Source organism: Psychrobacillus sp. FSL K6-1415, assembly GCF_038003185.1.
Lineage (GTDB): Bacteria > Bacillota > Bacilli > Bacillales_A > Planococcaceae > Psychrobacillus > Psychrobacillus psychrodurans.
In genome coordinates this window covers 3,300,172-3,357,842 of sequence record NZ_JBBOOQ010000001.1, presented here as the reverse complement: position 1 = coordinate 3,357,842, position 57,671 = coordinate 3,300,172, and the positions used below count along the sequence as shown (strand labels likewise).

Sequence of the window (57,671 nt, the reverse complement as noted above, 5' to 3'; positions counted from 1 at the left end):
ATAGGATTAAGGAGTTAGGGCTGGACGTGGAGAAGGACTTACCAACTGGTTTTGTGATGTATAATGAAACAAAAGAAGAATCTACTATGAAAATAGCCGAGGATGCAGAGTTCTTACTTGTTAATCAAGAGAATCCCTCGGAGCCTAGAGTAGTGGAGGAGAAGGAATTTATCACCTACTTACTTGGTGTCAAAGGACCTTATTATGTGACAGTTGAAGATGATGTAGTAGTGAAAGTTGAAGAGAAATATATGCCATAATGGCGGAAAAGCACTCGAGTTACTGTTTAGAAACAGTAACTTGAGTGCTTTTTTGTTGCGAGTATATAGACGTTAGGCATATGGGCTATTTTTTGATTTTATGGGCAGTGGTAATAGTTTTATGGGTTATATTGGTGACTTTATGGGCGATACCGTGATTTTTTGGTGGATAACAGCAGTTTAAGGGCTAATTCCACATTTTTATGGGCTATCTCCGGATTATATAAAAAACATCGTGTTCAAAATCACAGCTACAAGTGATTTAGAACACTTTTTAGTATGTGCTTTATTACTAGAATAGAAGTAAGAAGAAATACAAGGAGGACGAAATAGATGGGATTCAAAAATGTAAAAAAACAGAAGGAATCTTATAGTGGAGCATTATTTGCCTCTCTCGTTTTTGTTGGAGTACCGATTATTTTATGTATCGTTCTACTACTAGTTTTATATATGAATCGAGTTTGAAAGGAGGAGAAACAGTATGAAAATGCATCGCGCAGAAGAGGTTTGGCTAATTATCGGAGTAGCAATTTTAGTTATTTCGATGGCAATCACCGGATATCAAGCTTTCGCTTTGGATATGGGGACACCTAGTGGGCTAGAGACAATAGATCCACAGAAAGTTGATGAAACAGCACCTTTTGATAAGCCTGGTGTTTATAAAACGGGAGACAATGAATATGAGGTCGTTATGACCCTACAAATATTCTCTTTCACTCCAATGGATATCGAAATTCCAGCAGGAGCAAAAGTAACTTTTGTCATGACATCTAAGGATGTTGTACATGGTTTCCAAGTGGCAGGCACTAACTTAAATGCAATGGTAACACCAGGGCATATCCAAAGGGCAACACAAAAATTTGATGAAGCCGGTGAATATTTAGTTTTATGTAATGAGTATTGTGGGGCGGGACATCAGATGATGAGTACTACGATTACAGTTAAATAGAGGAAGGAGGATCATCATGGAGGCAGTTGCAAAGAAAACAATGAAACAAAAAGTAAATAACGTGTTAGGAGCCAATCCTCTGGATGCACGATTTTCTATTGCACTTTTTATAATAGCGTATATCGCGTTTTTTATTGGAGGAGTATTAGGTTTGCTTCAAGGTCTCAACCGTGCTGGAATATTAGAATTACCAACATGGCTAAATTATTATCAAGTACTGTCAGCACATGGAGTATTATTAGTTCTTGTGTTTAGTACAACATTTACTATTGGATATTTTTATGCAGCATTATCTCACACATTAGAAGGGTTACTTCCAAAGGTTAGAAAACTTGGATGGATTGGCTTTGGATCAATGGTAGTTGGGGTTGCCTTTGTTGCAACAACTATTATCATGGGTGATGCATCTGTTATGTATACATTCTATCCACCTATGGCAGCATCTGGTTGGTTTTATGTAGGATTAGTATTTCTAGTAGTAGGTATTTGGCTATGCGCATTTGGTGCATTCATCAATGTGGCCGACTGGAGAAAGAAACATAAAGGACAGCATATTCCTTTACTCGCATTCTTTGCAGTTGGTGTGTTCGTGCTTTTGTTCTTCGGTAGTATAGGTGTAACAATTGAAGTATTAATGATTATACCTTGGGCATTTGGTTGGACAGATACGATTAATGTTCTATTAAGTCGCACGCTGTTCTGGAGTTTTGGACATACGTTAGTAAATATTTGGTATCTGACTGCAGTATCTACTTGGTATATTGCTATACCGAAAATTATTGGCGGTAGACAATGGAGTGACACGCTTACTCGACTAGTTGTAATACTATTAGTAGTTTTAAATATTACTGGTGGATTCCATCACCAAATTGTCGATCCAGGAATTACTGAAGGTATTAAATTCATGCATGTATTTATGAGTCTATCTATCGGATTCCCTTCATTAATGACTGCATTTGCAATGTTTGCGATATTTGAACGCTCTGGTAGAAAGAAAGGTGCGAAAGGTCTGTTAGGCTGGATTAAAAAATTACCATGGGTCGATGTTCGATTCCTCGCACCAATGATTGCGATGATAGCTTTTATACCCGCTGGAGCCGGAGGTATTGCTCAAACAAATAACCAACTAAACACTGTAGTACACAATTCAATGTGGGTTGTAGGTCACTTCCACTTAACTCTAGGAGTGACGGTTGTATTATCATTCTTTGGAGTTGCTTACTGGTTGATTCCTCATTTGACTGGACGTGTTCTTACACCTCAAATGAATAAATTAGGGGTAATTCAAACATTAGTTTGGACAGTTGGTATGGCATTAATGTCTGGGGCTATGCACTATGTTGGCCTATTTGGTTCTCCAAGAAGAACTTCTTATACAACTTATGGAGATAATGCGACAGCATTAGGATGGGATCCTTATCTATTGCTGCTAGCAGTTGGTGGTACATTGTTAATGGTTGGTGTCGTGCTAATGGTCTACATCGCATTCAATCTAATGTTCTTTGCACCAAAAGGACAAACGGAATTCCAAATCGCGGAGCCAGAGGAAAATGCTGCGCCAACACCGAAATGGACAGAACGGTGGACATTATGGATTGTCCTAATGATTTTAGTAGTTTCCATGGCATACGTAATTCCGGTTGTAGAGATGATTGTAAATGCACCACCAGGATCACCACCATTTAGAACTTGGTAAAACGTACTAGAGATAGTCTTTAGAGGCTATCTCTTTATTAATAAATATGAGGTTGTGATTGTTATGAAGAACAAACAATACAATTCAATAGCAATCTTTGTTGTCCTATTATTTGGAGCTATATTATTTTTTATTGGAACGGACGGATTCACTGCATATACAGTTGAAACTGCCAGAGTGAATAAATTAATGGAGGAGAATCCAGTTTTCCCTGAAGTTACATTAGAAGATAGCAAAGAAAGAGTATATTCCTTTTCAGAGTTCGAGGGAAAATATGTGATGCTGACATTTATATATACTGCCTGCTCAGATGTTTGCCCACAATTAGAATTCAATTTAGCCGAGGTATATAAACAAATTCCACCCAAGTATATAGGTAAGGATATCGTTTTTTTAAGTATTAGCTTTGATCCAAAGAATGATGATCCGGCAACTCTTGAAAAGTATCGCTATTATTTTGACAGTGACGGTGAAACGTGGAGAATGGCAAGAATATCAGATCAGCAGCAGTTAGAAGGATTACTTATGGATTTTGGAGTGACTGTTATCCCTGATGAAAATGGCAACTTCCAGCATAATTCTGCCTTTTATCTAGTAGATCCAAATGGAATTTTAGTCGAAGTGATGGATTATGAAGAAATTGAAATAGCGGCGGATAAAGTAAATTCTATTCTCGAATCGAAAGTGGGGGAGTAGTTTGAAGTACGGACTAGTCCTATATATTTTCTTGATGCTACCACCTGTTGCGAATTTAGCAGAATCAGTTATGGCTATTCATATGCATATGCAAATGACGTTGTTTGTTGTCGTTGGTGTACTAATGGCTCCACTTTATCAAAAGATATTCCCTAGATTCTTTGAAAAATGGAATAGTAATGGGGTACCTGGTATTCTTCTCTTTATGGTGATACTCGGTTACTGGTTGCTTCCGAGAACGATGGATGAAGCACTGTCGATACCCGCAGTCGAATTATTTAAATTTATAAGCTTACCATTTTTAGCTGGAGTTCCATTACGAGACAGCTGGGGTAAACTAAGTAACGTAGGAAAAAATACATTATATGTTCTACTGAGTGTAATTTTTGGGGTCATGGCATGGCTATACATCGCATCACCCGTCCAACTATGCAACAATTACTTAATCATCGAACAAAAAACACTAGGCTGGGGCTTCGTATTTTTTGCAGTCAGTATTATGATTTATTTCATCTCAAAACTGATAATTGATCCCTCTGATTACGAATGAAAAATCGGACAATTTGTGTATCAAATTGTCCTTTTTTATATTGGATGGATTTCGAAAGTGCGTGAGAAACTGAAGATTATGCGAGAGTTCGAATCGTTTATGAGAAAGCTCCTCTTATACGTAGTGCACCATCGTTTATCCGAGAAAATCCCTAACTTATCAAGCGGACTTGCGATTTGCGAGAGTGACCTTGCTATTTAACAGGTTGAACTTGCTATACTATTAACTAAACTTGCGATTCTCCATATTGATCTTGCGATTCGACTATCTTCACAAAATACCTAAAATAAAAATAGACTTACCCATGAAGAGCAAGTCTATTCCCAACCTCTTCTATAACAGTTCTTTCGCTCGGTCACTCATTTTACTCGGACTCCATTCTGGCTCCCATACGAGATTTACCTCGACCTCTCCAACTTCTTCTAGTTGACTGACTCGGTGTTTAACTCCATTTGTAATACTGTCATGCATGGGGCAGCCGGGGGTAGTGAGCGTCATAGTTATTATTACATTGTTGTTCTCATCTGAACATACTCCGTAAACCAACCCTAAGTCCACGATATTTATACCTAACTCTGGATCGACAACATCATATAATGATTGTTCTACCAATTTCCCGTAAGACATTTATAAGAACTCCCTTCCTGAATGCTATTTAAATAAAATACGAATGATGGAAAATGCATATAAAAAGGATGTTACAGTTAGCAATGCTTGGAAAGTCAAAACGACTAAACTGATTTGTAATAATGCTCCTGTAGTCAATCCAATAATACTAACGACAAACAAACTAAATAATACAACGCTCATTTTTTCGTCAATCATATCCTTCATCGTTGGAACTTTTTCTTTACCGATTTTATCTGCGTATTTATGTGTCCACCATAGAAACGGTACAATCTTATACAAGTATCCTAAAATACTAAATATAATCCAGCTCATTACGTAAAGAAATATTAACCAACTCCAAATAGATGAATCATTTATTCCAAACAGACTGAGTATTAAAGCAAGAGAATGAATTACCAAACCGTTTCCTATCGCAATTACCGAAAATGCAAAAGGCTTATCTAATTTCTTCTTTAAGCGTTTATGTAAAATTGCTCTCATATCTAATACAAAAAAAGAGAAACCGATAAAAAGAAATAGCCAGCCGATTGTAGTTAGTGCATCCAAATCAACCCAAAAGGACACAATTTGTATAAGCAGTCCGAACACATAGGTTGAGAAGGAAAGACTAGTCCATTTCAATGTAAATCCGTGAGAAAGGCTAAACATGGGCACTAACTTGTAAGAGAAACCGAATATTAAAAGTGTAAACCATCCTGCTACACCTAACGTAATATGAGAATATAGAATTGAATTATGGCTTTCTATTCCACCGTAGGCAATATTCCAAGCGAGTACAAAGCCTGCCAGAATAGTGAGGGCAAAGCTCGAAACAGCTGCAATGACGAAAAATAAACTCATATTTCTCTGTTTTTGTTTACTGATTGTCATAGCCATTTGGATGATAAATAAAGTAATACCAAAGATTGTTAGGATTCCTCCATAAATAGCGAATGTAGGCTTAAATCCAAGAGTTAGAGTAAGGCTAGTTATTCCTACAACTGTAATTCCAAATTGGAGATAGCCCATTTTTTGATTCCAAATTGGAGTTAAAAATGCAACAGGAACTAATTGATACATTGCCCCCATAGCAATCATTACTGCAAAGCCGAGTAACAGGAAATGTGCACCCATCCATAAACTAGGAAGTCGAAATTGACTCGATACTAACAAATTACTATTCAGCAAAAGAACACCTTGTGCTACAACAAAAGCTATTAATGCATATAAAATAAATGCTAATGGAAGTTTAATATTTGTATCCGATTTTAAACTTGTTGGTTTCATGTTATTCACCAGACTTTGTAATTGTAATTTTAAAGCTTCCATCTTCTAGTGCGTCTGTGTTATGTAAATAGCCAAGCTCATTTAACTCTTCATATAAAAACATTGGTCTACGATCATTTATAATAGTAATTGTTTCACCTACATGTAAGTTTCCTAACTTTGTTAATGTGCGCATCATCGGCTGCGGTGGTTCTAAGCCACGATTATCAAGAATCACTGTTATCCACTTCTTTCTGTATATAAGTAGTTTGCCAATGTTTTTTCTCTAGCTTAATCACTTCGTAAACGAATCCTTTTTTACTTAATAGTTTGTGCAATGGTATCGGATTAAATGGTGCATGAAGCACGAAAATCTGACCAGGCTTTAACTGTTTAACCGCTCCCATAATCTTGTCAAAAGGCTCTTTTTTAAGTAATAAATCCTCTCTCACGTCAAGCTCCACAATCTTTTGCGTATCCATAGTATCCCACCTTTATGTTGTTAACTATATGATAATCATTTTCAATTACCGATGTAGTGAGCTACGTCACTTAATGTAAAAAGGCTTAAGAAAGTCAGTATAAAGTTTATTATTAAAAAGGAATTAGATGCTATTAGTAGAATGTAATAGAGAATGTTCAATGAGTAAGTAGGTAGATCTATTTAACTACAACTGTGAGGGGGGCTATTTATCAAATTAAAATTAACAATTGGCATCATATGTTTAATGGTTTTATGGGGGTGCACAGAAAAACAGCTAATATCGGTTGAAACGATTCGTATTGGAGTTATTGGCGATAATCTAGAACAATTTGAGTATTCAAACGTCACTTATGAATCTTTAAAGGTTGAGGAATTGCTAACAAATGACGAATTGAAAACGAAGTATAATTTTCTGATGATTAGTAACGAACATTTTAATACTGTATCGGATAGTGATTATATATCTCGTTTTGACAGTATACAGATGCCTATTTTATTTGTTGATTCAACAAAAGGTTGGATGCCCTTTATTAGCCCACTAAACATGCAAATACCTAAATTATATAATGAATATAACGATGAACCGTTTAAGAAATCAATCGTTTCAACTTATGAACTTTCAGGAGTGTTTAGTGGAGTATCATTTCAATATGCAACAGATGAAAAATTATCACAAGAAGAATTTGAAGAACTAGCGACTTTTATTTCAGATAATAAGCTTGCGAAAGTGGAGTCCTAAATATTAACTTTTCAATTTTTGGGGGTAAAAATGCCAATCTTTCAGTCAATGAATAAAAAATATAGCAACGCAATTGAGTGGGTTAAAGAAAATTCATATGGAATAGATTCATTATCAGAATGTGGTATGGATCATTTTGAGTTTTTAGAACAAGTTCTTAAAGATAAGCGGATAGTTTGGCTTGGCGAAAATGGTCATGGAATTGCAGAGCATTCCTTACTAAAGACTAGTCTGATAAACTTCCTATACCATAGAATGGGATTCAAAGTCGTGGCATTTGAAAGTGGATTAAGTGAATGTTATAGCTCTAACTACATAAAAGATAAACTTACAGTTAACGAACTAATGAGTAAGTCCGTTTTTTCTTTATGGAAAACAGAAGAAACATTACCATTGTTCCAACAAATAAAAGAGAATAATGACTTAAGACTTATAGGCTTTGATTTTCAGCCATCCAGCAAAGAGAGCTTACTTTTAGATTTCCTTGAAAGTATCGATATTAATTTCACATTAGAATTTAAAGAGCATATCAAAAAGCTAGACTATATGTTAATAGATTGGTATAGGGATATCGGAAAATATAAAGCGACAAGAAAAAAAGTTCCAAAATATATTTACACTAGTTTTCAAAAAGATAAAATAGTGCTCTTTGACCTCATTACTCAGTTAGATATAGAGCTGGAGACTTGGAAAGAAGAATTTCATCGCAAAGGTCTACATAACCCGTATATAGTAATTCAAAAGTTATTAGATAATAAACGGAAATTTATAGATAGATTAGACGCTAAACACGGGGATTACTTAAAATTTAGAGATCAAATAATGGCGGAGAACATAGAATGGATTTGCCATAAACTATATCCAGATGAAAAAATAATCATTTGGGCACACAATACTCATATTTATAAAAACATTCAATCATTATATAGCTACAAGCCAATGGGTTCTTTAATGAGTCCTAATCTAACCAGTCAATCATATTATCTTGGTCTGTTTATGTATGAAGGAAATGCAGCTTTAAATAATGGTAGCGTTTATGAGTTAAGAAAACCTCCTAAGAAGAGTTTGGAAGATTATATGAATCATAGTCCCTCTCCAGTATCATTTCTAGATTTTTCTTGCGTTTTACCAAATGAATCTAATAAATGGATTTTTAATAAAACGATTATTATGGAATCAGGAACGATGCAACAGATAATTACTCCTGTAGAGCAACTAGACGGAGTATTCTTTACAAAAAAAGTATCACCACCTCGTTATATATAAATGTTTGCTGCAACGAAATTTTACTAAGAAATGGGGTAGAATTAATGACTACTGAAATCATAAAACAAAACAAGAAAAGTTGGGATGTGGTAGCTCACCATTTTAATGGAGTAGATGCTTTGCCTAATTATGGTCCCTTTGCTCAAACTGAAAAGGAATTAGGATTATTAGAAGACGTGGCAAACAAGAGAGTACTAGATATTGGTTGCGGAAGCGGACACTCAATATTGTATATGGCGGGAAGGAGGGTTAGCGAACTATGGGGAGTCGACCTTTCTGAGAAGCAGATTAAGACTGCCGAGGAAACGCTAAAAGGTTTAGAAACTCATTTATTTTGTTCCCCTATGGAAGTTGATATTGGATTACCGAAATTGTATTTTGACTGTGTGTACTCTATTTATGCTATTGGATGGACAACTGATTTGACTACTACCTTTAGATTAATTTATTCCTATTTGAAGCAAGGAGGCAGCTTTGTATTTAGTTGGGATCATCCATTATATCCTCATATTTCCAGTCAAAATAGGCAACTTAGTCTTAATGGTTCATACCAGGAGGAAGGAGTAACAACATATCCGAACTTCAAAGGTGAAAATGCTCCGATGGTAATTCCTAAAAGAAAGCTAAGTACATATATAAATGAATTGATAAAAGTAGGATTCACGATTGACTCTGTAATAGAAAGTGATGTATCAGTAAATTATGAAACGGCTCCAGAAGAAGTATCTTATCGATATTATTCTTTATATAAAGCAAAGAGATTCCCGACTACTATGATTATTAAAGTTACAAAAAAATAGTATGTGCTTTTAGATGGAGGAGAGAAATTGGAAGAAGACAATAAGTTCACTTTATATTTTCATACGTTTGTAGGTGCATTAGGTCTGATTCTTTTAACAGTAACTATCATCAAATATTATGAAACTATTGAAGTTAGTTCAGGTTATTTGCTACCTTTCTTTGGGTTTATTCTTACGTTTTCTTATATAAATTATCTGGAAAATAAAGCTGGTGTTAGTAAAAAAGTTATTTGGATCAGATCTATTTCGTCAATCGTTATATTGCTGTTAATTTCAAAGGTATTATTTTTTTAATATGTCAATTTCTAATAATCATAAAAAAGGCATCCAATTAATTTGGTTGCCTTTTTGTCTTAAAACAATTCATCTTTTAATTTGTCCATGTTCAAAATAATATTGCCTGCTGGATTAGAGCTTATTAGTTTTGACTTTTTTAAAGAAGTAAGAGTTCTGCTAACTGTTTCGCGGCTCGAGCCGATCATATTTGCTAAATCTCGGTTTGTGAACTGCGTTGTGAAGATATAGTGATCGTCATCAAATTTCTTCCCATGACTTTTTGCTAAGCGTAATAATAATAGAATAATTTGCTCGTATGTATTGTGTAACATTTTTTCTTCTAAACGATTTTGTAAGTCTACGATTTTATCTCCGAGTATACTGAAAATCTTTACACAAATTTCTGGATTAGTTTTTAGAAATTCCTCAAACAAATGAATAGGTATATATATTAAAATTGCATCCTCTAATACCTCGGCATGAGCGGGATAGGTGCCTTTTCGAAAGAAACCCATATGAGGGAACATTTCACCTTCGCCGAGAACATTGACGATTTGTTCTTTTCCTTGCATATCAGTACGATATATTTTTATCTGCCCTTGATGAATAAAGTAAACATTAGTTAGTGGATCGTCTTGCATAAAAATATGTGTTCCTTGGCGATATAACCGATTCTTTGCCAAGTCAAGTATTGGTTCTATTTCTGCATTGGTCAAATCTTTAAATAAGGAAAACCGTTGTAGAAGTGCTTGTATCGATTCTACGTTCATATAGCTCATCCTTTCCCTGCGATTGTCCTTTTCATTGTACCATCAATAGTTTCTCTTTGGAGAACAATGACAAGTGATTAAAATCATAGGGGATATGTGTTTATCCTCACTTCAGTTTAGAATGGTAAGCATTATGATATGAACAGAATCAAAAATATTGGAGGGAAACTAAAGTGAGTAATATTCAATTTGCAGTAAAACTAAACGCACCAGATATTGAACCAAGAATTCGTCATCCTAGAATATTCGAGGCATTTGATGCTTTACAGTCTGGAGAGTTTTTGGAGCTTTCCAATGACCATGATCCAAAACCATTGCTCTATCAATTTATGATGGAACGTGAAGACACATACACATGGGAATATATTGAAAATGGTCCTGATCATTGGAGAGTCGCTATCGGCAAAAAATAATATTTCACTTAAAGATCCTAGAGAGAGCTATTTCGGGATCTTTTTGTTTATTGTTTGTCATATCTTCCTATTTATTATGTGAATAATATCACTTCGGATTAAAAGTGAAAATGTTAAAATCCAAGTATAAGTTAACTTACGGTCATTTTAGGAAATAAATTAGGAGGAAAAAAATATGTTTTCAAGAGATTATAATGAAAATCCATTTATCGTTATCTGGGAGTTAACCCGTGCATGTCAGCTTCATTGTTTACATTGTCGTGCAGAGGCTCAGCATCATAGACATCCATTGGAGTTAACGCTAGATGAAGGGAAAAAGTTAATAGATGATATTTATGAGATGGAAAATCCATTGCTTGTATTTACAGGTGGGGATCCTTTGGAACGACCGGATGTATTTGATATTGCAGAGTACGCTATTAAAAAAGGAGTCCGTGTATCTATGACTCCATCAGCTACTCCGAATGTAACAAAAGAAGCAATGCAAAAGGCAAAAGATATTGGACTAGCTAGATGGGCTTTTAGTATAGATGGTCATTGTGCTGAAGTTCACGATCACTTTAGAGGTACAACTGGATCGTTTGATTTGACGATGAAGGCTATCGAATATTTAAATGAATTAGAGATGCCTTTACAGATTAATACCGTTATTTCAAAATATAACTATGAATACTTGGATGAACTAGCAGAAATGGTGGAGAAGCTTAATTGTGTCCTTTGGAGTGTGTTCTTCCTAGTTCCAACTGGTAGAGGGAAAGAAACAGATATGATCTCACCCGCAGAGCATGAAAAAGTGTTTAGATGGCTTTATAACCTCTCTAAACGTGTGCCATTTGATATTAAAACAACTGCTGCACAGCATTATCGCCGTGTAGTTATTCAACAAAAACTACGTGAACAAAAAGGATTGAGCGATGAAGATCATATTTTCTATGAAGATGCATTGACTATGGGGGATACCGGTAAAATTGATGGATTGGGTCGAGCGCCAAAAGGAGTAAACGATGGAAATGGCTTTGTCTTTATTTCGCATACAGGTGATGTTTTCCCAAGTGGACTACTCCCGATAAAAGTTGGCAATGTCCGTCAAACACCATTAGCAGATATTTACCGTAATTCTGATGTATTCCAAAACCTTCGGAGTCCCGATAAATATAAAGGGAAATGTGGAGTGTGCGAGTACAATAAAGTGTGCGGAGGATCCAGATCCAGAGCATACAATCTAACAGGGGATTATATGGAAAGCGAACCATACTGCATGTATATTCCACAGTCCATGCGCAAGAAAAAAAAGCAACCATCCGTATAACGTGAAGACAAGTAATAGAGGAAAAGCTATTACTTGTTTTTGTTTTGTATGTGTCTAAACGAACCCAACTCATGGTGAAAAATCTGGGCAAGGAAGACTAAAACGAGTAGTATAGATATATTAGTCTGAAAAATAAATTATTAATTGAACACAGAATAGAGGGGAAGAAATGGATATATCTTTTAATACTACAGAAGGTAGATTTAATTACCGAGTGGCGGGTTTAATAGTGAAGGATAACAAGTTGCTAATTATGCAAGATAAAGGTCAGCCATACTTTTATGTTCCAGGTGGACGTATTAAAATGAACGAAAAAAGTGTAGATGCAGTGAAGCGTGAAATTCAAGAAGAGCTCGGCGTTGAAGTGAACGTAGACCGAATGCTTTGGATAAATGAAAATTTTTTCAAAGAGGAGACTTCTGAAGAACAATTTCATGAAGTTTGCTTCTTTTATTTGGTAGAGTTAAAAGAGAATGAAGACCTCAAAGGCAATGAATTTGTAGTTGATGAGGAAGGGAAGATACATACGTATTATTGGAAAACACTTGATGAAATTAAATATATTAATCTATATCCACAGTTTTTAAGAGAGAAAATAGTAGACCTGCCTTTACATATAAATCATATTGTGGAAACTTGAAATAAGGTAAGTCACTACTATATGGGAGAGAATCTATTGATGAAAATTAAAGTGAAGCGTAGTGAATTGCAGAGTAACGACGATATCTGGAATGCTAGTGAAAGACTAAGTATTTATGCAACAGCCATTTACACGGAGGTGCTTGAAATAGTGGAATAATAAAAAACGCTGAAAATTCTCAGCGTTTTTATTATGGTTTGGTATTAAAGAGTTATTTCTGTTTATTAATAAGTGGTCACTTTAGTAAACTTTTGCAATGTATAAATCCAACGTTGCCACCAAGTAAAGTTATCTTGGAACTCTTTCAACTCTACTGTGTACATAGCATCTTCATTATTCCAAAGTCGTTCAAAATAGCTTTCCATTTCTATTACTAACTTGCTATCATTTGGCGCAATTACCTTCAAATTATTTTCTAGATTATAATCGTCTAATGTTCTTTCGGTGTAGTTAGCGGAGCCATTCGAAATAATCGTATGCTCATCCGATTGAATCCAAATTGCTTTTGTATGATATTGACCGATAACGGTATTATACCAACGAACATTTAACTTTCCTTTCGTGTCTTCGACCATTTCCTGTACGACTGGACGATTTGGAAGCCCGGATTTTTGCTGGCCAAATGAATTTTCGTTTGGGTCGAGAATCATATTTACTTCTACACCACGATTTGCTGCATCAATTAGTGCATTAACGATATCTCGTTTAGCAACAAAAAACATCCCAAGCCAAATTTTGTCTCCTTTTTTTGTTGCTGCTAAGTCCTCAAGTAACGAATCAAGGATCTTTTTCTCAGTTAAATACTGAACTTTATACTGTCCTCCAGTTTCTTTCGTATCAACACGAGGCAATTTAGGTCCCCCTGAAAACAAAGAAACTGCTTCCTCTGATTTTAAAATATCATTTATAATAGGACCGGTAACTTTCAAAGCAATATTTCCATGAAATCCACTTGCATCATGAGGGTTAGAAGACGTTACCATAGCTTCTTTCTCCGTTACTACAGCCTTCCGATGATTGGCCTTCACATTAAGTAATGTTAAATAAGAGGCAACCGTCATCTTTGGTGCTTCACTTGCCATCGCATTCGAAATCCAGCCCTTGCCACGGAAGTCAAACCATTGGAAAAAAGTGCGATAAATACCAGAATAGACGGGTGTAGAATCTCGCAAAGGATCTAATTCGGTATAAACAATTTCTACTCCAGCTTCCCTCATTTTCTGAAACCATTTATTTTCATAGGATCCATAGCCTTTGTTCAATGGGTCAGTGATAAATATTACAGGCATTTCTGGATGATCTATCTTTTTTTGAGCTAATGTTGAAGACAAAGTATCAGCGATCTTAGGAAAATCTTCCTTTTCATCGTAAAAGCCATCAACCAAGAAAAAATCTACTACAACAAAATCCTCAGCCTCCTCGATCATGTTATATACTTCTTCAAATATATAGTTTTCGTGTATGATGCCAGTTCCTTTTCGGTCCTGTGCATACGTTAAATCAGTTATCATTTCAACTGAATCAGTATTATGTACCTCTCCTTTAAAGGAAAGTCCTTCTGGTAAAGGTTTATATGTATGCCACAGTATTACAGCAATATAAATAAGCGCAAATACACCTAAAGAACCCATCACGATTCTCTTTCTTTTACTCCATGGCTTGCTTTTCTTTTTAGCCATTTTTCTTCCCCCTACTAATTCTCTTTTTAAGTGCTTTTCCCCTATATAGATGAATACAAACCACTTATAGTAAACCACTAGTTGATATTGGTTATGAATATGGGAGTTGGTTCCATATATAACAATTGGTTCTGGATATTTATGTTAAAATAAAAATAATATATTGTGAAAGTTCTCACTTAAACGAAGTTGGTGTGTATAAAAAAGGAGGAAATTATCTTGATAATGGAAGATGCAAAAGAAACTCTATTGCTGAATAGCGACAACAATTTTAAAGCATTGCTAGAAATAATTGAATCTGTACCTAGTAGAAAAAGAGGTATTCCTATTGAAACTCAAGAAAGAGATAAGAATTTTCGTGATGTATTAATGCATCTGTATGAATGGCATGCAATGCTTGAAAGATGGTATAGAGAAGGTATGGATGGAGATATTCCTTTTATGCCAGCACCTGGTTATAAATGGGGTAATATCAAACTACTTAATATGCAAATTTGGGAAAACTATCAAGATGTAACATTAAATCAAGCTATAAAAAAATTGAAGCTGAGCCATGAAAGAGTAATGGATTTAATTAGGTCACATACCCATGAAGAAATCATAACTAAAAAATTCTATAAGTGGACGAAAACAAGTAATTTATACAGCTATTTTGCAGCAAATACTTCCAATCATTACATTTGGGCTATAAAAAAATGTGAAGTAATTGCAATCTATTTAAAAGATGAAGAAGTGGACAAGTTTGTTAAATAATGCAATATCTAATGGGTGCTTGTGCGGCCGAGCCTAGGTCGTATCATATAGCGGGTGGGATTCCCGTCGAGAAAGAACTAGCCATTCACTCGTAGCGAGTCTTGGAGGGCTAATGGTAACATTCGCCTTTAAGCGTAGACAGTTAGGTGGCGGGCCGAAAGCCAACTGGTTGAAGGGATTGAGCTCCATAATGTTAGTAAATCGAGAGGGCTGATGCCTTAAGCACAGCAGAAAGCTATATTTTATCCATCGTTAAAGGCAAGAAGGATAAAACCTCTCTGGAGTCAGAGACCTTGGCACGTCACACATCGATATGATACGGCAACTCGGGAGGCCCTACCGGTCTTTTCTTCTTATAGAAGAGTATGGTGTACAAGCGATAATAAGCGAGGAAACCAAATGCCGTGTAGGGAGTCGGATAGCAGCGTAGTACCAATGAAGTTGGGTAATGCCGATGGAGGAAAGGCTGCTACCAAATGATCACTCTCACTAGGGACACATTTACTACACACAGCGGTAGAAAAAATAATAAATGTAAACTAAACTATTGAGGATAGCAGAATCACCATTTTGTGAAGGATAATTTGGAGGAGCCGTGTGCGTAAATAGCGCAAGCACGGTTCTGTGAGGGGGGTGGAACACAATATACCGTAAGGTAGAGAGGTTCCCTTCTACTCGACTACTTCAAGTTCAATAAGGAGAGTAGCGCCTTTCTTCATTATTAATCTAATTGAAGTAGCTTTGTTGAAGAGTGTTGTTTTTTTTTATGTTCAACGATTGAGCAAGATAATGAAATTGAAAACTTATGTAGTCATAGGGAGGAAGTATTATGTATTTAGTTTTATCAATTGTTCTAAGTACCATTTTAGGTGTTGTTCTAGTTTCTTTACGTACATATATAGCTGGATTCATTGCTTTCGGAATTATTGTAGGCTGTTTGTTTAGAGGACTGTATTTACTAAACGACATACGCAAGATCCTTGACAGTTCACCTAAAAAAGACAAAGTTCAAGCAGCGTATGAAAGTTATATGAATGAGAGGGATAATGGTATCCATTAAGATTATTGCTCTAGTTGAACAAGTGGCGACCTGTAAAGATTAATTCAAATGCAAAACAGGAAAAGTTCTAACTACTATATAATAGGAAGTTTAGTTGAATAAAAGCTATAGAAGGGAGGTATGGATATTGAAAGTGGATACTTATTCTCTTATCTCATTTATAATTTTGTGGGGACTACCTACTTTCATGATTGTTAGAACGTATCTAAAAATGGATTATAATGATAAAAGAATAGCAATCAATGATTTCAGAACACACCGTTTTATATTTACAACAGGTTTTATTATACTTGGTGCTTTTTTTATACATTTAGGACTTTTACTCAACCTAAGCATACTAAAATTAATTGGATTCGTTTTCCTTACTCTAGGAGGATTTTTATCAACACTTAATAAGTGGAATAAAAGTAAGAATAAAAGTGTCTTGGTGAAAAAAATATTTACATACACACTTATCGGTATTACTACTTTTTTTCTGATTTTGCTAGGCTTTTACTACTTAATAATAAGGGTCGGGCAAGGTGAGTTTTTTCAGTACGATAATGGTGTGACAATTGAGGTTTACAATTCAAGTAAACAAGAAATAACGGATTTAAACTTCTTTTTTTCATTTTATAGCAATTATGATATTCTTCAGGATTTGGGGGATATTGACAAATTAGAACCGGGAGAAACAACTAGTATATATAGACCCCACATAATTGGGACTGGAAATGACCGGAGTTTATATTTTCAATATCCAATAAAAAAATCTGAAAAACAGGTTGATAGCCTAGCTTATGTAGCGTCTAATAAACCAAGTAAGGTAGTTGTTATTATAGAAATAACTGGTACTGATAATAATGGTAAACTATTATTCAGGGCAAAAGGGTTTGCAGATGTTCATGGCCAATTTGAATATGATCTGACCTCTACAAGAGAATAAAAGTTACATGATGACCAACAAGTACTTATACTAAACCAGCTAATACTTTGTGAATACTTATTAATGAAAGATAGAATCAGTTCATGCAATACTGTACTGATTTAGAGCTCCATTTTCCGTTATGTCAACGAGATAAGATACTATCTAATAATAAGAAAATTCCAGTACACCCTAAGAGGATATACGTGAAAATCCTAAATGCTTTTTGATTGAGATGTTTAAATAGAACTTGTCCTATTATCAGTCCTATAAATACAACTGGAATAGCATATAAGCTTGAGCGCCAAATAATCATATCTGTTCCAGCTAAAAACATCTGAGAAATTAGACTAATGAAATATATAAATAAATAGAATGCTAGTGTTGTGGCTCTTGTTCTTTCTTTTACTGATTTTGTTCCAGCAAAATATATCAATAATGGTGGTCCCGGCATACCAATACTTATTGTTAAGAGACCAGATAATCCACCAATAATATAATCTCTTAATGTAGTTGATTTAAAACTAATATTTAAAATTAGCAATAAAGTTAAGATCAATAAAATGATACTAATGACTATTTTAAAAGTACTAATATCAATAGATATATAAATTAACCCACCAAATGGAATACCAATAATGCTTCCTAAAACCAACTTTTTCAATAAATGTTTATCAATATCCTTCTTAATTTTCATTATTAAAGCACAAGAGATAATTAATGAAAGGATAATATTTATTTGGATAGCTTCATGAGGGTTAAATATCATCAATAAAAACGGTGTGGCTAAAATCGAAAATCCAAATCCAGTACTTGTTTGTAAAATGGATGCCACGAGTATAATAAAAATATATACATAGAAATTTTCCAAAGTTATACCTCCTATAAGAATACGACAATATTCGATTCTACTAAACTTTATCAAATAATGATAGGTAAATACAGAAGGAGGAGAGGAGGATACATCCGGAATGTGATACTGGAGTTCAACTATATTGTGTGATAAAAGATAAGAAGCTTATTCATCTAATAGGAGGTTTTTCGAGAATATAAATATCCTTTTTAAAGGTGAAATAAAATCTAATAATCTATTAAGATAGGATTTGGTACATAAGATGGTAGAAAAAAAGGTTAGTTGGCTAGAGTTATTTTATGATTTGCTAATTGTGGCTGCCATTGCTACTGCAACTCATGTTTTGCTTCATGTTGAAAATGGGTATATCCATTCAGACTATTTATTAAAATTTGTACTGATTTTTATTCCCATCTGGTGGGCTTGGGTTGGACAGACGATGTTTATCAATCGTTTTGGGGAAGATTTATTATATTTTTAATTCTTCAAATGTTCTTTGCGCTAGTAATGATTGCGAGTTTGTCGGTAGATTTCGATTCGTATTATAAATCTTTTTTAATAGGCTACATTGGACTTAGGTCATTAATTGCAATTCAATATCTTGTCGTACAACGGTCAGAAGTAGGGACTCGAAAGAAAGCTGCACTCTTTTTTGGAAAATACTTTTGGGTTGGTATTATAATTTCATTGTGCTCCGTCTTTTTTGACTCTTGGATTAGATATCTAATATTGTATACAGGTATTTTTGTGGATATATTAATCCCAATTATTGGACGGAAGCGATTAGTGATGGTACCTACAAATACAGCTCATTTATTAGAAAGATTTGGTTTATTTACTATCATTTTGTTCGGTGAAACACTAGTTAGTACGCTTTCTGTAATCCAACCTAAACAAGGAGATTGGAATTCTATATTATTTACTCTTGTTTCATTTATTTTGATCATATCAATGTGGTGGCAATACTTCGATAATTTGGAGAAGAAAGTCGATAAATCTAAAAAAACAGCGGGTCAAATGATTATTTATGGTCATCTATTCATTTTAATGTCCTTGAGCATGATCGCAGCGTCGATAAGATTATTGTTTTTACATGAGGTTAATTATTATTTTATTTTATATTTTGTTTTTGGATCAGTATTACTCTACTTCTTATCAACTTCATTTGTTTTTCATCAATATAGACATAAGGAACAAAGACTAAAAGTTTATCATTTAGGTTTATTTTTAGGTATTTTATTCGGTTTTCTCATTATCAATCTAATCTTTACAGTACCTACTATTTTAATTATGGGAGAACTAGTTATATTTTTTGTTATCTATGCTAAGTTAACAACTTGATAGAATTTTCTTACAATCTCAAATTGATTTGATTTGTAGTTTACTATAAAATATAGAAAAAATGAGGTGTTATAAAATGAGCTACCGGGAATATAAAGGGGAAGAAATTACAGTCTATTTCGATGGAGATATTTGTAAACACGCTGCTGAATGTGTTAAAGGATTACCAGAAGTTTTCAATGTAAAAGCTAGGCCTTGGATTTCACTTGAAAATGTAGATGCTAAAAAAGTGGCTGAAGTTATTAATAGATGTCCAAGCGGTGCATTAAAATACAAAATGTGAGGAGGGAATTAGTTTGCTGGAAATTAAACAAGGTAGTCAGTCATTTTTATATTGGTGATGAGAAAAATAGTGAAGCAGAAGTCCATTTTGTTCGTGCAGGGGAAACTAGAATTATATTAGATCATACCCATGTGGCAGAACATTTGAGAGGAAAAAATGTAGGACAACAATTAGTAAAAGCGGCCGTTGAATATGCCAAAAAAGAAAAATTATATGTAACTCCCCTATGTCCTTTTGCAAAAGCTGAGTTTGACAAGAATCCTGAATATCAAAAATTAGTAGGTTAATAACCTGTAAAGCAGAGAAGTAAATTAAGTTACTTCTCTGTTTTTTATTATTTAGAAGTTTAATTAGAATTGGTACTCCTATGAATGGTTTGAGATATTCTTTACAGCATCTGTTGTTATTGGAACACATATAGAAGTTTGATGAAAACACGAAACTGTCTCAGCAATGAGGCAGTTTTTTATTGTTGAAAAAATAATTTAATAGGGGGTTTTATTTTATCATTAAGTGGAACGATAGCATTGTTGACATGTTTTTTAGTTCATGGTAAAATTACTTTGAATTAAAGATACTTAAATTAGAGATAAAATATTGGAGGAATATATATGAATCACTTAAAAGGTCTGCACCATGTTACTGCAATTACAAGTAGTGCCGAAGAAAATTACAAATTCTTCACTAATGTATTGGGAATGCGACTTGTTAAAAAGACAGTAAACCAAGATGATATTCAAACTTATCATTTGTTTTTTGCAGATGATGTCGGTGGAGCTGGTACGGATATGACATTCTTCGACTTCCCGAATATTCAAAAGGGGACGCATGGCACTAACGAAATATATCGTACTGGTTTCCGTGTATCAACTGACGCAGCATTAGATTACTGGGTAAAACGTTTTGATCGATTAGATGTGAAGCATACCGGTATCCAAGAGCAGTTTGGAACAAAGGTACTGTCATTTGTAGATTTTGATGACCAACAATATCAGCTAGTATCAGACGAAAACAATAAAGGGGTTGCAGCTGGAACACCGTGGCAAAAAGGTCCGATTCCACTAGAGTATGCTATTACTGGTCTAGGTCCAATTACCATTCGAATTGCTGAATTTGACTATATGAAAGAAGTGCTTGAAAAGGTTTTATTGTTCAAGGAAATAGGACAAGAGGAAGCATTCCACTTATTTGAAGTAGGCGAGGGTGGTAATGGTGCACAAGTGATAGTGGAGAAAAATATCATTCTTCCACCAGGACGTCAAGGGTTTGGAACAGTTCACCATGCAGCATTCCGAGTAGAAGATAGAGCTGTGCTAGATGAATGGACAAATCGTATGGAAAGCTTCGGCTTCCAAACTTCCGGATTCGTCGATCGTTTCTTTTTCCAATCATTATATTCAAGAGTAGCGAACGGAATACTATTTGAATTTGCAACTGATGGACCAGGATTTATGGGAGACGAACCATATGAAACACTTGGAGAAAAATTATCATTGCCTCCGTTCCTAGAACCAAAACGTGAACAAATTGAAGGGTTAGTTCGTCCAATTGATACAGTACGCAGCACAATTGAGTTTATAAAAGAATAATAACAGAGTGAGCCGCTTCCTTAAGGAGGCGGTTTTTCTATGAATTAAACTAGCTTTTTTGGAAGAAATATCCTTTTAGCAAGTAAATAACCTATGGGAGCAAGTAAATCCGGTTCGTGAGCAAGTAACATAGCAAAGAGAGCAAATAAAGGCCCCACAAGCGCAAGTAAACAGTTAGTGAGAGCAAGTAACGACTAACTTTTAAGGACAATAAGAGCAGAGCATAACCGACGATTTTCACAAACCCCAAATTTTTTCACAAAATAGATTATTCTATGGCTTTATCTTCATGTTTTTAGGGTAAACATGGTTGGAAGTAAATATAGTAGAAGAAAGGAGGGAAGTGAGTTGATTCGTTTTGAAAATATTACGAAAGTGTTTCCAGATGGAACAAAAGCTTTGCAGGGTGTCACTTTAACAATTCCGAAAAAGCAATTAGTGGTCATCATTGGACCAAGTGGATGCGGTAAAACTACGCTTCTAAAACTTATTAATCGAATAGAAACTCCTACCTCTGGTGAAATTTATGTGGAGGAAAAAGCTATCTCTAGTGTAGATCCTGTTGAACTGAGGAAAACAATTGGATATGTTATTCAACGAATTGGTTTGTTTCCACATATGACCATAGAAAAAAATGCTGCGCTTGTCCCAAATTTAAAAGGGTGGCCAAAGGAAAAAACGACAACACGTATTCATGAATTAATGAATATGGTAGGACTTGAACCAGACCAGTTTTTGCGTAAATACCCACTTGAATTAAGTGGGGGTCAGCAACAACGAATAGGTGTAGTGAGAGCCCTAGCTGCAAACCCCGATATAATATTAATGGATGAACCATTTAGTGCATTAGATCCGATAAGTCGCGAACAATTACAAAATGAGATAAAGCACTTGCAAGAAAAGATCAACAAAACAATCATCTTTGTTACGCATGATATTGATGAGGCATTAAAAATAGCAGATATGATTGTCGTCATGAAAGATGGCATGATCGAGCAAGTTGCTACACCTACACAGATAATAGAAAATCCTATTAATGACTTCGTGAAAAACTTTATTGGAATAGAAAGAATTAATCGGAAAAAGTCTATTGGAAAAAGGGAACTACAGGACTTTGCGTCTTTTTTTGATAGCGAATGGGAATCATTCTATTTAGAGGTCGATGCTTCTATGTTAGTGGAAGAAGCTATCGCTTTATTAGAAAATGAAGGTGCAAGAGGACTGCTAGTAAAGCATAGCAACGAGGTGCTAGGCTTTGTAAATCAATCTATACTTCTTCGAGCAATGCTTGCTAAGGAAGAGGTGGTATGAGTGAGTAACTTTATAGATACAATTCAAAGTCGTTCAGATTTAATACAAGAAGCGTTTATGCAGCATATTTACTTATCCTTTGTTGCTTTAGCTGTCGGGATTGCAATTGCATTACCTTTAGGTATATTAGTTGCAAGGTATCGTAGAATAGCTGAGCCAGTTATAGGAATCACCGCAATCTTTCAGACAATACCAAGCTTAGCGCTATTCGGTTTCCTAGTTCCGTTAATAGGGATTGGCGCTAAAACAGCTTTGATTGCCTTAATCATTTACGCCCTCTTACCTATTTTACGTAATACATATACTGGTATTTCAAATATTGATGAATCTATGATTGAGGCTGGAAGAGGAATGGGCATGACGAAGAGTCAGCTTCTGTGGCAGATTGAATTTCCACTTGCTTTGCCATTTATAATGGCAGGTATTCGAACTGCCACAGTTCTTACTGTAGGAATTGCTACACTAGCAACATTTGTTGGAGCAGGAGGGTTAGGGGATGTAATTTACCGTGGATTGCAATCTTACAATAATTCGCTTGTTTTAGCTGGAGCATTACCCGTTGCATTATTAGCAATTTTGTTTGATCTGATATTGAAATGGATTGAGAAAAAGGCTACACCAAAAGGAATGAATACTGGAGGATGATGGGATGAAAAAGTTAATGGGGATAATGGGACTTGTAGGAGTTTTACTTTTAAGCGCTTGCTCGGATTCTGAGGAAACATTAGTAATTAGTGGGAAACCGTGGACGGAGCAATTTATACTACCACAGATTTTAGGGCAATATATTGAACAGAATACAGATATTAATGTGGAATATAAAGAGGGTCTGGGAGAAGTAGCAATTATGACTCCTGCTTTGGAAAAAGGCGATATTGATCTATACGTGGAGTATACTGGCACAGGTTTAAAGGATGTGTTGAAGGAGGAATCTGAGGTAGGAGAAAGCTCAGATAGTGTGTTGGAAAAAGTTAGAAAAGGTTATGAGGAACAGTTTGAAGCTACGTGGTTAAGTCCACTTGGATTTGAAAATACCTATACATTAGCTTATACGAAAGATAATGAGTACAGTGCAGAAACTTACTCTGATTTAGTGGAAGCTTCTAAAACCGGGGGGATGGTATTTGGGGCACCACATGCATTTTATGAAAGAAAGGGAGATGGCTTTGACGATCTAATAAACACGTATCCATTTGTTTTTTCAGAAACACAAAGCCTAGATCCAAATGTAATGTATGAAGCGTTGAAAAATGGCGATGTCGATGTTATACCAGCGTTTACGACTGATGGACGTATTGAACGATTTGATTTGCAAACGACAAAGGATGATTTAGGGTTTTTCCCTAAGTATGATGCAGCTCCAGTCGTGCGTATGGATGCTCTAGAAAAGTTTCCCGAGCTAGAAGATGTGCTAAACGAGTTAGCAGGTAAAATATCCGAAGAAGATATGCTTAAAATGAACGCAAGAGTGGATATTGATGGTGATAAGCCGGAGGATGTAGCTCATGACTTTTTAGTTGAGAAAAGATTAATAGAAAAATAAAAAAACACCCGGTTCTAGTTTTTTAGAATCGGGTGAAATTATTTAGATTAGCGTCTTAAAATTTAGTCGTTTATCTAAAGCAATAATAATCGGAATACCGACAGCTAATACGGTGAATTCACCAGCTGCAACGGTCAACCATGTATAGAAGAATGGAAAATCTAGCGCGAGCATTAGTTCAAATGCGATAATACACATGGTAAATGTAAAGAGAACTGTATTAATAACCATGCGTGCTATGTTTCCTTTTACATACTTAGTCGCTAAAATCGTTAATGATAGCGTAATGATAGAATGCGCTACTCCAAATGTTAAGTCGTAAGCAGCCATTGGAGAGAACATGTTTGTGATGAATACTCCTAATACAATTCCAAAAAAGTATTTTTTATTAAATACGATTAAGTGATTAAACATCTCCGCAATACGAAACTGTACTGCACCAAATGCAAAAGGAGCCACTAGTAGAGATACCGCCACATAAAGAGCGGCAATAACACCAGTTACTGCTATAGTCTTTGTTTTCATTTTATTCATTTCTCCTTAGTTTTTTTCCGTGGGAGGTTCTCGAACCACGTTAGTTTTCACAAAGAGTTATTCTATGCGAATTGTTATCAACTGTCAAGGGAAATTGTAATATATGAATATTGTCATCCTATGATAGAATGGAACACAGCAACGAAAAGGAAGGTTTTTTATGAGAAAGATAGTAATGATAATTTGTATTTGTATAGTATTTTTACTTTGTGGTTGTACTATAAATCAGCAAGCGAACACGACAATAGAAACTTCTCAGACACCTGTAGAGGCTAGTAATAAAATGAAAGTCCATTTTCTAGATGTAGGACAAGGTGACTCTATATTCGTACAATCCCCGAATGGTAAAAATTTACTAGTAGATGGAAGTACAAAAGACGCTGGAAAGGAAGTAGTAGCTTATTTAAAATCGCATGATGTCGAGAAACTCGATTATGTAGTAGCGACACACCCAGATGCTGATCACATCGGCGGACTTATTTCCGTTTTGAACTCTATCTCTATAAAAAACTTTGTGGATTCAGGTAAAGTACATACCTCTCAAACGTATGAGGAAATGCTTCAGCTTATTTTAGATAAAAACATACCGTTCATTGTGCCAAATATTGGAGATACGATTCCCCTAGATGATGATTTAGATATTACTGTGTTAAATGTTGGAGAAGAATCAGATGATAATAATGAAGCATCTATTGTCTTAAAAATAACTTATGGGGAAGTTTCCTTTTTATTGATGGGGGACGCAGATATTCGTATAGAGAAAGAAATACTAGAGCGGTCGAACGTAAATTCAACTGTATTGAAAGCAGGACATCACGGTTCAGACACGAGTAGTTCGGAATATTTTATACAGGCAGTAAAACCAGAAGTTACCATTCTTAGCTATGGGAAAGATAATTCCTATGGACATCCAGATGCAGAGGTCAAGTCAAGGTTGGAGCGGATTAGTTCACAAATATATGGCACTGCAGTAGTTGGCAATATAGTCGTGGAAACAGATGGAGTAGATTATAACGTATTGACAAATGGAAACGTAGAACCAACTGAAATTGCTGACACAGTAGCTGAAGGGATTAATATTTCAAGTAAAGACCTCCGAGGTGAAATAGTAGGCATTACCAATTCTGGTGGTACTACTGTTAGTTTAAAGGATTGGCAATTAGTTTCCGTAGCGGGCAATCAAACATTCAATTTTCCAAACATAAGCTTACTGGCTGGGGAGACGATTTACGTCACAAGTGGTCCGGAAGCAAAAGAAGGTTCGGGCTATTTGAAATGGACGAAGGGACAAATGTGGAGAAACGATGGGGATGCAGCTACATTATTAAATAGCAAAGGAGAGGTTGTGAGTGAATTTGAATAAATACACGTTAGACCGTTTCGAAGGGGACTTTGCAGTCTTTTTGAAATACCCAAATGAAACCGAGAGCCTTCAAATTCATTGTTCTGATTTAAAAGCTAGCCTAAATCAAGGGGACATAGTGAATATTTCAGTAATACAAGATAAATATGAAATTGAGCTACTTAGTGAACAAACAATGGACCAAAAGGAAAGGGTCAGCCAATTACTTAAACAATTAAAAAAAAGAAACTGAGCGAAATTACACTATGTAGGTTTTTAAAAATTTCTACTTGTATTAAAATAGGAAGTAGCGCAACTTGGAGGTGAGCAGAATGGCAAAAAGTATAAAATTGCTAGACAGTGCAACGCCTCATGCAAAGCCTAATGATGGAAAGGCGAACTTTGTATGAGAAGCTATAAATTAAATTATATCGCCATTTCATAATGTTGGCTTTGCACCTTATTTAAATAGTAAAAATAAGGAGCGAGCGTAAAATGACATATATCAAGGCAACTTCCGTTTTACCTGAGGAGCTAGTGAAGGAAATTCAAAAGTATATTCAAGGGGAAACGATTTATATTCCAAAGCCGGGAAAAACTTATAAACAATGGGGAACAGTTTCAGGTGAAAGGAAACGTATCGATGAGCGAAATAATTCTTTAAAGAAAGCGTATAGAAATGGTGTTTCTATGGGACAGCTTGCAAATGAGTATTATCTCTCGGTCGAAACTGTTAAGAAAATTGTTTATACAAAGTAAAAGAATATACTGGTAGCTCATTTAGGGGCTATCAGTTTTTTTGTATTCATATGGTGAAAATAATTCCTAATCATCTTATCCATTTATTAATCAATTATTATTCGATACAATTGAACTAACGAAAATAATTGTGAATGGAGAGGTAAATATGAATCCTTTCATTAGAAGTGACCAATACAACTATATAAAAAAACAGACACAGGCATTGGTAAATGGACATGCAACGGTAAATGATCGTGGAGTATTAAATGCCCTAAGAGCACTGTCATTAGAGAAAGTACTTGGGCTATTTGAGGAATCTACAGAAGATCAAAAAAGCCTATTGAATCCAATTGTAGAAATAAAAGAAAAATTAGAAGCAGAAAGTTTTTTAGAAACCCTAAAGCCTTATGTTATCCCCTTTAAAGAGATAAGCGAGACTGCTATCAAAAAGATTTTTCCGAAAGCGAAGAAACTCAAAATTCCTTCATTAGAGAATATAGACTTTAAAGAATTATCTTATTTAGGCTGGTTGGATAAAGGGTCCAATAAAAAATTTCTTGTTATTGAATACAAAAATAAATTAGTAGGAATTTCTGGGGGTTATAAAAATTCCAATAAAAAAGGGATTTGTGCATTATGTAATCGAACTGAAGAAATAGGAATGTTTACTTCATCGGTCAAGGGCATGACTCAGGATGCATTTATAACGCGAGGAAATTATATTTGCCAAGATAGTCAAAAATGTAATGAGAACATCATTTCCTTGGACAAATTAAATAAATTTGTAGAGCTAATTGAAAATAAATAAATTAAGAGGGATTAAATGGAGCAGGAGCTACTAAAAGTATTTGACGAGCAGCATCAGAAAATAGGTGTAGGTACCCGGGAGGAAATTCATCGACTCGGTTTGTGGCATGAAACATTTCAATGCTGGTTCATTGGTAGCCATGAAGGAAAACAATATGTTTACTTACAATTACGCAGCAATTTGAAGAAGGATTATCCGGGATTGTTGGATATTACTGCCGCGGGTCATTTATTGGAAAGTGAAACAGTTTTTGATGGGATACGCGAGGTAAAAGAGGAGCTTGGAATTGATATCCTTTTTGAGGAATTGTATTCACTTGGTGTTATAAAATACTCTGTTACGACGGATGATTTAATAGATAATGAATTAGCCCATGTATTTTTATACGACTGCGCATTGGATTGGGAACAATTTACGCTACAGGTTGAGGAAGTGTCTGGCGTAGTAAGAGTGGAAATAACTCAATTTGTGAGTTTATGGCAAAGTGAAATAGAGGAAATAGAGATAATCGGTTTCGAGGTAGAGGAAGATGGAACAAGAAGACCAATTCATCAAATGGTTGATAAAGAGAGCTTTGTACCACATGAACAATCCTACTATGAAGTAATATGCGAAGAAATGATATCTTTTACATCAAAAAACCAACTTTCTAGTTAAGAAAGTTGGTTTTATCTATATCTAACTCCAGCACAAGTCGATGCTTGCACGTTTCTATTATTCTAAGATTTTAACTTTGACACTTTTACGACCCCATTTATAGGCTTCGCTTTTCGATGAAAAAAATACATCTATTTTATTCCCTTTGATAGCACTACCTGTATCTCCAGCTACTGCGTATCCATAACCTTCGACATAAACTTTGGTGCCAAGTGGAATTACTTTTGGATCTACTGCGATGACTTTTACATCTGGATTGCGTTTTAGGTTAATACCTGTGCTAGTGACACCAGAGCATCCGTTACAAGTTGCTGTGAATGCACTTGCAGAGACAACAATCTCTTTAACTACTTTATCCTCTGTTGTTCTAGAGGGAGTTTTCTTTTTCTTCGCAGCAGTAGCCGCTTTTGAAGAAATTTTTAAGCTTTGATTGAGTTTGATCGTATCTGATTTTAGATTATTCCAAGACTTTAAAGTTGATACAGACACTTTGTGTGTTTTAGCAATTTTATACAAAGTATCTCCTTTTTGTACAGTGTATGTTGAAGATGCGGCTAGGCTTGTGCTTGTCCCGCTAACCAATAGTGCAAATGTGATGATGAGTGTCCAAAGAATTCTTCTCAAATACTCTACCCCTTGCTTTTTCAGTCTAAGCACATCTTACCAATACTTTGTTACGAGAATATTACGACAACTTGGCAATGTCATTACAAATCTTAATAATTTTACAAACCTAAATTAACATTAGTAGATTATAGTCTATTAAAGAGATTGACGATTTATACCAATGTAATTAAAAATTATAGCCCATAAACTTTTCAATATAGCCCATAACTCCACTCTATTAACCGATAAATTGAAAGATAGCCCATTAGTTTCTAAATTTAGCCCATAACCGCTCACTAATAGCCCATAAAATAAACGACATAGCCCTTAACTCATCCCACACACTTATATAACATTAAAAAGAGCCTCACTAGTTTTCGCTAGAAAGGCTCTCACTCTATCATCTTAATACTACACTTCAATCTCACCATCGAAGACACTTACTGCAGGACCTGTCATATATACACCTTCATCGGTATAGCGTATGATAAGTTCCCCGCCTAGTAATTTTACGGTAATATCGGAATCTTTGTCGCAGTTACCATTTAAAACTGCCGCAACGACTGCAGCGCATGCCCCAGTTCCGCAGGCAAGCGTTTCTCCACTACCGCGCTCCCATACGCGCATATGAATAGTCTTACGATTCTCTACAGAAATAAACTCTGTATTTACACTTTCCGGGAAAAATGAGTGTTGCTCAAATTTTGGACCAATTAATGGTAAGTCTACCAACATTGGATCTTCCACAAAAATAACACAGTGAGGATTGCCCATAGACACTGTTGTGATGTGATATGTTTTGTCTTCCACTTGAAGGGGGAAGTTTATTAACGGATTTGTTTCCTTTGATTGGACGGGTATAAGTGCAGGTTCTAAAATGGCTTTGCCCATGTCTACTTTGGCAGAATTCATTTTGCCATTTTCGATATAGAGCTCAATCGTTTTAACGCCACTAAGGGTATCAATTGTTAACACTTCTTTTGTAGCGATATTATTATCGTACACGTATTTAGCAACGCAGCGGATAGCATTTCCACACATTTTCCCTTCACTGCCATCTATGTTAAACATTCGCATCTTTGCATCTGCAATATCGGATGGACATATTAATACTATCCCATCCCCACCAATTCCAAAATGGCGGTCAGATATATGCTGGCTTAGTGTATTAGGGTCATCGATAGTATGCTCAAAACAGTTAATATAAATATAATCATTTCCGCAGCCATGCATCTTAGTAAAAGGTATTTTCATCTTCAGCGTAACTCCTTTTTGGCGCAATCTTCTTATTTGCCCGCATATGTAAAAGCCCGAACGGTTCGGTCATTAAAAAACCCGAACTGATGGAATTTTCACTTTTATCTTATTATAGCATAGGGGGCAATGAGAAAATACGTTATGGAGTTTTACTATTAAACGTGTCCCCACCTTGAATTGTTCCTTTTTCATAACCTTTATAAAACCAACCTTTACGTTGTTCAGAGGTCCCATGTGTGAAACTTTCTGGAACAACATAGCCCATAGCTTGTTTTTGAAGTGTGTCATCACCAACAGCACTTGCAGCGGTCAATGCTTCATCTAAATCTCCTTCTTCCAGATAGCCCATTCCTTGGGCATGCTTCGCCCATACTCCGGAGAAATAATCTGCTTGAAGCTCAAAGCGGACAAGGTACTTATTGAATTCTTCTTCACTTAGCTTCTGTCGAAGAGGCATAACTTGTTCAGTTGTCCCAAGTAAAGTTTGAACATGGTGGCCAACTTCATGTGCAATAACATAAGCCATTGCAAAATCGCCAGGAGCATTGAACTTCGTTTGTAGTTCCTGATAGAAGCTTAGGTCGATATATAATTTTTGATCACCTGGACAATAAAAAGGTCCAACTGATGCACCAGCTGCTCCACATGCAGAATCGACACTATCTGTATATAACACTAAAGTCGGCTCTATGTATTCCATTCCATTTTCTTGGAATATTTTAGTCCAAACCTTTTCAGTATCAGCTAGTACAACAGAAACGAATTCGGATAGTTCTTTTTCTTGTTCAGTTTCCTCATACGGAACATTGCTTGATTGATCTGTTGTACCAAGATTTCCAATCAAATCATCAGGGTTTCCGCCAAGTAAGGAAATGATGATAACAATGATTAAACCCAAGCCTCCGCCGACTCCGGCAATAGCTTTTCCACCACTCATACCCCTGCGGTCTTCTACATTAGAACTACCAGCTCTACCTCTCCATTTCATCTAACACACTTCCTCTTCCATTACAGTTTTATGTATATTGTTTTTATACCCAAAATTTTTCAAATTAGACATTCATTGTGGACAGATTGCTTTATAATGAATAAAAAGGGGGATTTGTCATGCTTAAAAAACCAAAAATGCTAAAAGCTGGAGACAAGGTGGCGACGATTAGTTTGTCATGGGGAGGAGCTGGGGAACCAGATCTTCGTTGGAGATATGAACAGGGAATAGGAAGATTACGCGACGTTTTTGGATTGGAAGTTATAGCGATGCCAAATAGCTTAAAGGGTGGAGACTATTTATACGAAAACCCACAGGCTCGTGCAGAGGATCTAATGAATGCATTTAAGGATCCTTCCATTAAAGGTATATTTTCTAATATTGGTGGTAGCGAAAGTATTCGATTATTACCATATATTGATTTTGATGTAATTCGAGATAATCCAAAAGTATTTATAGGCTATTCGGACTCCACTGTAACGCATCTATTCTGTCATAAAGCAGGAATATCCTCCTTTTATGGACCAGCTATATTAATGGATTTCGCAGAAAATGTAGAAATGCATGAATATACGGTAGAGGCTTTGAAGAAGACTTTGTTCTTGAGTGGTCCAATAGGTGAAGTGAAACCTGCAACAGAATGGACAAGTCAAAGATTAGAATGGATTGTTGAAAATAAAGATAAAAAACGTCAAATGAATCCAAATAATGGCTATGAATTATTACAAGGTTCAGGAGTAGTACAAGGCAGATTAATCGGGGGTTGTATCGAAGTTTTAGAATTTGCTAAAGGTACATCGCTTTGGCCGGCAGAAGAATATTGGAAAGATAGTATTTTATTTTTTGAAACGTCTGAAGATCTTCCAACACCTGGAAATTTAGAGTATTGGCTACGCAATTATGGCACGCAGGGAATTCTTCAGCAAGCGAAAGGAATAATTTTTGGTAAGCCTCAAAATGAGAAGTACTACGAGGAATACAAGGATTCCATTCGTTTAATCATGAAAGAGCTTTCCTTAGATAATCTACCAATTTTATATAACTTGAACTTTGGACATACGGAACCTAAATTTGTGCTGCCATATGGGGCAAAGGCGGAGATTAATTGTGAAAATATAACGTTCTCTATTCTAGAAAGTGGAGTGGAGTAAACAATGTCCTCTTATATCGTAATAGGTGGCGGGATTCTAGGGGCGTCGACTGCGTACCATCTTGCAAAACGAAATGTGAGAGTTACGCTAGTAGATCGCCAGGATATGGGCCAGGCATCAGCTGCAGCTGCGGGGATAATTTGCCCATGGATCTCTCAACGAAGAAATAAAAAATGGTACACATTAGTAAAAAATGGAGCGTACTACTATAAACAACTTGTAGAGGAATTAGAAGCTCTAGGAGAGACTTCTACAGGTTATAAAAAGGTGGGGGCCATTGCTCTTCAAAATGATCCGAAAAAATTACAGAAAATGCTAGAGCGTGCGTTGGAAAAAAGAGTAGATGCGGCTGAAATTGGTGAACTGAAAATATTATCACCAGAAGAAACTAAGGAGCATTTTCCTCTAATTTCAGAAGACTTCACTTCTTTATATGTAGAAGGTGCTGCACGAGTGGATGGCGGTGCAATGCGTGATGCATTGATAAGTGCTGCCAAAAAACTAGGGGCGGAAGTAATTTATGGCAATGCTTCGATTTCGAATGGTATTTTAATAGTGGATGGTCAACAAATGGAAGCTGATGCCATCGTTTTAACTGCAGGTGCATGGGGCAATGAGATACCTCAGGAGCTTGGTGATAATATGAAAGTTAGTTTTCAAAAAGCACAAATCATGCATTTTCAAGTGAATAATTTGTATACTGGAGAATGGCCGGTTGTCTTGCCACCAACAAATCAGTATTTATTGACCTTTGATAATGGCAAGGTTGTGGCTGGATCTACATACGAAGAAAACACTGGTTATGATGCCAATGTGACAGAAGCAGGTAAGAAAGAGCTTCTCAAGAGTGCTGTAAGTATCGCTAGTTCACTTAATAGTGCTTCTATTGCAGAGGTACGAGTGGGGTTTAGACCATATACACCAGACTTTCTTCCGGTAATTGGAAAGTTACCTGGCTATGAGTCCATTTATTTCTCCAACGGATTAGGGGCATCAGGTTTAACAGCAGGACCTTTTGTTGGTGCTGAGTTAGCTAGATTAATCTTAGGGGAAGAAACAGTTTTAGATCTAACTGATTATGCACCAATATAAAGATAGATACGGGGGATGGGATTGTGAATTATTCACAAGTAGAAGAAGTAAACGATATGACTGTGGTTGAGGCTTTAGAAAAGAATTTAGCTATTATTCGATTTGATTTAGATCGCCGTATAGCTTACGTTAATGAAAATTTTGCAAAAGAAATCGGCTATACTGCAAGTGAGTTAATGGGGAAACAGCATAGAGATTTATGTTTTCCAGCTTTCGCAAATAGTCCAGAATATGAAAAGTTTTGGAAGGATTTATTTGCTGGGAAAAACTTTCAAGATAAGGTGGAGCGTAAAACAAAACAAGGTAAGAGTGTTATGTTAGAAGCGACTTATATGCCGATATTCGGCTCTGCTGGAAAGGTGCTCGGAGTTACTAAAGTTGCAACAAATGTAACGGAACGTCATGAAATATTAATGAGCGTGACTGAAGAATTGAAAGAAATGTCCATGGAATTAAGTACTCGCGCAGAGGTTGGAACAACTAGAAGTGAGGAATTATTGCAGCGAATTGATGAAATTGCAATTGGTTCAAAAGAAAATACAGATACTTTGCAAAGCTTACAAGTACAAGCAGATTCGATTCGAGGAATCGTCCAAACAATTCGAGAAATCGCGGCTCAAACGAATTTACTTGCACTGAACGCGGCTATAGAAGCAGCACGGGCAGGAGAGCATGGACGTGGGTTTAATGTTGTTGCCCAGGAAGTACGTAAATTAGCGGGAAGAGTAGAGAACTCAATCGTAGAAGTACGTGAAAACATCGAAGGAATAGCGAAGCAAGTAGAGAAAGTAACGACTAGTAATAGTAATTCTCAGACTAGTATAGAAAAAAGCCAGGAAGAAATACGTTCTGCTTTGGAGGAATTCAAAGACATCTCATCAGCAGCAATAAAATTAGAAAGCCAAACGGCAGAATTTGTGAAGCTGATTTAAAGTTGTCATAATGTATTTTCTCACTCCAATCATGCTAAAATAGTTGAGGTATAGGAGGTGCAACAAATGAGTAAATATCTCATAGGATATATTGAAATTGAACGACAAATAGATTTCTACTATCAAATGAAACAGGTTGAAAAACAATTCGAACTTCATTTATCAATGGAGGGGTTCGTATCTGATCGACATAAGTTTAAATTACAGCATGTACATGATGTATCTCATAAGCCATTCTCATTTGGAGGCGGCTTATTATACCTCCACACAAATCAAGGTGTTTTTCCATTCCAAATTCAAGAAAATCCAACTAGCTTTATACAAGGCTTTAAGTCACTGAAAACTGAACACTCGTGAACATCTACGTTTTAGTAAAGCGTGGATGTTTTTTTGTGTCACTGATATTGCGAGTATAAGACTTCCGCCCGTTCTTATAGAGGTGTGTCACGGGCGGACACGCACTGTGTCTGGGCGCATGAAGTGAAATTGCGGGCGTATGGCTTCGGCTCGGGCTTATAGAGCTGTTTCTAGGGCGGATATGCACTGTGCCCGAGCGCATAGTGCAAAATTTTGGGCGTAGGACTTTTGAGCGGGCTTATAGAGTTATGTTTAGGGCGGATAAGAACTTTGCCAGGGTGCATAGAGTGAAATTGCGGGCGTAGGACTTCATTGGGAGCATAGTAATTTTAGGAGAGTTGATACATTATGCTACTACAAAATGAATGAGGCCAAAGTTATAGTTTGCGACTGAATTTTATGAATCATTGAACATATTTGAGGGTGATTGTAAATAGGGATAAGCGTGCTATAATGAGAAATATTCAAATAGCAACAACTCGTATAATAGCAGGGATATGGCCTGCAAGTTTCTACCAGCTTACCGTAAACAAGCTGACTATGGGTGGCGATGAAATACTTGGTTTATGGCATTATTGTCATAATCTATTTTATTTCGATTCGACTTTTTTAGCTCGAATGACATTGCTCCACTCCATAACTGAGTGGCTGCAATATCATTCGGGCTTTTTATTTGTCCAAATTAAAACTGGAGAGGGAATGATTAATTATGAAATTACTACAAGATCAAATTATTAAAAACGGTAAAGTTTTATCAGAAAATGTATTAAAAGTAGATACTTTTTTAAATCATCAAATCGATCCTGTATTAATGCAAGCAATAGGTAATGAGTTTGCTGCACGTTATAAAGATTCTGGAATAACTAAAATATTAACGATTGAATCTTCAGGTATTGCACCTTCTATGTTTGCAGGACTTACATTAGGTGTTCCAGTTGTATTTGCAAGAAAACGTAAATCATTAACGCTTTCTGACAATCTATTTACTTCGAAGGTGCACTCTTTTACTAAAGGAGAAACGAATGATATTTCAGTTTCTAAGGATTTTATTAATAATGAAGATACGGTACTAATCATTGATGACTTCTTGGCTAATGGACAAGCTGCATTAGGTCTTTTAGATATTGTAAATCAAGCAAAAGCAGAAACTGCAGGTGTTGGGATAGTTATTGAAAAAGGTTTTCAGCCTGGTGGAAAACTTATTCGTGATAAAGGTATTCGTGTAGATTCACTTGCCAATATTAAATCATTGTCAAACGGTAAAGTTGAGTTTTTTGAGGAGGAAACGATAAGATGAATAGCGCTTTAAAAAACACTGCGCTCGGTATTCAGCATGTCCTTGCCATGTACGCAGGAGCGGTAATTGTACCATTAATCGTTGGGGGAGCAATTGGTCTAACGACAGAACAGCTTACGTATTTAGTAGCTATTGATATATTAATGTGTGGTGTGGCAACCATTTTACAGGTTATGAGTAACCGATTTTTTGGAATAGGGCTCCCTGTAGTATTAGGATGTACATTCACCGCAGTTGGACCAATGATTGCTATAGGTGGGGATTACGGGGTTTCTGCTATTTATGGAGCAATTATTGTTTCTGGTGTAGTTGTTATATTAATAAGTGGATTTTTTGGGAAGCTTGTAAAGTTTTTCCCTCCTGTTGTAACTGGTTCTGTTGTAACTATTATTGGAATTACGTTAATACCCGTTGCTATCAATAATATGGGGGGCGGACAAGGAGCAGAAGACTTTGGTTCCGTTTCTAACATTCTGCTAGCCTTTGGTACCCTTTTATTTATTGTATTGTTATACCGCTTCTCTACAGGTTTTATAAAAGCTATTTCTATTTTAATAGGGATTGTTGGTGGAACAATTGTCGCAACATTTATGGGGAAAGTTGACTTTTCTCCTGTGCGAGATTCAGACTTTTTCCATATGATTCAACCATTCTACTTTGGTACCCCAACTTTTGAAGCTTCACCTATTATTACAATGACTTTAGTAGCGATAGTATCGTTAGTCGAATCGACTGGAGTATACTTTGCACTCGGTGATATGCTTGGGAAGAAAATAGAAAAAGAGGATCTAACAAAAGGCTATCGTGCGGAAGGAATTGCCGTGGTATTAGGTGGTGTTTTCAACTCATTCCCTTATACAACGTTTTCTCAAAACGTAGGGCTTATGCAAATCTCAGGTGTTAAGACGAAAACAGTTATTTATATAACTGGAGCAATGCTTATCGTACTTGGCTTCATCCCTAAGATTGCTTCTCTTACAACAATCATTCCTGAGTCCGTGTTAGGTGGAGCAATGATAGCTATGTTCGGGATGATTGTAGCACAAGGGATAAAAATGCTAAGTAAAGTAGTGTCCGATACTGAGGATAATTCGATGATAATAGCATGTTCAATTGGTATTGGTCTTGGTGTAACAGTGGTTCCTGAATTATTTGCTGAGTTACCAAAGAACATGAAAATTTTGACGAGTAATGGGATTGTAGCAGGAAGCGTGACCGCAATCGTTTTAAATATCGTCTTTAACATGATTCCAAGAAGAAAAATTTCATAACTTTCTAGAGACTACGAGGGAGATAATCCTTTGTAGTTTTTTTATTTAGCTGTGTATAGTGTACTTCCTAGCTATTTTCTCCATACTAATGGAAGAGGTGATAAAAATGACAATTGTACGTCTTGGATATGTTGCGATGAGTATGGAACTAAAAAATGCTTCCCCATCCAAAACAATGACATTCTCTCAATTTCAAAAATACAGAGATCGTGAAGCTGCAATTTCTAAATTAGAACAGATTGCGCTGGCTAATTTAGAAAATACGCATAGACTTCTTAAACATAATATGTTTAGTGAAATTCATTTTTATCGCTTAACTTCTCGGTTAATTCCGTTAGCCAACCATGTAGATCTTCCCGATTGGGATTTTATGATACCGTCGATAAAAGAAAAGCTAAATGAAATAGGTGAGTTTACGAGAAAACATAATATGAGAATTGATTTTCATGCAGACCATTTTGTTATACTGAATTCCTCCAAACCAGAAGTATTAATTAATTCATTAAAAACATTAAATATGCATTATTTGCTGTTAAAGGAAATGCAGATTGATCCTACACATCGCTGTGTTCTTCATATCGGTGGTAACTATAAAGATACAGAAAAATCATTGGAACGTTTTATAAATAATTGGAATGATGTTCATAGCTCCATTCAAAAGATGATCATACTAGAAAACGATGATACTTCTTTTACATTTGAAGATACCCTTTATTTGTGCGAAAAATTAAAAGTTCCGCTTGTTTTTGATTATCATCATCATCTTGCCCATCACCGAAACAAAAATTGGGAAGATAATTGGAGTCGAGCAGTGGCAACTTGGGGTGAATCTCCCCTGCCTATCAAAATGCATATTTCTAGCCCCAAAAATGAAGCTGAATTTCGTCATCATTCGGACTATGTGGATGTGAATATGTTTTTCCACTTTTTAAGAGAAATCAAGGGAACGGTTTCGCAGATTGATTGTATGATTGAGGCAAAAAAGAAGGATGAAGCTTTGTTTTTCTTAATCGACGAGATTAAAAAAAGGAAAGATGTTGAAATGATTGATGGTTCCTCTTTTTATTTAAAGTAATCAAATCCCGTCGAATTAAGGATTTATGAATCTCGAAAATTTTTCTTCGAGGTGGATATAGACACCAATGAAGGCATTTTTTCATACTATACTTTGGGGTGAAAAAAATGCCAAGAATAGCTTACCGAAGTAAAGACGTGGATTTAATGGCTAGGATGATGAGAGCAGAAGCAGAAGCTGAAGGACAGCAAGGAATGTTATATGTTGGAAATGTAATTGTTAATCGTGCTAACGCAGATTGTTTAGACTTTAAAGATGTAAGAACAATCGAAGATGTCATTTTTCAAGTACAAGGAAATAACTATTCTTTTGAAGCTGTTCAAAAGGGGAATTTGTTTTATGAAAGAGCGAGAACTGTTGAAAAAAGATTAGCAAAAAAGGCCCTAGATTATTGGAGAGACCATCCAGCGAAGTTTGCTCTTTGGTATTTTAATCCATATGGTCCATGCCCTCCGACATGGTACGATCAACCTTTTACAGGTCAATTTAAACAACATTGTTTTTATGAACCAGTAGCTGGAACATGTGAAAGTGTTTATAGGGGATAGGGAGCAAGAGCCTTACTACATTGTTTAATGTGGTGAGGTCTTTTTATGGGCTATTGTAATTGGTTTATGGGCTATAATCGAAAAATTATGGGGTATATCGGTATGTCTATGAGCTATAGTCGAAACATAAGGCTATATAAAGAGATTTATGGCCTATATTAGCCATCCGAAAGTAATCAATCATTCTTCAATTAGGTTGAGCTCAATTAAAACAGCTATTTCGTAAAACGAAATAATGTGATAATATAGTTTAATCTATGATACGAGTTGTGAGGAAAAAATGATGAGAATAAGAGATTGGGATCGTAGTTTGAAGGTCCGTTTATTTGGAGAGTTTTTTAGTAATTTAAGCTTTTGGATGGTATTTCCCTTTTTAGCGATTTATTTTGCTGATGAATTTGGTACGAGTATGGCAGGGATACTATTGGTAGCATCGCAAGTATTTTCGGTTGGAGCAAATTTAATCGGAGGATATTGTGCGGATCGGTTTGGTAGAAGAACGATGTTATTTTTCTCTGCAACAGCAGAAGGATTAGCATTTATTTTATTTGCTTTTGCAAATTCGCCTTGGTTCGATTCACCGATGCTCAGCTTTGTGGCCTTTACGATTGCAGGTATGGCTGGTTCCTTGTATCATCCTGCAAGTCAAGCAATTGTCGCAGATGTTGTGCCGGAGAAAGACAGAAGTACAGTATTTTCGGTGTTCTATACGTCTATTAATATTTCAGTAGTTATAGGACCAATAGTAGGAGCAGTATTATTCTTTAATTATCGTTTTGCTCTTCTATTGGTTTCAGGTATTATTTTCTGTATGGTAGGATTGGCTATTAGATTTTTAACTGAAGAGACATTACCGACGGATGTACGAGCACAAATGGCAAGCGGCTCTAATAATTGGATGCAGATTATCGTCAAGCAGGTTAAAGCCTATGGATTAATAGTAAAGGATAAAGTTTTTTTCTTATTTGTCATTGCAGGTATTTTGTTAGCACAAACATATATGCAATTGGATATGCTTATACCAGTTTATATGAAAGAGGCTATCGATAAGCAGGTGCTTGGTAATTTGTTTAATAGAGAATGGGCTGTAACTGGAGAAGGATCGTTCGGTATTCTACTTTCGGAAAACGGATTGTTAGTAGTGTTATTTACAGTGTTTGTCACTAGATGGATGACGAAGTATCCGGAGAAGTGGGTGTTCTTTCTATCCTCGTTCTTATATGCAGTGGCAATGCTGATCTTCCCAATGACAGCGAACTTCTGGGTCTTCCTCATTGCAATGGCAATCTTTACATTAGGCGAATTAGCAACGGTTGGGTTGCAGGAAAGTTTTGTTTCAAAATTAGCACCTGACGATATGCGAGGACAGTATTTTGCAGCGGCAAGTTTGCGCTATACCATTGGTAGGACGATTGCACCTTTAGTATTTCCGCTTGTTACATGGATTGGGTTTACGTGGACATTTGTTATACTAGCAGCTTTAGCATTACTGAGTGGATTCATCTATCTGCTAACGTTTAAAGAATATAATAAACGAAATAAAGGGATGGTATTATAATACAAACTTCAATCAGTAGGAGTGTCATTCCTTTAGGTTTAATAAGGAACTTAGGCAACATCGGGTCGTGAGGTATTGCCTGAGTGATCAATATCTTGTGTTCGGGCTTTAATGAACAGTAGAATGACTACACTATGATTCAGAAGGCACCTAGTGCAGGGTTAAATGCCTGTTGATGCGTTATAAATTGGACAAGGGGTGTTCTCTTAATGAGAACACCCCTTGATTTTGTATAGGTATAACATAACTTTTGAATTTTAAATTTCATCCCGAAAAGCTCGGGGAATAATTTCCATGAAAGAAACACTTTCAATGCCGCGGTAAATTGTTCCACTGGTTGCCTTCTAACCTAAGCAACGTAAACCCTACCTTCTTTTACGTCCTTGCGACCCTGTAGCCGCTCCAGTGTGAATAAGTATTATCAAAAACACATATAGCAGAATGCCAATATCTAAAAACTATGCCGTACCAAATGTTAACTATTGAATTATCTCATACAAAAATATAAATGTCAAATATGGTCAAAAATTAGGGAATAAAATGATATACTATTTTAATCAAAACTGGGTAAAGTGGGTGAAGAAATGGAACAGTGGGATATTGTAAATGGGTTCAGAGAAAAAGTAGGAAAGACATGGATAAGAGGAGATGAAATGAGTGAAGGAGATTTTCATCAGGTAGTACATATTTGGATCATGAATAAAAATGGCCAGTTTCTAATTCAACAGCGACAGCCATGGAAAATAGGATGGCCAAATATGTGGGACTGTTCTGCTGCAGGTTCTGTTTTAATGGGTGAGACTAGTGAAATGGGTGCTATTCGTGAAACTAAAGAAGAATTAGGCATTGAGTTACAAATGGAACATGCAGAGGTGATATTTACTATAAAATTCTCTCGTGGTTTTGATGACCATTGGCTAGTAAAACAAGATATTGATGTGGAAAAATTAAATCTGCAATACGAAGAGGTAGCAGATGCAAAATGGGCAACAGTTGATGAAATACTTGAGCTTGTCGAAAGAGGAGATTTCATCCCATATCATATTTTAAAACCACTGTTTGAGATTAGCAGGTCATCTATTTCTCTAAGGAAGGCTAACTTAACAGATGCTGCGGAGTTATTTGCGATACAAAAAAAAGTTTTTCAACCTGTTTATGAAAAGTATCAGGATCATGACACAAGTCCAGTCTTTCAATCGTTCGAAAGATTTACAGAACGACTAAAAACAGGGGATTACTATAAGATTTATGAAGATGATTTATTGGTAGGAAGTGTTCACGTTTATCCGAAGTCCCCTGGTATTATGCGTTTACATATGATCAATATTTTACAACAGTTTCAAGGGAAAGGGATTGCTCAAGAAGTAATGAATCGATTAGAAAGTATATATCCTGAAGCGGAGAACTGGGAGTTAGATACTATAAAACAGGAACAGAGAAATTGTTATTTATACGAGAAGATTGGCTATATCCAAACTGGGGATGAATGGAAAGTAAATGAGAAAATGACCCTTGTTCATTATAAGAAGTCAATTGGATTTAACCATCTGAAACCAATTTCAACATGAATGGACTTAAAATTTAGCTGTGTAATATTAAATGGGTATTAACAATTTTTGTTATATGACGATACTTATTAGTGGGAAGTTTTTTTGTCTTCCGTGTCTAAAGTAGGTGGAATGTTATAAGTTAAAATACCTATTTAAATGAAGATGAAATTCAACTTTTTCATATTTTAATAAGGAAGTGTTAATAAATTATGGCAGAAGGAACTTACACAATGAAAGTAAATGTCGCGGAAAAGACTGTTGATATGACGGTGAGTGGGACTTTTACACCTGAAAAAGCTAAACAATTTGTTGATGATTATCAGCTTAAGTTATCATCAGTTAATACAAGTGAATTCGTTCTGGAATTTGATTGCAGAGATTTGGACGTAGTAACAAAAGAAATGATACCAGACCTTGAAAATTGTTTAGCACTATATAAATCTTCTGGATTTAAGAAAGTAGAAGTAGGTATTAAGAAAAGTGCTATAATCTCCATGCAATTAAAACGTTTGGCGAGTAATGTAGGGCTAACTCAGTTTGAAGTAGTTCAAAAATATTAATACTTGCAAAAAGGTAGGAAGCTAGTTATAGGATCCTGCCTTTTTTATTTGATATTTACAAGAATCAATTTCATAAAGAATATTATATAGTTAAATCCGAACAAAGATGATTTCCGCTCTAGGAGGACGCTTTCCGCGGGCCCGACTTCAATCTCCTCGTCACTAGGAAAACATATGCTCCTGCGGTTACTCGTCGCAAAGACATTGTCAAACAAAGTTCGACCAATGTCTTTCCTGCGGGGCTTTCAGCTCGCGCAGTTCCCGCTGGAGTCGCCGCCTGCCACTCCAATAAACGGGATCGCTTTTAAAAAAAACGAATAATATATTGCGATATTAAGTATACATTCGTATTTTTTAATGAAACAAGTAATTATGAAATTGACTCATAGCAAAGATTATAACTTTAAAACACGAATAATGATTAAGTTAAGAAAATAAGATTTGTATTTCAGTATAATACTAAAATTAATTAGTGAGGTTTATTACAACTATGACTAACGTTAGAATAAAAGCGGTTGATGTTTACCATGCGAAAAAACAAGTAGATAATGACGTTTACCTTGAACATTTTAAAAAACAAGGAAAAGATATTACAAACTTCTTGAATATTATGGGCAGAAAAAAGCGTTATATCATTAATAATCTTAAAGAAAATACTATTACGATGGCGATTGAAGCGACAAATCAGGTGTTGAAAAAAGCGGGATTAAAAGGTAAGGATATAGATATGATTGTTTTTTCTACACAAGTACCAGAAGTGACTGTTCCAACCAACGCTATGTTCATTCATAATGCTATTCAAGCAAAAAAAGGAACTGTTATTTTTGATATGAACGCAAATTGTGCCGGTATGACGATAGCAGTTGAACAGGCATCACGATATATGAAATCTAATCCACATGTTAATACAGCACTTGTAGTAGGTTCTGATTATCTTTCATTAGTGGCTGATCCAACGGATGCAATGACTTATGCTAACTTTGGGGATGCTTCTTCTGCAATTATTTTAGAAAAAACTGAGAGCGATATAGGATTTGTAGACGCGATGTTTGAAGTGGACTCAAGTAACCGAAATAATATCTTATATCCACAAAAGGGACTATCTCAAACAATTAAAGCAGGTGAAAGTGCAGAATCCATGCTTTGGCTACCATTTGACGGAACAATGTCACTCCCTTATACGTATGAAATGTTTGAATTCATTTTAAAAAGAAATCAACTTAAAATTGATGATGTTGATGTTTTTTGCTTATCTCAATTTGCTAAAGTTAATATGGATGAAATTCAAAAACATTTTGATATACCCGAAGAAAAGGTTATTTATGTAGGAGATAAGTATGGTTATACTGGTACAAGCAGTCCATTTATTGCCCTTCATGAGGGAATCGAATCTGGAAAGATAAAGCGTGGAGACTTAATATTGTTTTGGACAATTGGTGGAGGGCACGAGTTCATTACTATGTTATTTAAATACTAAAGTAAAATGCAGCGGCAAAGATGCCCACTATGAAAAGCCAAAGAACTGAATTTTCACTAGAACTACAATTTGCCAAGAACATAGAAGCAGGCTATCTCTATATAAGAGGTAGCCTGCTTTGTTATCCAACTGTTACTGCAGAGAAAAATTCATTGTAAAGGGCACGCAGTATTTTGTTCTCATTGCTTTCATGAACTCCAAAAGAAAGGCTAACCTCTGAGGAACCTTGGTTAATCATTTCAATATTTGCGCCAGTGTTTGCTATGGCAGATGCAGCACGAGCTGCAAGTCCAGTGCTATTATTCATACCCTCTCCTACAATAACAATCATCGAAAAATGGTGTCGGAAATGTGCATCATCTGCATTAAGTTCATTCAATACACGATTCATAATACGTTCTTCTTTTTCTGCGTCTAATTGATGACTGCGCATGATAACGGAAATGTCGTCTAACCCCGATGGAGTGTGTTCATATGAAATATGCTCCTCTTCTAGAATTTGGAGCAACTTACGACCAAAGCCGATTTCTCGGTTCATCAAATATTTACTTACATATAAAATAGAAAATCCGTTATCAGCAGAAATCCCAGTTACAGGGCGCTTGTTAGCTTTACGTTTAGCTACTATCTTCGTACCGGGAGCTGATGGGTTATTTGTATTTTTAATACATACTGGAATTCCACTTTTGTATACCGGCATTAGGGCTTCATCATGGAAAACGGAGAAGCCTGCGTAAGAAAGTTCGCGCATTTCTCGGTAAGTTATTTCTTCGATTTCGGCAGGATGGTTTACTACTTTAGGATTAGCACAAAATACAGAATCGACATCAGTGAAGTTTTCATATAAATCCGCTTTGACCGCAGCAGCAAGGATAGAACCAGTGATGTCAGACCCTCCACGATCGAAAGTGCGTAGAATTCCGTTTGGTGTAAATCCAAAAAAACCTGGGAATACAACAACACCAGAAAGGTTGTTTAATGCATGTAGATTATCATATGCCAAAGGTAGAGCTTGAGCTCGTTCAGGAAAATCGTTTACAACTAATCCAGCAGTCTTCGGATTAACATATTGAGAGTCAAGTCCAATGCTAGTGAAATAAGTAGAAATTAGCTTTGCATTGTTGTCTTCTCCACTTGCTTTAATATTGTCTATAAATAATTCAAGAACGCTTTGGTCCTCTCTGATACGTGCTCGTAAGTCTTCCTCAATGACGTCACAAATGGTCTCATCTAGCGCTAGCCCCTGTGCAATTTCTTTATAACGATTCACTACTTGGCAGAGTTTTTCTTCTACTTCTTCATTATGTATTGCGGCAACGGCTAATTCTATTAGTAAGTCTGTTACTTTTTTATCAGCATCGTAGCGTTTACCAGGCGCAGACACAACAACGAATTTTCGAGATGGATCTGCTTTAACAATTGCTGCCACTTTTTTTATTTGGGCTGCGCTTGCTACAGACGTTCCGCCAAATTTGCTTACTTTCATCTAATCAAATCCTTACTTTTTTATTATATTTGTACTTATGGAATAAACAAATGGTTTTTTACAGTGTACAAATTATATCGTTAGAGGTCAATAACATTGTAGTTATTTCTTTAATTTTATTTTTTCAATACGAACTTTAAATTGAAATTTAATATTAGTGTTCGTACTTGGCGGTATAATTAGTATATTAAAATTAGTTTCATTGTTTTTATTATTAGAACACGAATTATAAAAATATAAAATATTTTTTTGAATGAGTGAAAATGCATAAAATCAATGTTTTTGGAATGTAAAAGAAAATGGTAGCGTTTACAAATTTTTTAACTATATTGACAATTCAATTGATGGTAAGTATGATGGTTTTAATTCAATAAAGCGTAAACAATATTGACGGAGATAGACTGTACTTGTTGAGATCTTAAGAGAGCTGATGGTTGGTGTAAATCAGTGGTTTCGTTTGTAGGGTAGCACTCTAGAATTGGTGGACTGAAACAGAGGATTTAGGTTCATCCGTAAATGCGCGTTAAGCATACTAATTGAGAATCTGCGAGATGATTGCAGTAAAATTTGGGTGGTACCGCGTGAGTTATTATAAGCTCTTCGCCCCTTACATAATTGTAGGGAGTGGAGGGCTTTTTTATGTTTTCAAAATAAGGGGGAGAATCATAATTTGTCTGAGGTAAGTATTCGTACAAAAATATTGTAGTAAAAGGAGCAGATTAATATGACATTCAATATTCTAATCAGTGATCCACTAAGCGAAGATGGTATTTTTCCTTTAAGAGAAGCAGAAGGATTTAATATTGTTGTAGATACCGCCCTAACTCCAGAACAACTAGGTGAAAAAATTGGTGAGTTTGATGCATTACTAGTTCGTAGCCAAACCCAGGTTACTCGTGAAATTATTGAAAAAGGATCTAACCTAAAAATTATTGGTCGTGCTGGAGTTGGAGTGGATAACATCGATTTAACAGCTGCAACAGAGCGCGGTATCATCGTAGTTAATGCACCTGATGGAAATACAAATTCAGCAGCAGAGCATTCTATCGCTATGCTTATGTCACTTGCACGTAATATCCCACAAGCTTTCCATTCTTTGAAAAACAAAAAATGGGATCGTAAAACATTTATCGGTGTAGAAGTGAAGAACAAAACTCTAGGTGTCCTGGGCTTCGGAAGAATCGGACAAGAGGTAGCTTTCCGTGCAAAAGGCCAACGTATGAATGTAATTGCATATGATCCATTCCTAACTGCTGAAAAAGCAGAAAAATTAGGTGTTCAATTTGGATCTGTAGAGGATGTCATTAAAGCTGCAGATTTTATAACAGTTCATACACCACTATTAAAGGAAACTCGTCATTTAATTAATAAAGAAGCTTTTGAAAAAATGAAAGATGGTGTGCAAATTATTAACTGTGCACGTGGTGGGATTATCGATGAGGATGCTTTATACGATGCAATCGTGGCGGGTAAGGTTGCAGGAGCAGCACTAGATGTATTTGAGGAAGAGCCATTTGTAGAACATAAACTTTTAACGCTTCCACAGGTCATTGCAACACCTCATTTAGGTGCTAGTACGGTAGAAGCACAGGAGATTGTGGCAATCGATGTATCCTATGACGTAGTAAGCTTCCTACAAAATGGGACAGTGAAAAATCCTGTTAACCTTTCTTCTGTACCAAAAGATGTCCTAGCTAAAATTGAGCCATTCTTCAATCTAGGTGAACAATTAGGTTCCTTCCTAAGCGATCTTGCAGAAGGAGTGCCAGAGGAGGTTAATATTACTTATTCGGGAGAATTGGCAAATTTAGATACTCGCCCATTATCACGTAATGCTATAAAAGGACTATTAAAAAGCAAATTAGGCGAATCAGTTAATGATGTAAACGCGAAATTCCTTGCAGACCGTTTGGGTATAACTATAAACGAATTAAAAACTTCAAAGTCAAAAGGATTTACAAGCTTAATCACGGTTGAAGTGAGAACGGCAACTGGAACGAGAAAAGTTGCAGGAACATTGTTAAACGGTCTAGGTGGTCGGATCGTACGTGTAGATGACTTTATCGTAGATGTAATTCCATCTGGTTACTTATTGTTCATCCGCCATAAAGACCAACCGGGTGCTATTGGTCGCGTAGGAACATTGCTTGCTTCGGAAGGTATCAATATCGCAGCGATGCAAGTGGGTCGTTCTGAAGTAGGTGGGGATGCGATTATGATGATTTCTATTGATAAGCATGTAGAAAAGTCTGGCATTGAACAGCTTAAAGGATTGGAAGACATCTTTGATGCAACACCTATTGATCTATAGGTGAACAGAGTGTCTTAGGTTGTTTTTTATACGATGATAAACATTAAAAAAATCTGACTCTCGGACAAGTGATTGTCTTGGAGTCAGTTTTTTTATGCTTTGTGATTTCCGTTTCATGAGGACGTTTTCCGCGGGCGAGGCCGAGCTTCCTCGTACGCTACCACCTGTGGGGTCTCGACTTTCTCGCTTATCCCGCTGGAGTCGCCACATTCCACTTCCATCAATAAGTGTGTAGTCTTCCCTACAATCAAAGACAAATCTATGGATCAGTTCTTAAAGGACTGGGCGTCTTTGTGCCTGGTTTTTCTTGTTATGCGAGCAGCGTCAATAGTTCGTGTAAATTCTCAATTGTATATGTAGGCTTTACTTCTTCACTGATAGGTTTTCCTTCGCGGTTGATCCAAACGGATTGCATACCCACCTTAGAGGAACCTAATATGTCGGTCATTAGATTATCACCGACCATCAATACTTCATCTGCCGTTAATCCAGTAATTTCTAATGCATGTTCAAAAATGGCTGGATCAGGCTTCCCTTTACCGAATGCTCCAGAGATGAGTATATGGTCAAAATAGGGAGATATTTCCGGTGTGATTTCCAATTTGATATTTTGTAAGCTAGGTGAGCCGTTTGTCATTAATAATAATACATATTTGCCTTTCAACTGGTCTAAAACTTCATAGGTATCTTCATATACAAATGGGCTTTCTTTGCGCATTTTTGGGAAATATTCTGCTAGCTCTTTGCCTAAATCTTCATTTTCAATCCCCAGCTTTTCTAATCCCGAGGTCCACGCTAATTGTTGATAAGCGGGTATGGTGGATTTCATTTTGTGGAAATCCTCTGAAGGGTCGTCAAATGTTCCCCATAGTCCTTCGAAAGGGTTAATACCGATCATTTGAGTGAATGGTCTTGTTTCATATGTATCGTACAATGCGCTTGCTTCTGCACGAACGGATTGTTCTAAAGCAAGTGGATCGACATTAACCTGTGTAGCAGCATAAGAACATGTTTTTTGAAATGCGACGGATACACTTTTGTTATCCCATAGTAAAGTATCATCTAAGTCAAAGAAAATTGCTTTTTTCATTATCTGAATCCTCCAGCACGTATTTGATTATTACTTTACCGTACTAAAGAGGGGTTGTCACTAGAACGGAATCATTTTTTCTAGAATTCCACCTTCCCGTATAATTCCTTCTATATCTTTGATGGTAATTGGAAAGTAGGGGAAGCCGTATACGTATGGAGTCCATTCATACACTTGAAAATAAATGACAAGGGAGTGATCAGCGATGTAAAAGTCTTGGTCACTACGTATTTGTGTAAAATCCTCTAAGAGGGGCACATCCCACTCTACCATTTTCTTTTCAATCATTTCAGAGAGAACTTTCACATAATTGCTATCCGGCTTAAACAGGTCGTTAAGTACATACTGTTTGCCAGTCTTGACATCGAAGGTGAGAGATTTGGTAATTGTAAGACCGTGTGCACCTCCTGTAAATGAATAGACAGTCAAACTTAAGCTCAGAACTCCTCGCTCATTTGTTTTAATCTCATAGGTGCCGACCATTTCTACTAAATGTTCACTGTAAAATCCTTGTTCTATTAAAAGCTTGTTTAGTGCATGAATAATATCTGCATTTATCTTTTTTTCTACTGCTGGATGAGGTAAGTTAGTTACAATAGGATAATAAACGTTAATACTTGGTGAACTTTTCTTAATATATTTCGTTTCTATACGAACAGGTAGATCCAAGGCAAACAACCTTTCTTAAGAAGTAATAATTAATGATATGAGTGGGAGAGTAATCATATGTTTTTAAATAGAGTATCCCTTTTCAAAGAGCCACAAGTGGAAAGTCAATATCCTTTCACAATTCCAGCTATTAGTAACTTTGAAAAACTAGAGTTAACCTCTCCTGTAACTTTTTTTGTGGGAGAGAATGGGACTGGAAAGTCCACTTTATTAGAGGGAATTGCAGATAAATGTGAATTTAATACCGCTGGAGGTAGCCGCAATAATTTATATGATGTGGACGCTGCAGAAAGTGCACTTGGGAAATACCTTAGACTTTCCTGGATGCCAAAAGTTACGAATGGTTTCTTTTTAAGAGCAGAATCCTTTTATCAATTTGCTTCACATATTGACCAACTGGAAAGAGACAATCCTGGTCGGGGTGTCCTTGATAGCTATGGTGGTAACTCTCTTCATGAGCAATCACATGGAGAATCTTTTCTATCTTTGTTTCTAAATCGCTTTAATGGACAAGCTATCTACCTTTTAGACGAGCCTGAAGCAGCATTATCACCGCAGAGGCAATTGGCATTTTTACGTATAATGCATGATTTGATCAAAGAAAATAATTGTCAATTTATCATTGCTACTCATTCACCAATAATATTAGGCTACCCAGAAGCGACAATCCTAAGCTTTGATGACGATGAAATTGAGGAAATCGACTATGAAATGACAGGTCATTATCAAATTACAAAATATTTTTTAGACAATAGGGAAAAATTTTTAGAAGAGTTATTTGAAGGTGAGTAGATGTATGTAATCATAAATTATATAGATGATATGTTGTTTTTTATAGGGATCGCATTTCCATTGATCGTCATTTGGCGACTGTTTCGTTGGAAAAAGAGAGGGTTCCAGCTAAAAGAGTTTTTACATGAGCTTGGCATTTTAGTTTTTTTCTCTGTGCTTGTTGGTTTATTTTCTCAAACAATAATACCAAAAATAGGTGAGGTGCCTGCCTATACAACTGGGGTCAATTTGGAGTTGTTTCGTGTTGTGAAAGAAACGTATAATGCGATTGTATACCTAGGATTTTGGCAGCCTTTTTATATTAACTTTCTTGGTAATATAATTCTTTTTATACCTATTGGATTTCTCTTACCTCTACTCTTTAATAAAATGGAGTTTTTCATTTTTCCTATATTGGCAGGTCTATGCATATCTTTATTTATTGAAATAATGCAGGTTCCTCAAAGCAGGAGCAGTGACGTTGACGACTTATGGTTAAATACGCTCGGTGCTTTTCTTGGCTATCTATGCTATTTCTTTATTCGCAAAGCTTTCCCATCATTTACAAAGGCTTTTAAAAAAAGTTTATGAAAGCTAAGAATGGGTAAATAGATAATTGTAATAACATTGTAAGGAGACATTCGGTATGATGAAAATTAGAGAATCAAAAACAGAGCAAAAACGGGATGAAATTATTGAAGAGTTTGTAAACAAAGGTATATTTAAAATTGATGGAAGACAACTATATGAGTTAAATTTTTATGAATTAATGAAAGAACATACAACTGAAGATGAAAGAAGATAAGTGCCTTTTTTAAAGGGCACTTTTTTTGAGAAAAAAAGTAAGTCCAATGTATTATCTATAAACAATAGTCGATATAAAAAATATGGTACACTTGACTTAAATACGGATAAGGTGGAAACAAAATTGACTTTTATAACTAATTTAAACGAGACATTACAGAAAAAATGGCAGGATGCAAATTTTACATCTCCAATGCCTATACAATCTAAACTAATTCCACATTTCTTGGACGGCTCTGACGTAGTTGCAGAATCACCAACAGGAACTGGGAAAACACTAGCTTATGTGCTTCCAATCTTGCAGAAAGTTGATCCTGCCAAGAAACAAATACAAGCAATGGTAATCATTCCTTCTCAAGAACTTGGTATGCAAATTGTGGAGGTATTCCGTGAATGGGTTAAAGATACTAATATCTCAGTTGCTCAATTAATTGGAGGAGCAAATATTAATAGACAGATTGATGTTCTTAAAAAGAAGCCGACAATTGTTGTCGGAACTCCTGGCAGATTACAAGAGCTAGTAAAAACTAAAAAACTAAAAATGCATGAAATAAACATCGTTGTTTTAGACGAAGGGGACCAACTTTTAAGTAGAGAGCATCGTACAACTGTTAAAAGCTTAGTCGATGCAACAGTTGAAAGTCAGCTGATTGTGACTTCTGCAACTATTACGGAAGAAATAGAATTAGTTGCAGAACGTATGATGAAGAATCCAGTTCGCATTCAAGTATCCGCAGAGGACATTCCTTCGCAAGGTGAAGTTGTCCACAGCTTCGTGAAGACTGAACCTCGCGATAAAACCGAGTTACTGCGCAAGATTTCTTATTTAAAAGGGATGCGTGGCCTTGCATTTGTAAATAGTCTAGATCAGCTTTTAATGAAAGACGCTAAACTTGCATACAGAGATGCACCGATTGTGTCTCTTCATTCAGAAATGAAAAAGGATGAACGAAAGAAAGCATTGGATGATTTTAAAAGCGGTAAGGTGAGTTTACTAATCGCTACTGATGTGGCAGCAAGAGGCTTAGATATTTCTGGTCTAACACATGTTATTCATGTAGATGTACCACATTCAGTTGAACAGTATTTACATCGTTCAGGGCGCACTGGTCGTGCGGGGGCTGATGGCGAGGTTATGACATTGTTAACTTATGCCGATGAAAAGACTTTTAAAAAGTGGACAAAAGAGCTTCCTAAAAAACCAGTTCAAAAAGTATGGTACCGTGGTGAATTAATCGAAGGATCGTCTAAAACTATTAGTCAAAAGGGGAAATAATGATGGATTTTCAACAAAAGCTTGAAGAGTATGCAGAATTAGTAGTAAAGGTTGGTCTGAATATACAGCCAAACCAACCACTACTTATAAATACGACTACGGACACAATCGATTTTACACGATTAATAGTGAAAAAAGCATATGAGGCTGGCGCGAAAAGAGTTGACGTAAACTATACAGATGAAGTAAATGCACGTGCATTTTATGATTATGCACCTGATGAAGCGTTCAATGAATTTCCTAAATGGGCTGCTATGCAACGTGATGAACTAATCGAAAATAAAGGTGCATTATTATGGATTGATGCAGATAACCCAGACTTATTAGAAGGTGTTTCGATTGACCGTATATCTAACTTTCAAAAGGCAAGTGGCAAAGCGTTAGAGAATTATCGAAAAGCAGTGATGAATGATGTTATTACATGGTCTATCGTTGCAATGCCTTCAGAAAAATGGGCTGCAAAGGTATATCCAAACCTAAAGCTGGAGGAACAAATGCAAGCACTTTGGGAGTTAATATTCCAGGTAGTACGCATCGGAGAAGGAACAGCAGTTCAAAAGTGGAAAGAACATATTGATAACCTTGAAAGTAGAGCAACTCTACTAAATGATAAGCGCTTTAAAAAGCTGCACTATAAAGCAGAAGGAACAGATATTCAAGTTGAACTTCCGAAAGAACATATTTGGATGTCAGGAGCAAGTAAAAATGGTCAAAACGTTCCGTTCATTGCTAATATGCCAACAGAAGAAGTATATACTGCACCACTTAAAACAGGAGTAAATGGCTATGTGAAAAATACAAAGCCTTTCGTCTATCAGGGAAATGTAATAGATGATTTTACTCTAACTTTTGAAAATGGAAAGATTACTTCTATAAAAGCTGCAACTGGTGAGAAGCTATTACAAGAGCTTATTGGAACAGATGATGGAGCGAAGTATTTAGGAGAAATAGCTTTAGTGCCACATAAATCACCTATTTCCGCTTCAAATGTATTATTCTTTAATACATTATTTGATGAAAATGCCTCTAACCATTTTGCTATAGGGGAAGCATATCCTACATGTGTTGAGGGTGCTCGTGGTTTAACTCAAAGTGAATTAGAACAAATAGGTATTAACACATCCATTGTACATGAAGACTTTATGATAGGTAGCGGGGACATGGACATTATGGGAGAACTAGCAGATGGAACAATGGAGCCTATATTCATAAAAGGTGCATGGGCTTTTTAAGGAGTTGGTCAGCTTGAAAAAATGGGTCTGTACTTTAATTATTCTAGTTGTTTCATTTGGAACTATCACAGTAGATGCCAAGGGCTCCGAAGTTTATATTGCGATTGGAGATTCCCTAGCAGCAGGACAAACACCGAATCGAGCTATAGATACCGGCTATACAGATTTAATAGCACAGAAGCTAACTAGGACTGGTCAACTTGCATTTTATTCAAAAGCGTTGGCATTCCCAGGTTATACAACTGCAGATGTGCTTACTAAGGTTCAAACGGACGAAGCAAAGGAAACGTTGAAAAACGCTACATTAGTCACAATATCAGCGGGAGCCAATGACTTACTGCAAATGGTGCAAGTGAATTCATCAAGTGGTTCTATTGCTTATCAGCAACTCCATGCTGATTTTGCATTAAATAATGTTCGAAAAAATATAGGGCAGATTATTAAAGAGGTACAGGCAATCGCGCCAAAAGCCAAAATTTATGTAATGGGTTATTATTTTGCCTATCCTCATGTGAGAGCATCTCAAAAGGAAGGTATAAAAAAAGAGCTAGACCGATTGCATACAATTTTAAAAAAAGAGTCTGAGGTCAATGGTGCGACATATGTGTCTGTGGAAGAACCATTCGGTGTAAATGCTACTAAGTTATTACCAAATCCCGCAGACGTCCATCCAACGATGGAAGGATACCGTATAATGGCAAATGCATTCTTTTCGCAATACAACAATGGATTAGTAGTTACACATAACGAGTTGCCAACACCTAATCCGCTTACTTTTGAACAAATTTTGAATGCATCTAGAGAACAAGAGAAATCTCCTGTTTCAAGATCAGTAGAAATGGACCAATACTATTCTTTATCAGAAATGAAGCCATTAATTTAGCATTTTGAATGACTTATGGTATTTGGACCTTACCCAATGTTTTGAATAAGTTGATGAATGTTGTGCAAACCTAAAAAAGCTGTCCTCCAAATCAAAAGAGGACAGCTTTTTAACGTACATTTTTTTTAGATTTTATGACTTTACGTATAATAGGATAAACAATTGGTGCCAATTTAATTGCTGTTTTGACTAGGTTTTTTACTTTCATCGGTATCGCTCCTTGGCTTTCGATATTAATAGTTATGTACCCTCAAACTCCAATACATAAACTCTCTCTTTATCGTAAAACTTTAATGCCCTGGACTATATTCCAAATCATTACTATTACATATACGAGCATGTAAATCGCGATAAGTATTAAAGGTCCGGCAGCCATCCATAGGGAAGGCTGTTCATTAAATCCCGATGCAATGGGGGTGAAGCTTGTAAAAACACTAATGAATAAAATTATTAACAATATTACAGGTATAATGTGGGAAATTAATGATTTTTTCGCATGATATTTTACATTAGAATCTTGTGATATAAAATAAACGATAATAGGCAATAAAAAAGGAGCAAACAATACACTAAAATAAGAAAGTGCTGATAAAATTTTAGGGTTATCCAGTCTATTCAACCTCCTTTCCTCAATTTTTAACAAAATACTCAGCTATATGTTTCATTTCTTAAATAAGGAAACTAAAATATTCTTGTAATTTTCCAGAGAGGAAATAGATACATATTCTTTTACACCATGCCAATCCCCTCCACTTGGTCCAAACTCAATTGCACCTGCTCCAGCTTCCGCGTAGAAGCGAGCATCGGCAGCTCCATGCTGCCCAAATAATACAGCAGGTTTTCCGATGAACTGTGAAGTAACATGTGCAATACGTTCGATAAAAGGATTAATGGCTTCCGTTGTTACTGCAGGTGCAGTCGCTTGAATCTTAAATTCACTTTTAGGGAATTTCTCTGCCAACTTTTTAATCTCTGAAGTAATACTCTGCATATTCTGGCCAGGAACAAAGCGAAGATCATAGCTTATTATACATTCATCGGGAACAACGTTATAGCGATCACCTGCTTGTATTTTCGCCAAGTTTAAGGAAGGATAATCATAGAACTCATTGCTTGCAGTTAAAAAAGAGAGAGTGCGTAGCTGTTGGTCAAACAGAAAAGCTTGCTCAATTGCATTTTTTCCTTCCCATGGACGGCTACCATGACTAGGTTTACCTTTCAGTATTACATCAAACTGAATAATTCCTTTTGCCTGTAAACCAATTTGGAGGTGGGTAGGCTCGCCGCATATAACAAAGTCACCAGTATATCCTTGATCAACTAAAAACTTGGTAGTTTTACCGTCGGTTTCCTCATCCGTTACAATATGAAGCTGAATTTTTTTAGTAAGACTTTTAGATTCTTTAGAAAGCTCGTAAAAAGCTTGCATCATCGCAGCAACTCCTGCTTTCATATCAGCAGTTCCTCGACCATATAAAAGATCACCTTCTATAAATGGCTCGAATTGCTCTGGGTTACCTGGAACAACATCTACATGCCCATTCCAAATCATACATTCATCACCAATTCCTATTTCTGCTACTAGCATCAACTTTCCCTCATGCTGTAAGACAGTTGTATGAATCCCACGTTCTTCTAGCCAACTTTCACAGAATAATAAAGCATTATTTGCACTTTCGATTGTGTCACTTTTGATACGTACCAGATCTTTTAGTAATGTAAGCATGTGAACATCCCCTTTTTCATATATTTATTTCATTAGTATAACAAATGAAACAAATAAGGTTGCATTAGGCATTTTATTCAGATACAATGAATTCGAACTAAATAATTCAAACCACAAGGGGCGCCACAATAGTGGCTGAGATAGTACCCTTTGAACCTGTAAGTTAGTGCTTGCGTAGGGATGTGGATGGAAACTGACAATCGCGCGATGTCTGGGTCTATCCCGGGGGTCGTTTTTTTGTGGTCAAAAAAAGGGGATTGTCATGAAAAATCAACGTGTATTAATATTAATGGAAATCGCTATTTTTGCGGCGTTAGGATATGTTTTAGATATGATTGGCTTTGGAATGCCACAGGGCGGCTCCGTAACATTCGTTCTTGTACCTGTTATTTTAATGGCCTTTCGTCGTGGTATAGTTGCAGGTCTTGCTACTGGATTTTTAATAGGTGTGCTACAAGTGGTAACAGGGCGATTTTATGCAGCGCCATTATCATTTGAAATAGTTATTGCACAGGTTGCAATTGATTATTTCATCGCCTTTATGGTTGCAGGGTTCGCTGGGTTTTTAAGACCTGCATTTTTACAGGCATTTGAACAAAAAGATAAAGTGAAAATGATTACAGCGGTTGTCTTAGGAGCATTAATAGCTGCTTTTCTTCGTTATTTAGCACATGTGACTTCAGGTATTCTATTCTTTGGTGAATTTGCTGGCGATCAAAACGTCATTTTGTATTCATTAATCTATAATTCTACTTATATGATTCCTGTATTTTTAATTGCTGCTTTCATTTGTTCCATTTTATTTGTTAAAGCTCCGCGCCTTGCACTGCCGAATTCTCACTAAATATGATATGATTAGAGTACATTTAGTGAAGAAGGGATCTTGTTAAGATGATTGTACAAACTGACGAAGAGTTAGTGGCATTAAAAAAAATAGGGCGTATTGTTGCAGAAGTAAGAGATGTGATGAGGGCTGCAACTAAACCTGGTATTACAACGAAAGAACTGGATGAGATTGGCGGAAAGTTATTTACAGAGCATGGTGCGATTTCTGGACCAATGGGTGAATATGATTTTCCAGGATATACTTGTATCTCCGTCAACGAAGAAGTTGCTCATGGTATCCCGGGTTCTCGCGTAATTCAAGAAGGCGATATTGTGAATATTGATGTGTCTGGATCTTGTGATGGATATTTTGCAGATACAGGTATTTCTTTTGTTGTTGGTGAGGGATATGAAGAAAAAGAAAAATTATGTGCAGTGGCAGAGAGTGCATTTGAACGGGCTATGTTGAAGGTGAAAGCAGGCTCTCGTTTAAACCAAATCGGAAAAGCGGTTGCTAGAGAAGCTAAAGATAATGGCTTGCATGTTATTATGAACCTAACTGGGCATGGTATTGGAAAATCGTTACATGAAGCTCCACAACATGTCTTGAATTATTATGATGCATGGGATCCTACGATATTAAAAGAAGGAATGGTTTTAGCAGTAGAGCCGTTTATTTCTGCAAAGGCAGAGCATATTGTAGAATCTGGTGATGGTTGGACATTTGTAACTCCCGATAAATCGTTAGTAGCACAGAT

At 36.0% G+C, this 57,671-nt stretch carries 65 protein-coding genes, 1 pseudogene, 3 riboswitches and 1 other annotated feature (2 of these 70 only partly in view); of the genes and pseudogenes, 50 read left to right on the top strand and 16 right to left on the bottom strand.

The features are described from left to right. From MKY60_RS16330 to MKY60_RS16305, 6 genes are all read left to right on the top strand, one after another. Positions 1–260, top strand: the 3' portion of a protein-coding gene (locus MKY60_RS16330; RefSeq protein WP_340930598.1) for a hypothetical protein. Its footprint begins 202 nt before the window's first position; the window shows 260 of its 462 coding nt (coding positions 203–462); its start codon lies off the left edge, out of view; the stop codon is at positions 258–260. Positions 261–593: 333 nt separating this feature from the next. Beyond that, positions 594–725, top strand: coding sequence for a hypothetical protein (locus MKY60_RS16325; RefSeq protein ID WP_269922300.1), 132 nt, complete (start codon positions 594–596; stop codon positions 723–725). Positions 726–741: 16 nt separating this feature from the next. After that, positions 742–1,209: a cytochrome c oxidase subunit II gene (locus MKY60_RS16320; protein ID WP_269922301.1), complete on the top strand. Its 468-nt coding sequence runs from the start codon at positions 742–744 to the stop codon at positions 1,207–1,209. A 16-nt stretch (positions 1,210–1,225) separates the two neighbouring features. Continuing rightward, on the top strand, positions 1,226–2,905 hold the full coding sequence (locus tag MKY60_RS16315; RefSeq protein ID WP_340930597.1) for a cbb3-type cytochrome c oxidase subunit I: 1,680 nt from the start codon (positions 1,226–1,228) through the stop codon (positions 2,903–2,905). 63 nt (positions 2,906–2,968) lie between these two features. Next, positions 2,969–3,601, top strand: coding sequence for an SCO family protein (locus MKY60_RS16310; protein ID WP_090568222.1), 633 nt, complete (start codon positions 2,969–2,971; stop codon positions 3,599–3,601). 1 nt (position 3,602) lies between these two features. Next, complete coding sequence (locus MKY60_RS16305) at positions 3,603–4,151, top strand: hypothetical protein (RefSeq protein WP_340930595.1); 549 nt, start codon at positions 3,603–3,605, stop codon at positions 4,149–4,151. A 333-nt stretch (positions 4,152–4,484) separates the two neighbouring features. Here MKY60_RS16305 and MKY60_RS16300 read toward each other — a convergent pair whose 3' ends face one another. The 4 genes from MKY60_RS16300 to MKY60_RS16285 are packed head-to-tail and all read right to left on the bottom strand — an operon-like array spanning position 4,485 to position 6,508. Continuing rightward, positions 4,485–4,778, bottom strand: coding sequence for a metal-sulfur cluster assembly factor (locus tag MKY60_RS16300; RefSeq protein ID WP_090568225.1), 294 nt, complete (start codon positions 4,776–4,778; stop codon positions 4,485–4,487). A gap of 24 nt (positions 4,779–4,802) precedes the next feature. Continuing rightward, entirely contained in the window at positions 4,803–6,047 is a 1,245-nt protein-coding gene (locus MKY60_RS16295) for a hypothetical protein (RefSeq protein WP_340930593.1), read from the bottom strand. Position 6,048: 1 nt separating this feature from the next. Next, positions 6,049–6,264, bottom strand: a complete 216-nt coding sequence (locus MKY60_RS16290; RefSeq protein WP_090568230.1) for a DUF2249 domain-containing protein — start codon at positions 6,262–6,264, stop codon at positions 6,049–6,051. Beyond that, positions 6,254–6,508, bottom strand: a complete 255-nt coding sequence (locus MKY60_RS16285) for a DUF2249 domain-containing protein (RefSeq protein ID WP_090568233.1) — start codon at positions 6,506–6,508, stop codon at positions 6,254–6,256. Before MKY60_RS16285 ends, MKY60_RS16290 begins: the two co-directional genes overlap by 11 nt. A gap of 246 nt (positions 6,509–6,754) precedes the next feature. On the opposite strand from MKY60_RS16285, the gene MKY60_RS16280 reads away from it, so the two are divergent. From MKY60_RS16280 to MKY60_RS16265, 4 genes are read left to right on the top strand one after another with little or no spacing between them, the layout of a single operon-like run. Beyond that, positions 6,755–7,249 carry a hypothetical protein gene (locus tag MKY60_RS16280; RefSeq protein WP_340930591.1) on the top strand — a complete coding sequence of 165 codons (495 nt, stop codon included), beginning with the start codon at positions 6,755–6,757 and terminating at the stop codon, positions 7,247–7,249. 30 nt (positions 7,250–7,279) lie between these two features. Continuing rightward, positions 7,280–8,515, top strand: a complete 1,236-nt coding sequence (locus MKY60_RS16275) for an erythromycin esterase family protein (RefSeq protein ID WP_340930590.1) — start codon at positions 7,280–7,282, stop codon at positions 8,513–8,515. Positions 8,516–8,559: 44 nt separating this feature from the next. Next, positions 8,560–9,315, top strand: coding sequence for a class I SAM-dependent methyltransferase (locus tag MKY60_RS16270; protein ID WP_340930589.1), 756 nt, complete (start codon positions 8,560–8,562; stop codon positions 9,313–9,315). A 27-nt stretch (positions 9,316–9,342) separates the two neighbouring features. Then, positions 9,343–9,609, top strand: a complete 267-nt coding sequence (locus MKY60_RS16265) for a hypothetical protein (RefSeq protein WP_090568252.1) — start codon at positions 9,343–9,345, stop codon at positions 9,607–9,609. Between the two features lie 59 nt (positions 9,610–9,668). Here the strand turns inward: MKY60_RS16265 and MKY60_RS16260 are convergent, their stop codons facing one another. Then, complete coding sequence (locus tag MKY60_RS16260; RefSeq protein WP_340930586.1) at positions 9,669–10,361, bottom strand: Crp/Fnr family transcriptional regulator; 693 nt, start codon at positions 10,359–10,361, stop codon at positions 9,669–9,671. Positions 10,362–10,534: 173 nt separating this feature from the next. Between MKY60_RS16260 and MKY60_RS16255 the strand changes: the two genes are divergently transcribed. From MKY60_RS16255 to MKY60_RS16240, 4 genes are all read left to right on the top strand, one after another. Then, entirely contained in the window at positions 10,535–10,774 is a 240-nt protein-coding gene (locus MKY60_RS16255) for a DUF2249 domain-containing protein (protein ID WP_427137485.1), read from the top strand. A gap of 175 nt (positions 10,775–10,949) precedes the next feature. Then, entirely contained in the window at positions 10,950–12,083 is a 1,134-nt protein-coding gene (locus MKY60_RS16250; protein WP_340930584.1) for a TIGR04053 family radical SAM/SPASM domain-containing protein, read from the top strand. Positions 12,084–12,252: 169 nt separating this feature from the next. Next, positions 12,253–12,723, top strand: coding sequence for an NUDIX hydrolase (locus MKY60_RS16245; protein WP_090568260.1), 471 nt, complete (start codon positions 12,253–12,255; stop codon positions 12,721–12,723). Positions 12,724–12,759: 36 nt separating this feature from the next. Beyond that, a complete protein-coding gene (locus MKY60_RS16240) occupies positions 12,760–12,882 on the top strand; it encodes a hypothetical protein (protein WP_340930582.1) in 123 nt (40 codons plus the stop codon). A 65-nt stretch (positions 12,883–12,947) separates the two neighbouring features. Here MKY60_RS16240 and MKY60_RS16235 read toward each other — a convergent pair whose 3' ends face one another. After that, complete coding sequence (locus tag MKY60_RS16235) at positions 12,948–14,402, bottom strand: phospholipase D family protein (RefSeq protein ID WP_340930580.1); 1,455 nt, start codon at positions 14,400–14,402, stop codon at positions 12,948–12,950. Positions 14,403–14,627: 225 nt separating this feature from the next. Here MKY60_RS16235 and MKY60_RS16230 point away from each other — a divergent pair, with 225 nt between their 5' ends. The 3 genes from MKY60_RS16230 (at position 14,628) to MKY60_RS16220 (ending at position 17,140) form a co-directional block, all read left to right on the top strand. Continuing rightward, the gene (locus tag MKY60_RS16230) at positions 14,628–15,155 is read left to right on the top strand and encodes a ClbS/DfsB family four-helix bundle protein (RefSeq protein WP_340931110.1); all 528 of its coding nucleotides are present in this window, start codon (positions 14,628–14,630) and stop codon (positions 15,153–15,155) included. Between the two features lie 829 nt (positions 15,156–15,984). Continuing rightward, the gene (locus MKY60_RS16225) at positions 15,985–16,215 is read left to right on the top strand and encodes a hypothetical protein (protein WP_340930578.1); all 231 of its coding nucleotides are present in this window, start codon (positions 15,985–15,987) and stop codon (positions 16,213–16,215) included. Positions 16,216–16,342: 127 nt separating this feature from the next. Beyond that, positions 16,343–17,140 carry a hypothetical protein gene (locus tag MKY60_RS16220; protein ID WP_340930576.1) on the top strand — a complete coding sequence of 266 codons (798 nt, stop codon included), beginning with the start codon at positions 16,343–16,345 and terminating at the stop codon, positions 17,138–17,140. 124 nt (positions 17,141–17,264) lie between these two features. Here MKY60_RS16220 and MKY60_RS16215 read toward each other — a convergent pair whose 3' ends face one another. Then, positions 17,265–17,990, bottom strand: coding sequence for a sulfite exporter TauE/SafE family protein (locus MKY60_RS16215; RefSeq protein ID WP_340930575.1), 726 nt, complete (start codon positions 17,988–17,990; stop codon positions 17,265–17,267). 244 nt (positions 17,991–18,234) lie between these two features. Here MKY60_RS16215 and MKY60_RS16210 point away from each other — a divergent pair. The 7 genes and pseudogenes from MKY60_RS16210 (at position 18,235) to MKY60_RS16180 (ending at position 24,039) form a co-directional block, all read left to right on the top strand. Continuing rightward, positions 18,235–19,313: pseudogene (locus MKY60_RS16210) on the top strand (low temperature requirement protein A). Positions 19,314–19,389: 76 nt separating this feature from the next. After that, positions 19,390–19,596 carry a (4Fe-4S)-binding protein gene (locus MKY60_RS16205; RefSeq protein ID WP_340930573.1) on the top strand — a complete coding sequence of 69 codons (207 nt, stop codon included), beginning with the start codon at positions 19,390–19,392 and terminating at the stop codon, positions 19,594–19,596. Further along, complete coding sequence (locus MKY60_RS16200; RefSeq protein WP_340930571.1) at positions 19,593–19,883, top strand: GNAT family N-acetyltransferase; 291 nt, start codon at positions 19,593–19,595, stop codon at positions 19,881–19,883. Before MKY60_RS16205 ends, MKY60_RS16200 begins: the two co-directional genes overlap by 4 nt. Before the next feature lie 324 nt (positions 19,884–20,207). Further along, entirely contained in the window at positions 20,208–21,185 is a 978-nt protein-coding gene (locus MKY60_RS16195; RefSeq protein WP_340930569.1) for a ring-cleaving dioxygenase, read from the top strand. 348 nt (positions 21,186–21,533) lie between these two features. Further along, a complete protein-coding gene (locus MKY60_RS16190; RefSeq protein WP_340930566.1) occupies positions 21,534–22,496 on the top strand; it encodes an ABC transporter ATP-binding protein in 963 nt (320 codons plus the stop codon). Continuing rightward, entirely contained in the window at positions 22,497–23,141 is a 645-nt protein-coding gene (locus MKY60_RS16185) for an ABC transporter permease (protein ID WP_269922319.1), read from the top strand. 4 nt (positions 23,142–23,145) lie between these two features. Then, on the top strand, positions 23,146–24,039 hold the full coding sequence (locus tag MKY60_RS16180; RefSeq protein WP_090568284.1) for a glycine betaine ABC transporter substrate-binding protein: 894 nt from the start codon (positions 23,146–23,148) through the stop codon (positions 24,037–24,039). A 42-nt stretch (positions 24,040–24,081) separates the two neighbouring features. Here MKY60_RS16180 and MKY60_RS16175 read toward each other — a convergent pair whose 3' ends face one another. Further along, positions 24,082–24,564 (bottom strand): QueT transporter family protein, encoded by a 483-nt coding sequence (locus MKY60_RS16175; protein WP_090568286.1) that lies wholly within the window; start codon positions 24,562–24,564, stop codon positions 24,082–24,084. A 9-nt stretch (positions 24,565–24,573) separates the two neighbouring features. Next, positions 24,574–24,618, bottom strand: a riboswitch (PreQ1 riboswitch). A gap of 115 nt (positions 24,619–24,733) precedes the next feature. Between MKY60_RS16175 and MKY60_RS16170 the strand changes: the two genes are divergently transcribed. The 5 genes from MKY60_RS16170 to MKY60_RS16150 all read left to right on the top strand — a co-directional run bounded on the left by MKY60_RS16170 (position 24,734) and on the right by MKY60_RS16150 (position 28,121). Continuing rightward, positions 24,734–25,936: an MBL fold metallo-hydrolase gene (locus tag MKY60_RS16170; RefSeq protein WP_340930564.1), complete on the top strand. Its 1,203-nt coding sequence runs from the start codon at positions 24,734–24,736 to the stop codon at positions 25,934–25,936. Further along, complete coding sequence (locus MKY60_RS16165; protein ID WP_090568292.1) at positions 25,923–26,168, top strand: DUF3006 domain-containing protein; 246 nt, start codon at positions 25,923–25,925, stop codon at positions 26,166–26,168. The genes MKY60_RS16170 and MKY60_RS16165 overlap by 14 nt, the downstream gene beginning before the upstream one ends. A gap of 242 nt (positions 26,169–26,410) precedes the next feature. After that, the gene (locus tag MKY60_RS16160) at positions 26,411–26,674 is read left to right on the top strand and encodes a CD3324 family protein (RefSeq protein WP_090568295.1); all 264 of its coding nucleotides are present in this window, start codon (positions 26,411–26,413) and stop codon (positions 26,672–26,674) included. Between the two features lie 148 nt (positions 26,675–26,822). Beyond that, positions 26,823–27,464: a FusB/FusC family EF-G-binding protein gene (locus tag MKY60_RS16155; RefSeq protein WP_090568298.1), complete on the top strand. Its 642-nt coding sequence runs from the start codon at positions 26,823–26,825 to the stop codon at positions 27,462–27,464. 15 nt (positions 27,465–27,479) lie between these two features. Further along, positions 27,480–28,121 (top strand): NUDIX hydrolase, encoded by a 642-nt coding sequence (locus MKY60_RS16150; protein ID WP_340930561.1) that lies wholly within the window; start codon positions 27,480–27,482, stop codon positions 28,119–28,121. Positions 28,122–28,178: 57 nt separating this feature from the next. Here the strand turns inward: MKY60_RS16150 and MKY60_RS16145 are convergent, their stop codons facing one another. From MKY60_RS16145 to ypfJ, 3 genes are all read right to left on the bottom strand, one after another. Then, positions 28,179–28,745: a 3D domain-containing protein gene (locus tag MKY60_RS16145; RefSeq protein ID WP_093495110.1), complete on the bottom strand. Its 567-nt coding sequence runs from the start codon at positions 28,743–28,745 to the stop codon at positions 28,179–28,181. A 393-nt stretch (positions 28,746–29,138) separates the two neighbouring features. Further along, complete coding sequence (gene dapF, locus MKY60_RS16140; RefSeq protein WP_241598464.1) at positions 29,139–29,981, bottom strand: diaminopimelate epimerase; 843 nt, start codon at positions 29,979–29,981, stop codon at positions 29,139–29,141. 142 nt (positions 29,982–30,123) lie between these two features. Continuing rightward, the gene (gene ypfJ / locus MKY60_RS16135; RefSeq protein ID WP_241598465.1) at positions 30,124–30,972 is read right to left on the bottom strand and encodes a KPN_02809 family neutral zinc metallopeptidase; all 849 of its coding nucleotides are present in this window, start codon (positions 30,970–30,972) and stop codon (positions 30,124–30,126) included. 119 nt (positions 30,973–31,091) lie between these two features. On the opposite strand from ypfJ, the gene MKY60_RS16130 reads away from it, so the two are divergent. The 12 genes from MKY60_RS16130 (at position 31,092) to MKY60_RS16075 (ending at position 43,840) form a co-directional block, all read left to right on the top strand. Next, positions 31,092–32,123: a S66 family peptidase gene (locus tag MKY60_RS16130; RefSeq protein WP_340930560.1), complete on the top strand. Its 1,032-nt coding sequence runs from the start codon at positions 31,092–31,094 to the stop codon at positions 32,121–32,123. 3 nt (positions 32,124–32,126) lie between these two features. Beyond that, entirely contained in the window at positions 32,127–33,215 is a 1,089-nt protein-coding gene (locus MKY60_RS16125; RefSeq protein ID WP_340930558.1) for an NAD(P)/FAD-dependent oxidoreductase, read from the top strand. Between the two features lie 23 nt (positions 33,216–33,238). After that, the gene (locus MKY60_RS16120; RefSeq protein ID WP_340930557.1) at positions 33,239–34,147 is read left to right on the top strand and encodes a methyl-accepting chemotaxis protein; all 909 of its coding nucleotides are present in this window, start codon (positions 33,239–33,241) and stop codon (positions 34,145–34,147) included. 66 nt (positions 34,148–34,213) lie between these two features. Then, positions 34,214–34,504, top strand: coding sequence for a hypothetical protein (locus tag MKY60_RS16115; RefSeq protein ID WP_093495106.1), 291 nt, complete (start codon positions 34,214–34,216; stop codon positions 34,502–34,504). Positions 34,505–34,963: 459 nt separating this feature from the next. Further along, positions 34,964–35,065: riboswitch (purine riboswitch) on the top strand. Positions 35,066–35,213: 148 nt separating this feature from the next. Then, the gene (locus MKY60_RS16110) at positions 35,214–35,801 is read left to right on the top strand and encodes a xanthine phosphoribosyltransferase (protein WP_340930555.1); all 588 of its coding nucleotides are present in this window, start codon (positions 35,214–35,216) and stop codon (positions 35,799–35,801) included. Then, positions 35,798–37,072 carry a nucleobase:cation symporter-2 family protein gene (locus MKY60_RS16105; RefSeq protein WP_340930553.1) on the top strand — a complete coding sequence of 425 codons (1,275 nt, stop codon included), beginning with the start codon at positions 35,798–35,800 and terminating at the stop codon, positions 37,070–37,072. Before MKY60_RS16110 ends, MKY60_RS16105 begins: the two co-directional genes overlap by 4 nt. Before the next feature lie 106 nt (positions 37,073–37,178). Beyond that, positions 37,179–38,147, top strand: a complete 969-nt coding sequence (gene uvsE, locus MKY60_RS16100) for a UV DNA damage repair endonuclease UvsE (RefSeq protein WP_093495103.1) — start codon at positions 37,179–37,181, stop codon at positions 38,145–38,147. A 107-nt stretch (positions 38,148–38,254) separates the two neighbouring features. Further along, entirely contained in the window at positions 38,255–38,695 is a 441-nt protein-coding gene (locus MKY60_RS16095; RefSeq protein WP_093495102.1) for a cell wall hydrolase, read from the top strand. A gap of 280 nt (positions 38,696–38,975) precedes the next feature. After that, entirely contained in the window at positions 38,976–40,253 is a 1,278-nt protein-coding gene (locus MKY60_RS16090) for an MDR family MFS transporter (RefSeq protein WP_445677991.1), read from the top strand. 584 nt (positions 40,254–40,837) lie between these two features. Continuing rightward, entirely contained in the window at positions 40,838–41,821 is a 984-nt protein-coding gene (locus MKY60_RS16085; protein WP_340880366.1) for a bifunctional NUDIX hydrolase family protein/GNAT family N-acetyltransferase, read from the top strand. Between the two features lie 191 nt (positions 41,822–42,012). After that, on the top strand, positions 42,013–42,363 hold the full coding sequence (locus MKY60_RS16080) for a hypothetical protein (protein ID WP_090568336.1): 351 nt from the start codon (positions 42,013–42,015) through the stop codon (positions 42,361–42,363). A 490-nt stretch (positions 42,364–42,853) separates the two neighbouring features. Continuing rightward, positions 42,854–43,840 (top strand): ketoacyl-ACP synthase III, encoded by a 987-nt coding sequence (locus tag MKY60_RS16075; protein WP_340880365.1) that lies wholly within the window; start codon positions 42,854–42,856, stop codon positions 43,838–43,840. A 121-nt stretch (positions 43,841–43,961) separates the two neighbouring features. On the opposite strand, the gene MKY60_RS16070 is transcribed toward MKY60_RS16075, so the two are convergent. Beyond that, a complete protein-coding gene (locus MKY60_RS16070; protein ID WP_093495098.1) occupies positions 43,962–45,326 on the bottom strand; it encodes an aspartate kinase in 1,365 nt (454 codons plus the stop codon). Between the two features lie 378 nt (positions 45,327–45,704). Next, positions 45,705–45,937: a binding site (T-box leader), on the top strand. A gap of 113 nt (positions 45,938–46,050) precedes the next feature. Between MKY60_RS16070 and serA the strand changes: the two genes are divergently transcribed. After that, on the top strand, positions 46,051–47,637 hold the full coding sequence (gene serA, locus MKY60_RS16065; protein WP_093495097.1) for a phosphoglycerate dehydrogenase: 1,587 nt from the start codon (positions 46,051–46,053) through the stop codon (positions 47,635–47,637). 310 nt (positions 47,638–47,947) lie between these two features. Here serA and MKY60_RS16060 read toward each other — a convergent pair whose 3' ends face one another. Continuing rightward, positions 47,948–48,727 carry an HAD family hydrolase gene (locus MKY60_RS16060; protein ID WP_340930550.1) on the bottom strand — a complete coding sequence of 260 codons (780 nt, stop codon included), beginning with the start codon at positions 48,725–48,727 and terminating at the stop codon, positions 47,948–47,950. A 60-nt stretch (positions 48,728–48,787) separates the two neighbouring features. Further along, positions 48,788–49,396, bottom strand: coding sequence for a DUF3298 and DUF4163 domain-containing protein (locus MKY60_RS16055; RefSeq protein WP_093495095.1), 609 nt, complete (start codon positions 49,394–49,396; stop codon positions 48,788–48,790). 57 nt (positions 49,397–49,453) lie between these two features. Here MKY60_RS16055 and MKY60_RS16050 point away from each other — a divergent pair, with 57 nt between their 5' ends. From MKY60_RS16050 to MKY60_RS16025, 6 genes are all read left to right on the top strand, one after another. Then, complete coding sequence (locus MKY60_RS16050; protein ID WP_340880362.1) at positions 49,454–50,188, top strand: AAA family ATPase; 735 nt, start codon at positions 49,454–49,456, stop codon at positions 50,186–50,188. Next, positions 50,189–50,758, top strand: coding sequence for a VanZ family protein (locus MKY60_RS16045; protein ID WP_340930548.1), 570 nt, complete (start codon positions 50,189–50,191; stop codon positions 50,756–50,758). It begins immediately after the preceding gene. 55 nt (positions 50,759–50,813) lie between these two features. Then, a complete protein-coding gene (locus tag MKY60_RS16040) occupies positions 50,814–50,972 on the top strand; it encodes a Fur-regulated basic protein FbpA (protein ID WP_090568357.1) in 159 nt (52 codons plus the stop codon). A 123-nt stretch (positions 50,973–51,095) separates the two neighbouring features. Beyond that, positions 51,096–52,247 (top strand): DEAD/DEAH box helicase, encoded by a 1,152-nt coding sequence (locus MKY60_RS16035; protein WP_090568361.1) that lies wholly within the window; start codon positions 51,096–51,098, stop codon positions 52,245–52,247. A 2-nt stretch (positions 52,248–52,249) separates the two neighbouring features. Further along, positions 52,250–53,479: an aminopeptidase gene (locus MKY60_RS16030; protein ID WP_340931108.1), complete on the top strand. Its 1,230-nt coding sequence runs from the start codon at positions 52,250–52,252 to the stop codon at positions 53,477–53,479. Between the two features lie 13 nt (positions 53,480–53,492). Next, entirely contained in the window at positions 53,493–54,362 is an 870-nt protein-coding gene (locus MKY60_RS16025; RefSeq protein ID WP_340930546.1) for an SGNH/GDSL hydrolase family protein, read from the top strand. Between the two features lie 277 nt (positions 54,363–54,639). Here MKY60_RS16025 and MKY60_RS16015 read toward each other — a convergent pair whose 3' ends face one another. Beyond that, complete coding sequence (locus tag MKY60_RS16015; RefSeq protein WP_340930545.1) at positions 54,640–54,981, bottom strand: DUF4870 domain-containing protein; 342 nt, start codon at positions 54,979–54,981, stop codon at positions 54,640–54,642. A gap of 42 nt (positions 54,982–55,023) precedes the next feature. Next, positions 55,024–56,088: a M20 family metallopeptidase gene (locus tag MKY60_RS16010; RefSeq protein ID WP_340930543.1), complete on the bottom strand. Its 1,065-nt coding sequence runs from the start codon at positions 56,086–56,088 to the stop codon at positions 55,024–55,026. Between the two features lie 106 nt (positions 56,089–56,194). Next, positions 56,195–56,286: riboswitch (TPP riboswitch) on the top strand. A gap of 64 nt (positions 56,287–56,350) precedes the next feature. Between MKY60_RS16010 and thiT the strand changes: the two genes are divergently transcribed. Together thiT and map are read left to right on the top strand one after the other, a co-directional pair. Further along, entirely contained in the window at positions 56,351–56,932 is a 582-nt protein-coding gene (thiT, locus tag MKY60_RS16005) for an energy-coupled thiamine transporter ThiT (RefSeq protein WP_090568369.1), read from the top strand. 47 nt (positions 56,933–56,979) lie between these two features. Beyond that, positions 56,980–57,671 carry the 5' portion of a type I methionyl aminopeptidase gene (gene map, locus MKY60_RS16000; RefSeq protein ID WP_090568372.1) on the top strand. 58 nt of this gene lie beyond the right edge of the window, so the window shows 692 of its 750 coding nt (coding positions 1–692); its start codon is at positions 56,980–56,982; its stop codon lies beyond the right edge, outside the window.

Excerpts from the sequence above, each read along its gene's own strand:
- MKY60_RS16325 (WP_269922300.1), top strand. The coding sequence starts at position 594 with ATGGGATTCAAAAATGTAAAAAAACAGAAGGAATCTTATAGTGGAGCA.
- MKY60_RS16320 (WP_269922301.1), top strand. The coding sequence starts at position 742 with ATGAAAATGCATCGCGCAGAAGAGGTTTGGCTAATTATCGGAGTAGCA.
- MKY60_RS16315 (WP_340930597.1), top strand. The coding sequence starts at position 1,226 with ATGGAGGCAGTTGCAAAGAAAACAATGAAACAAAAAGTAAATAACGTG.
- MKY60_RS16310 (WP_090568222.1), top strand. The coding sequence starts at position 2,969 with ATGAAGAACAAACAATACAATTCAATAGCAATCTTTGTTGTCCTATTA.
- MKY60_RS16300 (WP_090568225.1), bottom strand. The coding sequence starts at position 4,778 with ATGTCTTACGGGAAATTGGTAGAACAATCATTATATGATGTTGTCGAT.
- MKY60_RS16295 (WP_340930593.1), bottom strand. The coding sequence starts at position 6,047 with ATGAAACCAACAAGTTTAAAATCGGATACAAATATTAAACTTCCATTA.
- MKY60_RS16285 (WP_090568233.1), bottom strand. The coding sequence starts at position 6,508 with ATGGATACGCAAAAGATTGTGGAGCTTGACGTGAGAGAGGATTTATTA.
- MKY60_RS16280 (WP_340930591.1), top strand. The coding sequence starts at position 6,755 with ATGGTTTTATGGGGGTGCACAGAAAAACAGCTAATATCGGTTGAAACG.
- MKY60_RS16275 (WP_340930590.1), top strand. The coding sequence starts at position 7,280 with ATGCCAATCTTTCAGTCAATGAATAAAAAATATAGCAACGCAATTGAG.
- MKY60_RS16270 (WP_340930589.1), top strand. The coding sequence starts at position 8,560 with ATGACTACTGAAATCATAAAACAAAACAAGAAAAGTTGGGATGTGGTA.
- MKY60_RS16260 (WP_340930586.1), bottom strand. The coding sequence starts at position 10,361 with ATGAACGTAGAATCGATACAAGCACTTCTACAACGGTTTTCCTTATTT.
- MKY60_RS16250 (WP_340930584.1), top strand. The coding sequence starts at position 10,950 with ATGTTTTCAAGAGATTATAATGAAAATCCATTTATCGTTATCTGGGAG.
- MKY60_RS16245 (WP_090568260.1), top strand. The coding sequence starts at position 12,253 with ATGGATATATCTTTTAATACTACAGAAGGTAGATTTAATTACCGAGTG.
- MKY60_RS16235 (WP_340930580.1), bottom strand. The coding sequence starts at position 14,402 with ATGGCTAAAAAGAAAAGCAAGCCATGGAGTAAAAGAAAGAGAATCGTG.
- MKY60_RS16230 (WP_340931110.1), top strand. The coding sequence starts at position 14,628 with ATGGAAGATGCAAAAGAAACTCTATTGCTGAATAGCGACAACAATTTT.
- MKY60_RS16225 (WP_340930578.1), top strand. The coding sequence starts at position 15,985 with ATGTATTTAGTTTTATCAATTGTTCTAAGTACCATTTTAGGTGTTGTT.
- MKY60_RS16205 (WP_340930573.1), top strand. The coding sequence starts at position 19,390 with ATGAGCTACCGGGAATATAAAGGGGAAGAAATTACAGTCTATTTCGAT.
- MKY60_RS16195 (WP_340930569.1), top strand. The coding sequence starts at position 20,208 with ATGAATCACTTAAAAGGTCTGCACCATGTTACTGCAATTACAAGTAGT.
- MKY60_RS16180 (WP_090568284.1), top strand. The coding sequence starts at position 23,146 with ATGAAAAAGTTAATGGGGATAATGGGACTTGTAGGAGTTTTACTTTTA.
- MKY60_RS16175 (WP_090568286.1), bottom strand. The coding sequence starts at position 24,564 with ATGAAAACAAAGACTATAGCAGTAACTGGTGTTATTGCCGCTCTTTAT.
- MKY60_RS16170 (WP_340930564.1), top strand. The coding sequence starts at position 24,734 with ATGAGAAAGATAGTAATGATAATTTGTATTTGTATAGTATTTTTACTT.
- MKY60_RS16160 (WP_090568295.1), top strand. The coding sequence starts at position 26,411 with ATGACATATATCAAGGCAACTTCCGTTTTACCTGAGGAGCTAGTGAAG.
- MKY60_RS16155 (WP_090568298.1), top strand. The coding sequence starts at position 26,823 with ATGAATCCTTTCATTAGAAGTGACCAATACAACTATATAAAAAAACAG.
- MKY60_RS16150 (WP_340930561.1), top strand. The coding sequence starts at position 27,480 with ATGGAGCAGGAGCTACTAAAAGTATTTGACGAGCAGCATCAGAAAATA.
- dapF (WP_241598464.1), bottom strand. The coding sequence starts at position 29,981 with ATGAAAATACCTTTTACTAAGATGCATGGCTGCGGAAATGATTATATT.
- ypfJ (WP_241598465.1), bottom strand. The coding sequence starts at position 30,972 with ATGAAATGGAGAGGTAGAGCTGGTAGTTCTAATGTAGAAGACCGCAGG.
- MKY60_RS16130 (WP_340930560.1), top strand. The coding sequence starts at position 31,092 with ATGCTTAAAAAACCAAAAATGCTAAAAGCTGGAGACAAGGTGGCGACG.
- MKY60_RS16125 (WP_340930558.1), top strand. The coding sequence starts at position 32,127 with ATGTCCTCTTATATCGTAATAGGTGGCGGGATTCTAGGGGCGTCGACT.
- MKY60_RS16115 (WP_093495106.1), top strand. The coding sequence starts at position 34,214 with ATGAGTAAATATCTCATAGGATATATTGAAATTGAACGACAAATAGAT.
- MKY60_RS16110 (WP_340930555.1), top strand. The coding sequence starts at position 35,214 with ATGAAATTACTACAAGATCAAATTATTAAAAACGGTAAAGTTTTATCA.
- MKY60_RS16105 (WP_340930553.1), top strand. The coding sequence starts at position 35,798 with ATGAATAGCGCTTTAAAAAACACTGCGCTCGGTATTCAGCATGTCCTT.
- uvsE (WP_093495103.1), top strand. The coding sequence starts at position 37,179 with ATGACAATTGTACGTCTTGGATATGTTGCGATGAGTATGGAACTAAAA.
- MKY60_RS16095 (WP_093495102.1), top strand. The coding sequence starts at position 38,255 with ATGCCAAGAATAGCTTACCGAAGTAAAGACGTGGATTTAATGGCTAGG.
- MKY60_RS16090 (WP_445677991.1), top strand. The coding sequence starts at position 38,976 with ATGATGAGAATAAGAGATTGGGATCGTAGTTTGAAGGTCCGTTTATTT.
- MKY60_RS16085 (WP_340880366.1), top strand. The coding sequence starts at position 40,838 with ATGGAACAGTGGGATATTGTAAATGGGTTCAGAGAAAAAGTAGGAAAG.
- MKY60_RS16080 (WP_090568336.1), top strand. The coding sequence starts at position 42,013 with ATGGCAGAAGGAACTTACACAATGAAAGTAAATGTCGCGGAAAAGACT.
- MKY60_RS16075 (WP_340880365.1), top strand. The coding sequence starts at position 42,854 with ATGACTAACGTTAGAATAAAAGCGGTTGATGTTTACCATGCGAAAAAA.
- MKY60_RS16070 (WP_093495098.1), bottom strand. The coding sequence starts at position 45,326 with ATGAAAGTAAGCAAATTTGGCGGAACGTCTGTAGCAAGCGCAGCCCAA.
- serA (WP_093495097.1), top strand. The coding sequence starts at position 46,051 with ATGACATTCAATATTCTAATCAGTGATCCACTAAGCGAAGATGGTATT.
- MKY60_RS16060 (WP_340930550.1), bottom strand. The coding sequence starts at position 48,727 with ATGAAAAAAGCAATTTTCTTTGACTTAGATGATACTTTACTATGGGAT.
- MKY60_RS16050 (WP_340880362.1), top strand. The coding sequence starts at position 49,454 with ATGTTTTTAAATAGAGTATCCCTTTTCAAAGAGCCACAAGTGGAAAGT.
- MKY60_RS16045 (WP_340930548.1), top strand. The coding sequence starts at position 50,189 with ATGTATGTAATCATAAATTATATAGATGATATGTTGTTTTTTATAGGG.
- MKY60_RS16040 (WP_090568357.1), top strand. The coding sequence starts at position 50,814 with ATGATGAAAATTAGAGAATCAAAAACAGAGCAAAAACGGGATGAAATT.
- MKY60_RS16030 (WP_340931108.1), top strand. The coding sequence starts at position 52,250 with ATGGATTTTCAACAAAAGCTTGAAGAGTATGCAGAATTAGTAGTAAAG.
- MKY60_RS16010 (WP_340930543.1), bottom strand. The coding sequence starts at position 56,088 with ATGCTTACATTACTAAAAGATCTGGTACGTATCAAAAGTGACACAATC.
- thiT (WP_090568369.1), top strand. The coding sequence starts at position 56,351 with ATGAAAAATCAACGTGTATTAATATTAATGGAAATCGCTATTTTTGCG.